Below are 57,671 nucleotides of genomic sequence, written 5' to 3'. Positions count from 1 at the left end.
TCTTTCGGTTTTCCGAGATCGGAAAACTGGGTGATACGTATTGCGTGATCCGGGAACCGCGCAGTTACGATTAGTTCGCCACCCATGGCTTCGATAAAGCGTCTGACGGTACTGATATACATATCAGTCCGCTTCTCCATCTTCGCCACGCTGCCTTGGCTTACCTGCAAAAGCTGAGCAAGGGATTCCTGAGAGAGCATCCTCGCACGGCGGAGCTCGGCAAGGTCCAGCTCATCGCGCAACTGCTCGAATTTTTCCTGCCCACGAGCCTGAGCTTCGGGCGACATCTTTTCACGTAGCGCTGAAAATTTTTTTCCGGCCATGATGGCTACCTGTTTTCGTTTTGCTGTGCGGCAAGGTGATCGTCGTAAAGACGATCTGCGACAGCCAGCATCCGTTCATAAAATCGCTTATCTCCTGTCTTGTCCCCGCCTATCAGGAGGATTGCGGTACGTGTAGGATCAAATTCGTAAAAAATCCTGATGGGCTTCGTTGCGCTTTGCACGCGTAGCTCGCGCATGTGACTGTGTCGCGTACCATGCAACCCACTAGAGAACGGGTATTCCAAGTGGGGCCCCCGTTCCTCCAGCAGGCGCACATGCGAGTCAATATCCTCCTGAGTGTTCTCGCTGAGGGCGACCCACCAATCCTCGAATTCGTCCGTGTATTCGACATCCCAAGCCATAAATCAGATATTCCCTCGAGTGCATATTTACTGCGATTAGCAAGCGCCGTCAATCCGGGCCGACGAGTGCAGGAGAGCTTGCACGTTTATGGCTGCGGACTGAATGCTTGCTGGAGGGAATAGTGTTAAATGCTTTTTCAGAATGGCTGAAAGAACATGGGGAAGGTGACGTGACGTGACGTCGGATTTCTGGTCATGAGAGTACAACGCAGCCTGTGATGCGAGACCTCATGTCTGCGTATTAACTTCATCTCTATAGATCCGAGCCTTCAATCCGCAATCAACTGCACAAACACTGCGAAACTGCCGAGGAATATCCAGAAAAAGCTGAACAGCCAAGGACTGCGCTTGGAGAACAGCAAGGATTTTTTCGGCCCGGTTTCGCTGGACTCCCAGTCGCTGAACAGTGGCGAGTCGTCATAGGTCAGCCCGATGGCAGGCTCGCTGCGCAGCAACTGCGCCTGCTTGTGATGCCAGTGCTGAATGATGTCGCACGCCGCCCGAATGCCTGGCCAGGCGAACAGGGTGCAGAGCAGGCCCAGTAACGCCAGCATCGGCGGCACCACCAACGTGAACATCGCGCCCCATTCAGTATTCACGTTCGCCATCGACGAGGCATAGGCAATCACCAGAAACGACTGTGCCGACAGATACGCGTTGGTACGGTTGGAGAGGTTGGTGGTTTCATAATGAATCTCGCGCCGATAGAAATCGAGCCGTTCCTTGGGCGAGCCAAATAATTTGACCTGCTGCTCATCCACCACTTTCTGAGGTGTCTGATCCGTAATGATTCTGGGCACTAGGGTTACCGATGTTTATAAGATGCAGGATAGACCTTGATTCATAGCACTCGGTTCGGCGTAAATCCCTGGTTCAGGGTCCGTTCATCCTGTAGGGACTGAACAATGCGGCCCTATGCCAAACCCACTGATATGACCCGGACGTCGACGGGCCATTTATCTTTACCAAAGCGTGATCTCTATAGCGCGACACTGGAGCCGTTGAATGTTGCAGCCCCACAAAGATAATCCTGCGGTTACGCTGACAACAGTCCAGCCCGAAGACTTCGAGACGCTGGTGGCAATGCGTATCGAAGCCATGCGCGAAAGTCTTGAGCGTATCGGAAGGTTTGATCCTGTACGTGCACGCGAGCGTTTTCGTGAAGGGTTTTCGGCACCGCATACACGTTACATCGAGGTTTCCGGCAACAGGGTTGGTTTCGTGGTGATCAAGCCAATTGACGATGGCCTGCTGCTGGATCACCTGTACATCATGCCGGGTGCGCAAGGGCAGGGCATAGGTTCGGCTGTGCTTGGTCAGGTGTTTGCGCAGGCGGATGCGACATCATCAGCCGTGCGCGTGGGTGCGCTCAAGGGAAGCAACTCGAATCGTTTCTATCTCCGCCATGGGTTTCAGCTCGTTGAGAGCGGCGAGTTTGATAATTACTATGTTCGCTATGGTCTGGAGATACGTCCGTTGCGATAAAAAGCTTCATTGAAGATTAGGCGCCGTTTGCGCAGAGGCTCGCGAATTAGCTTCATCTTGCCTGAAGCAAACCCTGTCAGTTGATGACTTATTGTGATTACGATAAGTTGGATCGCGCTTCAACTGCTTACCCGTCTGCATGACGACTTTCAGTGAATGGCGATGGGTATGGATGGACACAAACTACACACTATAAGGATGAAGTTCGCTTATGACGATTTCCAGATGGTTACTCCCGTGCGTGCTCTGCGGCGTCAGCTCGTTTGCCACTGCGGCACCCGTTTCCGACTTTCTGAGCTGCGGAGAAAAATCGTTCTCTGTGGTTGCGCAAGCGCCGTTTAAATCCCTGGTCCCCCAGAAGGTCGAAAATGATCGCCTCACGCTGCAAGGAGGCACCAAAAGTGACATGGGCCAACGTTGGATATTCGATAAGCCGGTTGAAGCGGATGGCATGACCTTTACCGGCTTTTTCTCGGAGAACATGAATATCGGCGGGGCTCAAATCATCAATTGGGGCTTCTACGTTCAACAGACGCCCGAGCAAGCCGTCACATCCGTGAAGAAGTCAGGCCCTGTCGAACTCCAAAAAGCCAATGGCGTTTTCGCACGACCTGAAATGTGGTCAGAAGCCCGTCAGGCATGGCTGCCAGAAACCGGGGACGACACCGCAGGCAAACTGGTGGCGGATACCTCGGAACGAGTGCTGATGATTGAGCCCGCCCCCGAAGAGGTGAAAGGCAGCAAAGGCATGCTGACTTGCTCCATTCAGGGGAAGATCAGTGACGCCGCTTTGAAGTCGAGCCGTCCTGATTTGTTGCCAGTGCGCTGAGGTTGAGAATTCTTGATCGCCTGTTCGGCGGCCGCTTTCATCAACCGCCACCCGATGAGTCCCCGTTGAGCGATGCAGCGATCATGCGTGAGTTGCATCCTTTTCGCACCGAACTCAAGGCGTTCACTGAATGCCTTCTGGTGCGTATGCCAGAGAAAGAGCGAGCCCGTCTTGTCAGGCGGGTGATGCGCTTTTACGGGATGGGCGAAGAGCCTGTCACTGCATTGACCGAAGGGTTACTAGATCAGGAAAAGGGACAGTCTCTCGAACATCTGGCACTGCTGGCCGTCGACTGGAAAGGTCACGATGGTTTCGAATACCTTGCGCCGTGCCTGGTCAAGGCCAGCGGGATTCAAGAACCGTTTGTCCACCGGAGAGACCATACGCTGACGCTCGAACAGCATCTGGGCAATTTCGATCTTTGGCTGACCGTCTTTGGCAAACGCTACCTGCATTTGAACACGGGAGGCGATGAATACGTGGGGTTCATCGTTCAGTCCGATGATGTCGAACGCATGATCGCAATAGCCCGGCAGGCCGGGATCGAAGCACGGCTTGAGGCTTTTTGAAGCAGCGAATGACACCGAGCGTCCAGTGCACAGAGATCAAAGCCGTCACTGCGGGGATAGCCCGCGCGCTTCATACACGTGAAGCGTTCTGCTTTCTGCTCGAGCGTGGCCTTGTGATCAAGGCCGTAGCGGTTCTTTAAACCGCACGCCAACATGGATGGAACACATCCTGGCTGTGTCGCTTGTCTGCACGTTGCCTTTCTGGTCCTTATCTATCCCTTTGTAGCCGCCGTCCACGCTAACAGTGTTGGCGTCGTAATTCGCCTTGTTCTTGATGTCTCCACTGGTGATAGCGAAGCGATAGTCAGCGTTTACGTAGCAGGCTCAAAGTGATGATATGACGAATCAATAGAAGGAAATTGACTTGGCAAAATAGCCGATTTTATTTCTCTAAGAAGGATCTTTAATAATAACTCTAAACACCCGCAACTATAAAGCTCTTCGTCTCCTTGATCTACACTGTGAATCGCAGTCTTCCATGCGTTGACATCACCATCTATAATCCAGACAAAAGTCTCTCCATTGTTAGTAACGGCCCATGGTAAAAAAGAGTTTTTTGCAGGGTGACGTGGCCTTGGGTAATCAGATGGAAACTCTTGCTGCATTGACGTGTATGCATCTTGAAAGTACTTGCTTTTTTCAAAGTTCAAACTGCCATTGCTGGAGGTTGGATCGAGTATACATATGAAATCATCAACCAAACCACCTCCGTAAACGGAAATTATCTCTTTAAAATCCTCCGGCAGCATTAAGGACTCTTTTGCTTCAAATGCAGTCAATAGTGTTTCGTCAAAATTCCTGTCTTGTGGTGGAGATAGGATTTTGATTAGCTCGTTAATCATTCATTGACTCCATGACACATATATCTATCATAAAGCTGATACCAATGCTTCTATCACTCCCGGCTTTAAGCCCGTATTAGTCTGGCTGAAGACCTTGAAGTTGATGTTTTTATTCAAGCTGCGCTGCTATATACGATTTTGCGTATCCTCCAGTAGGATACTACTATCAGCTTTCAACAGCGCATCATAATGCCGATTAATCTGACTTTAAAGCAGCTTAAGAAGCTGACAGTACCGACCGTACTTTTTCAAAAATAATTGTGCCATCATCTACGGATGAAGATGCTTCGTATATCGCTTCCGATGCTGCTGTAAGTGACTGCTCTCTTCCTAAAAATATTAGGGCTGATATTGCTCTGGCTTGGCTAAAAAACTGAAGGCTCTTAGCATTCAGGGGGCGATCAGTATTGTGCTTAGAGTCGAAATACTGCTCATCTAGACGTGCAATTATAATCTCCAGTTTATTTATTTTTTCAGAAGAAAGTAGATTGCCGCTCTGAATGCTCTCAAGGCACGCAATAGCGTCAGGGATGTCTACTTCGCTCATTTTTAACGCAAGCTCGCAAGCAGCAATTGCTGATTTTTTCTGCTGCTCAATAGTCGATTTTTTAAGTCGATCTAGTAACTCTTTGTCGACTGTTTCTAAACGCATACCATATCCCTATTCTTCGTCCCGGAATTTCTCAGCGGTGCATACTCGCCATCTTTTAAAATGATGCGCCAGCCAAGGTATGTAGAACATTTCTAGATCTATAATTTCGTGTATATCACTTTAAATTTCCCTCAAAGTGATTAGCCCAAAGGCATACTGTGTATATTTCTGCGAAATCTGCCAATGTTTAATTTTTTATTTTATGAACCTCTTTTTGAATGACTAAGAGATGGACTTTATTTCATAAATCAGGGTGGTGAAATCCGCTATTTCTGTACCGCCGCTACACTCCAATTTCATCAGTTTTCCCTGGGCTTCCTCGCTGACCATAATTCCTGCATTTCCCACCCATGCTTGGATAATATTGTCTGCCCGCCATACGTTCCAAATCTTTAGCACACCAGCTTTCTTCGCTACTACAGAAAAGTAAACAGACTCGGGGCTCGTGTCTGACCATAAAATCACATCAGTATAGCGTTGATTGTTGATATTGATATAACCGTTTGCTGACTTTAAACGCAGTCCAGTTAATACTTCGTTAGATACTCCAAGTCTATGAGCAAAAAAATTGCTTTGGCCTGTCTCAATAGTTTTTTCAAAAATTGGTTGTACAAGACGTCCCGAAACCTCGATGGGTGCGCCCCGTGTTCTTTGAAAAATTGTCGAAAGTGTTTCAGTCATATATTAGTATCCTAGCTTTCTGAAAGGATCCACAGGCGCGTGATCCTGCGGCCAGCGAGGTATAAAATATCTAACCTCACCCCGCTGGACTTAGAGAACCTCCGTTGATGCGTTCCAACGATTCTTTAGGTCTTTAATAAGGCTATTTTCTCCAACCTGATAAGTCAATATCATTCTTGTGTTGATTAAATTAATTTAGCGTCGTAATTGATCAAGAATCATTAGGTGAGCATGTATATCCACTTTTACCATGTGTTCAAGGTCAGCCCTTCCTCCAATACAAAGCGCAGGCTCAAACGCGTACATCTCATCCTCGCCAACTGGCCCAAGCTTCTTCAATGCACGCTGAAATAGCGGCTTGCCTTGATTGTCTTCGAAATCGAGACTTTCCCGGTTATAGGATCCAAGGAATATACCCAGCGTCCTGTCCGGGTGGGGGTTGGCTTTACGCAGCTGGTTCTTCAACGCGACTATACCGCCCGCTAGACTGGATATCGTGATCTTACGCTGGTGCCGCTCACCCCAAGCATACAACGAACCAAAAGCATCCCTTGCGATCACATGATAGCTGTCGATTTCTGCCAGGCCGCTACCCTGTAGCCACCTATCGAGTGTCGTTTTGTATGGCTCCGGATCGACAATCCAGAACAGCCCATCAGCAAAGGAACACCAACCTTCATTCCGCCAATAACCAAGCAAAGCCTCGGGTAATATCGAGCGATACTTTTCACTACTTGAGCCGGGCACTTCTCGACGCGAGTCTGGTTCGCCAAGATTATCGATCAGTGACTGAAAAAAATCGTCTCTCAATTACACACCTTCTTATGTTCATATCGACGCTGACGCCGTTGACGACTTTCTTGCCATTTGCCACCCCATCCTTGATCTGGATGTCGCTGCTAGCAGGCTCTGCTGGTTACGACCGTAAATCGCATTTAATAAAAAAGCCAGCCCCTTAATTGGGTTTTTTTCTTGGATGGTTACTTGGTTTTTGAGCCACCATAAGTGCCCTATCAATCATATCTGAAGTAACGTAGGGTACGAATCCAAGCCTGTCACCCTTTTCAAAGCTCTTCTTGTATTCATCTAGACGCCTAGCATCTCCCGCTATTGCTAGAGCCGCCAAGTGTCGGACAGGCATTGCACCTTTAGCATGAGTTGGCAGCTTTCTATAAGCTGCCAAACCTTCCTCGGTACTCTGAGAACGAGCCCATGATATCGCTTTCTCAGAAAAACTAATAACATCATCACTAGAAATGCTAGAGATTTTTTCCGGTCCTTCATTGCAAACTATAATCGGAGCATGACTACCGCCATCCCCCGATATAAAAGAAACAGCCTCTGAAAATTCTTTTGATGAAATGGAAGGCATAAGCGAAACTCGAAAATGGTCCTCGCGCTTACCTACAGATGGGATGATCTGAAGTTCAGCATCTCCGATATCGATGACGCAAGAACAATCACCAAATTCGTCCTTGTCACAAGCCCAGCCCTGCGCCTTCAAAATTGAAGCAATGTCTTTTTCATTCATTATTTTGCACCGGAGAAATCCATGATTTTAATAAGAATGCCGTTTTTAAGCTCTTGCCAGTAATCATGAGTTCTAATTCCAAGGCCTTCAGGAGTAGGTCTGAGGCTGCAGTTCTATCTGCACTTATGCTCTCCGCGATAGTCAGGCTCTATTTTCTGTTATAGGATAAAAGCTGCCATACTCCCAAGATACGCCGTTTGCTGAAAAATTATTTTCAATTTCGCAAATAAATGGGATGCATAAATCTTTAGATAAACTACTAATCCCATATTTTTTTATCAAGTTAAAGCTCAATTCAGTACTGCTTAATAGAGGCTCAAGCCAGAATGTTTCCCCTTCGTCTGATAGATTAAAAGGGTTCAGGTCAGAAAGTTTCTTACAGAAAAATTCATAATCTTTTACTTTATGATAGTTCATCCATTCTTTATTCAATATGCTCCATAAGCCCGACACTAAGCATCGATGAATGACATCGACCGAGTACTGCCAAACCTGCAGGTTTTCGTCGGTACTCATTCCACCCAAAATACCATGAGGAGGGTAGTCGTCAAGCGTCAATATAAAAATATCATTTTGAATTGCAATGGCTGTATTAATTGGTATGTTCATTGACATATTTCACTTTTTACAGGACTTAAGTTCCAGGATTTGTGTTTTTCCGAAGCTATTTTAATTCGAATTATCAAACTTTGTGCTGTTTATTTCAACTGTAGCTGTAGCTGTAGCTGTAGCTGTAGCTGAGGCAGTCGCACCACTGGCCTGACCGGCAGGCCAGTATGTTACCCAGACGCCATAATAAGGTGTTTGAGTTCACTAGCATCCATCACAATTCGCGATCGGCATGTTGGCGCGGTATCCGCGCCACAAACCTCACTTGGAAAAAGACGAGGTTTGGGTTTAGCAAAGCATCTCTGGCGAGCCGTTTCACGGGAGCAGGGCCAGCGACAGGGGCAGGTAGATTTGGATTGAGCGCAACCCCCATTGCTTTGTCTTAATGAGCTTGCTGGATTAGCGGCCAAGTCACTAATTGCCGCATCTCACCTTTTGCACCATTCAACTCTTCAATGCTGGCAAAGACAGCACTTCATCGTACTGTGGCCAGTCTTCCCTTGCGCGTTTGAGCACACCTTGCATCAACTCGTCCAACTCAGGCACTGGTTGCTCGGGCGGCAATTGGTCAAAGGGCGCGGCCAGCAGCGGATGATCAATCTTCTGCGGATTGGCTAAACCTTCCCACTGGCGCAGGCGCAGGATATAGAGAATTTCCACCGGAACGCGCTCCAAGTGCCAGTCCTGATTGAAGTCGTAAGAATTCTTCAGGCTCTCTTTGCCGGTTTGCCAAGTATGGCGGTCACACGCGGCCAATAGACAGGGCATCAGGTCGTCGGGGCTGGGAGTACGCCACTTGGCCAACAAGGCTTCGTAGATGGGTTCGTCGTAAGCATAAGCAGGCCATTGATGCGAGACATCGCCCACCCAATCGGCAAACACACGCAGCATAAAGGCTTGGGCGCGGCGGTGCTCCTCTTCATACTCGATGACCAGTTGATGACCACGGTTGAGCGCCGCATGGGTCAAATAGCCTTGGTGGATGACAGCTTCCTTCCAGCCCAGAATCGCCATGGCGGCCATCATGTTGGCAGCGGTTTGGATGCTGTAGTTTTGTTGGCGTCTGTCATTACCTACGGCTTTAGCCAAAACGTCAAACTGCCCCGCCCAAAAAAACAACTGCCAAATGCCTACTTGGTAGTAACGCATCCAGTGTGCCAATTCGGAAAGCCATCTCGGGTTTTCCGTTGCAGTGGCAAGTACTTTGTGAGCCCTTGTCACCGACATCCATTCTGCACGAGCATCTGTTGCATTGTTTCTGTTTGGAACCATCATTGAACGCTTCGGCGAAGCATCCTCGCGAGTAACGTACTCGCGAATACCGGCTATCTCATATTCATCCGAGACATGTGGCCCCTTGGCTATGCGCCCCAGCACACTTTTGTAAGAAGGCCATTTCGGGTTTACACCCGAGCGCTCGCACTGAATTATTTCTTGGACCATGGTTCCACCTTAAATTCTGCTACACCTGTTTTACCGGGGGCAGGAACACCGACTTTGACGGTCACGCCTTGGACTTTGGCGTTTTCAGAAAGCAGCGCTGCTCGCAAAGCATCACGTAACGCTGGGTCCGAATCGGCAATTGAGCTATTACCCAACCACCCTCTCAACCTCGTCGCCGGATCTCCGTGCGGCGTACCGGCCTTATTCACGCCATTCACCGAAGACTTCGCATCCATTACCACCACGGTAATCGTATCGCCATTGATCGCCACCGCGCAGCCATCGCAGCCGTGGTTGCTACTGTTTTGCAGAGGTTTGAAATTGAGGCCGGTTTTTTCGTTAAGGGTTTGCAGGGCCAGTTGCTCGCCCAACACCCCATCATTTACAAGCGAACCGGTCTTCCAATTGGGAAGGTGCGACAGCGGGATACTTTCAAATGTCTGCCCAAACAGGTCTTCAACCCGGCTGAACTTGGGAGGGTTGATTTCATCAGGGACCTGCCCTGGTCCTTTTGCACCCTATTCAACCTTTCAGCGCTGGCAAAGACAGCACTTCATCGTACTGTGGCCAGTCTTCCCTTGCGCGTTTGAGTACACCTTGCATCAACTCGTCCAACTCAGGCACTGGTTGCTCGGGCGGCAATTGGTCAAAGGGCGCGGCCAGCAGCGGATGATCAATCTTCTGCGGATTGGCTAAACCTTCCCACTGGCGCAGGCGCAGGATATAGAGAATTTCCACCGGCACGCGCTCCAAGTGCCAGTCCTGATTGAAGTCGTAAGAATTCTTCTGGCTCTCTTTGCCCGTTTGCCAAGTGTGGCGGTCACACGCGGCCAACAGGCAGGGCATCAGGTCGTCGGGGCTGGGAGTGCGCCACTTGGCCAACAAGGCTTCGTAGATGGGTTCGTCGTAAGCATAAGCAGGCCATTGATGCGAGACATCGCCCACCCAATCGGCAAACACACGCAGCATAAAGGCTTGGGCGCGGCGGTGTTGCTCTTCGTACTCAATCACTAATTGATGCCCACGGTTGAGAGCCGCATGGGTGAGATAGCCCTGATGGATGACGGCATCCTTCCAGCCTAGGATCGCCATGGCAGCCATCATATTGGTGGCGGTTTGGATGCTGTAGTTTTGGCGGCGTCGATCATTGCCTGCCGCTTTGGCAATAATGTCGAACTGGCCCGCCCAGAAGAACAACTGCCAAATTCCTACTTGGTAATAGCGCAGCCAATGGGCCAATTCCAGAAGCCATTGCGGATTATCTGGTGCGGTTGCAATTACCTTGTGGGCTCGTGTGACGGCCATCCATTCGGAGCTACTACGCGTAACGTTGTCACTATTCGGTACAGGCATTGATGGCTTCGCAAATGCATCGCCGCGCTCAACATATTCACGGATGCCATTCAACTCGTATTCATCTGAGACGTGTGGCCCCTTGGCTATGCGCCCCAGCACACTTTTGTAGGAGGGCCATTTCGGGTTCACGCCCGAGCGCTCGCACTGAATTACTTCTTGGTCCATGGTTCCACCTTAAATTCTGCTACACCTGTTTTACTGGGGGCGGGAACACCGACTTTGACTGTTACAGCTTGAACCTTGGCTTTTCCTGAATCCAACGCCGCTTGCAAAGCATCGCGTAAAGCAGGATCAGAGTCGGCAATTGATCTATTACCCAGCCACCCCTCCAACCGCGCCCTCGGGTCCCCATGCGGCGTACTGGCCTTACTCACACCATTCACCGAAGACTTCGCATCCATCACCACCACGGTAATCGTATCGCCTTTGATTGCCTCCGCGCAGCCATCGCAGCCGTGGTTGCTACTGTTTTGTAGAGGTTTGAAATTGAGGCCGGTTTTCTCGTTAAGGGTTTGCAGGGGCGGTTGCTCGCCCAACGCCCCATCATTTACAAGCGAACCGTTCTTCTAACGACGCTATCACCAAGCTGCGCTCTGACCTCCGAGTTGCTGATCAGTTTGCCCAAGCCATTGGGGCCATCGATGGGGTTCATCGCCACCGCAGTGGCGGCATTGTTACCACCCAGCAGGACCATGACTGCTGCCAGCGCTTTCATGCACCCGTCGTCGGTTTGCTCCGACGCCTGCTTCATCTGCTGGGCGGTCTGAATGGCGCTGTTCACCGGATAATAATTGCCGATTGATTATCGATGTATCTCAGTCGTTAGTTTGGTGTGTCTGCAAAATAATTAAAAGTTTTCTGGTTTCAAATAAGGTTGGCTTGGACGTTCTTCAAAAATTTAATTTGTTTTGCCTGGCATACCTAGTTTGAGTACTTGCAACCTAGGCATGTAATGAATTTGTAAGTCGCATTAGATAGCTCAGATGTCGATAGAACTAAATCGCGCCTGCGCGAGGGTCGATGTTGGGCGAAGTGTAATTAAGGATAAGTAAAGTCAATCCCTAGTTGTTCATTAGCTAAGTCGAGAGTCACCTCACACCCATTCCAAGCAGGTAAGTCGGCAGTTAGTTTGTTTTTGATATACCATTTACGCAGTTCTACAAGCAGATCCAGCATATCGGTGTTTGCACGGCCACCCGCAGTGAGCCAAGCTGACTTGCCGTGATCATCTATATAGTCGTACTCATAGGAGCAGGTATCTAACTCTTCAGAAAGTTTTGCGCGCATTATAACCTTGCAAGCGTCCTTTGGAGCAATAGCTACCAAAATTGCACCCATGTCGTTATAAATCTCACTATCGTTGCGCATCAAATGCCTCCTGGTGAATTTTTAAATAAAATCTCTGTAGGTCGAGCGCCGTTTATTGAGTACTCAACGTTAAAACTGTCCGTCTTGACCGACGGTTACTGTTAATCTGGCGGTGCTATTGAAAGATGATTGCTTTTTTTTTGTACTCTTTTTTTGCGCGGTACTCATACTTGAACTTGCGCTGCTCTAGAGCTAAAAATTATCCATAGAGTTACACATCGAAACTTTACCTTTTGGCTTCGGTTCTACAGAGATCCATTGCAGCCCATTGAGTGAAAGCTCAGACAGCTTGAACGAGCAGTCCTCCGACATAGATGCCTGCACCATGTAATCCATACCGGGCCTTGGCACGAAGGTTATTGTTTTGAAGCATTGCCTGGCGTATTGAAGTCGCCCTAGATAATGCAATGCGATTGGTTTGTTCGCCGGAACAACCAGTTCTGATGAGACCGCACCCGCCCAGGAGTAAATCGGGCCGGGCATACGCAAACTTTCGCCATTATGGTCGGGGAAGCCGGACTTTGCCGAGGCCATCACGCCGGCACCCGGCACATTCCAATCCATGCAATCGCGGCCGGGCACCGCGCGTACCAGGCCGTCGGTGACTAAGCGTACGCGCGCGGTTTCGCCCGTTTCGGGTGGTACGTAACTTGTGGACAGCGATCGTATATTTGCCACTTGGCCGCAACCACCAAGCGACGAAAGCACCAGTACGCACGAAATAACAGGCAGCAGTTTCATCAGGCATCGACTCTCAGAGGGCGTTAAGGCTGGCGGCAGTTCTGGTTCATCGACAAATGCGGCGCTGGCTCATACGTCACGCGCTGCAACCCATCGGCACCCTGGAAGATGAAGTATTTGGTGCGGCAAGCCTTGAACATTGGCGAATAACCCTCAGCGCGGAAACCTTGACCGTCAACCTCCTTAGTCACTGCATTGTTGCGGCTCACCACGTCGAGCACCTGATGATAGCTATCGCCCATCTTGACACCTGGTTCACCCGTGATCGCTGCCGAAGATGCACAACCACCCAACGCTGATGTGACCAAGATCAGTGCGCCGCTGTACAGTCCATTGCGTAGATATTTCATTCCTGTTTTCCTTTCAGTGGTTGATTACCGACGACCATCGCAGACCTGTGATTCGCCAATGCGGCCTTCCCTGCAAAGGTCAATCTTATCTTTACGTTTGAAGCCTGCGTCCTTCATGCAATAAAAGCGCGTCAGTTTCACATCGATAGGCGAGCTGTCTCCCACACCATCCAGATTTGTGTAACCACAGCGACGCATAGCGGTATCGATGCCTTCCTGGGACACCCCTTTTTTGTACCACTGGTTGTAATCGCCCGGCGGGGGTTGAAAAGGTCTACAGCCTATAAGATAGGGTGGGGGCTGGAAGGCGACAAAAAAGGATGCAAAAACACCGGCGTTACACCGTTGTCAGATAAAATATTCTATCTAATAACTAACATAGCCAAAATGTTAGATCACTAGAGCTAAGATTATCATACTCATCTAATGGCCGAAACCAAAGGCTCGTGTTGGATGAGGAAGAATTCTTCTCGAAATAACGCTTTGAGTTCGGCGCGCCGTCTGGAAAATAGCGGGAAGTTTTCTAAAACATCTTGGAAGTTTTCTGTAACCCTGACCAAATAGCCATTATTTATTTTTTCAATAGGAAAACCTGCCGCTGCAATTTTATCAGCATCAACGGCTTCTGCAAACTCATCCCCATAAAACATCGCCCAACCAATGTTTGGCACATCCGGCTTCAACGCAGCATTAAATGAGCCTATTTGAAAACTATCATTTTTATGTCTTGGGTCAAGTTCAAGACCAGCAAACTGATGAAGGCAGCCAAGTTGCGGAGAAAATATTTCACACCATTTTTTAAAAAGCAAATACCAGTCCACTTTTTCACTACAGGCAGAGCGAAAATTTAATGAGCCCGGAACTACTTGCCCACGGATATTTTGAGTTTTATGCCGAATATATCCAGTGGATTTAATTGTTTTTTTTCGGCGCCAGGCAAAATCTTCATGGAAGCGAGACATTGAGCCGTTAACCCGCATCTCCCCTTCAGCCCCCCAATAATCCTTACACTCATCTGCACCCACAAATGAATCTACGAACTTATCGGCGTTATGTGATATTTGCTCTGGCAAAATTAGCCCGCCCCACTCATGCAACGAGGCAATAAAATCTTTACCAAGCTTCAAGTCAAAGGTATCAACCTTTGTTCTAATCGACATCTGCGTATACTGTTTCATAACTTGTTAAAACTCTGAAATTACGCCAGTTTTAGGGTCGTATCTGTAAACGTTTCCGCCAGTACTCCGCACGCCTTCAATAAGACTTCTAGACACATTGTTTGTTCTCGGGCTCACAACAAGATTTAAAGGCTGTCCTGTTTCTGTCGCGTGTTGTATTTGCGCACGCAGTTGGTTCGACATTGAGAGATTTTGGACATTTTTAATCTCTAACATCCCGCCAACATTTTTCCCCAGAGATTTGTTTTTTTTCTGATAAATATCATGTTTCTTGTTGTATAATTTTCATCCAATCTTCATAAGTTTCTCGAAGCCGCCTGCTCGTTTTTGAACCGTCAGCTACACCGCACATGAATACGTTGGCAATTCTTATCGGGTTAATAGGTATAGTGTTTTTCCCCAGTATTACGGGTTGGCCGTAATCTGCATTTCTCTTGCCCCCTTTTAATTGTTCCCAATGTAATGCTGGGTTGCTTTTAACAGAAACTTCACCGTACTACATTCCGGCACTCACTGCTAGCGCTAACTCTTCATCCGTTAAACTCTTCCTTTCTGGCGCTTCTTTACTGTCTCTAGAGTCTGCCTAGGTTTCACTTTTTTTGTGGTTTAGGCGGTTTTTCATAATTCTGTTGGCAATCCACTCGCCCAGAGTATCTAAAGAGTTTGGAGTAAAATCTGCACTCCAATCTTCAAATCCAGGTGTCTTCCACACTTCATGGATTAGATCGTCCAGACAATACGGTATGTTGAGCATAAAGGCGTCATAAAATTCGCGCAGCTCCTTTTGCGTCATTAATGCAAATGCTTGGGTGACCGGGTTATAAGCTGTTGTGAATTTCATAACTAGTAGTTTGCTGGTAGGATTTGTGATTTTCGCACTGATATTAAAAGTTGGTTATAAAAATAGCCTGCGAAAAAGCTTTTCACAGGCTATTTCATTTTTATCGCAGCTGGCGAAGAATTGTCAAGTGAACATCCAGATCACATTTTACTACATGATCTATCGATGCTTCTCCACCAACAAATAATGCGGGTACAAAGCCATACAGCTCATGATCTTCGAGTGGACCTAACTTTTTCAGTGCCTGTTCAAAAATAAAATTACCTGCGCCGTCCTCAATGTCAAATCTTTCTTTGTCGAACATGGAAAAAAATGACCTTATTGCCATGCCTGGATCTTTGTTAGGTTTTTGTAGTTTGTTTTTTAATGCCGCAATTGACCCTGTCGGACACGAGATAACTATTTTTTGATTATACTTCTCGCCCCACGCATAAAGAGCACCAAAGCCGCTTCTTGCTATAACGTGGTAGTTATCAAGTTCTTTGATGTCAGTTCCTGTCAGCCACATATCAAGCAGATGCTTGTATTCATCGGGGTTAACGGTCCAGAAAAGTTCATTTGCGTAACAGCACCAACCTTCCTCCTGCCAATATTGTAATAAGGCGTTAGGCAAAATATCCCGATACTTTGAGATTTGCTCATGAGATACTTCGCGACGGCTTTTAGCTTCGCCCGCTTCAGCTATAAATGCTTCGAAATACTGGTCTCTCATTTATTTCGCCCCTCTCAGCAGCTCAAGTCGAACATTCAGCTTAGCGCTTCCGGTGCCAACTCTTCACCCGTTCTTCAAGGGGGATTATAGAGATGCCGTTAGCATAAATTACTCCTTTAACGACATTTCTGACTTAAGGTCAAAGCTTTAACTACTTACGCTTTCAAACTGGACACCACCGTTCTTTAGAAGGACTACTTTCGACTGTGTCCGCGCTACAAACCTCACTTGGAAAAAGATGAGGATTGGGTTTAGCAAAGCATCTCTGGCGAGCCGTTTCACGGCAGCAGGGCCAGCGACAGGGGCAGGTAGATTTGGATTGAACACAACCCCCATTGCTTTGTTTTAATGAGCTTGCTGGATTAGCGGCCAAGTCACTAATTACCGCATCTCACCTCTTGCATCTATTCAACTCTTCAATGCTTGCAAAGACAGCACTTCATCGTACTGTGGCCAGTCTTCCCTTGCGCGTTTGAGCACACCTTGCATCAACTCGTCCAACTCAGGCACTGGCTGCTCGGGCGGCAATTGGTCAAAGGGCGCGGCCATCAGGGGATGATCAATCTGCTGAGGATTGGGCAAGCCTTCCCATTGGCGTAGACGTAGTATATAGAGGATTTCCAACGGGACGCGCTCCATGCGGCAAACCTGATTGAAATCGTAGGAATTCTTTTGGCTGTCTTTGCCAGTTTGCCAGGTGTGGCGGTCACATGCAGCAAGCAGGCAGGGTAACAAGTCGTCGGGGTTGGCGGTGCGCCAGTTGGCCAGTAGGGCTTCATAGGTAGGTTCATCATATGCATAGGCCGGCCACAGGTGCGATACATCTCCCACCCAATCGGCAAACACGCGAAGCATAAAGGCTTGGGCGCGGCGGTGCTGCTCTTCGTACTCGATCACCAACTGATGTTCGCGATTAAGCGCCGCATGAGTGAGATAGCCCTGATGGAGGACGGCATCCTTCCAACCCAGGATCGCCATCGCGGCCATCATGTTGGCACTGGTTTGGATGCTGTAGTTTTGTTGGCGAATATAATTACCGGGACGTTGATCGTACTGGTGTGCCCAAAAGTACAATTGCCAAACACCTACTTGGTAGTAGCGCATCCAATGAGCCAATTCTTGCAACCATTGCGGGTTGTCTGGGGCAGTGGCAAGTACTTTATAAAGTCTAACCCGCGCCATTTGTTCTGGGATGCTATCTGTCGCATTATTTTTATTTGGAACCATCATTGGATCAGTGGGCCTTGCATCCTCCCTCGTGACGTATCTGCGTATCTCATTTACATAAAACGCGTCCTCAACATGCGGCCCTCTGGCGATGCGAGCTAGTACTGATTTGTAGGATGGCCACCCTGGGTTCACACCCACGCGTTCACATTGACTTATTTTTTGGGCCATGATTCCACCTTAATTTCTGCTTGACCTGTTTTACTGGGTGCTGGCAAGCCGATTTTAACGGTAACGCCTTGGACTTTGACTCCATCGCTTCCCAGCGCGGATCTCAAAGCTCCAGCCAACGCAGGATCGGATTCGGTTATCGAATCGTCAGCCAACCACCCTCTCAGTCTTGTAGCCGGATCCCCATGCGGCGTGCGTGCCGCATTCACACCGTTCACCGAAGACTTCGCATCCATTACCACCACGGTAATCGTATCGCCATTGATCGCCACCGCGCAGCCATCGCAGCCGTGGTTGCTACTGTTTTGCAGAGGTTTGAAATTGAGGCCGGTTTTTTCGTTAAGGGTTTGCAGGGCCAGTTGCTCGCCCAACACCCCATCATTTACAAGCGAACCGGTCTTCCAATTGGGAAGGTGCGACAGCGGGATACTTTCAAATGTCTGCCCAAACAGGTCTTCAACCCGGCTGAACTTGGGAGGGTTGATTTCATCAGGGATAACCTGCTCCGGCCCTTTTGCACCATCTACACGTTGAGCATCCCGAAGCTCAGCCTCAGTTTTAGCAAGCTGCCCGAATTTGGAGTTAGCACTTGCCTTCTGGCTACCTGCGACAGCGCCTACAACACTGCTGCGTAAAGCTTCGGCTTTGGCGAGCTTCTCCATTCTAGCCAGATCAGCCATCTTATCAAGTTCTGCGGTGCCCACCTTGATCCCGGCTTTGGCTAGGCCGGCGACGCCTTTTGCAGCGCTGCCCACGCCGGTGACAATGCTACCGACCTGCCAGGCAATCTCTCCAAGCGCCACGCCCAAGTCCTCGGCGTTTTGATCACCGCCTACTTCCAGCGCGTTTGTGATCGTGTCAATCTTCTTGTTTGCATCTGCTAGAAATTCGGCTCTGAATTGCTTCTGAGCTTCCGGATTTGCGATCAGCTCTTTGAGGCCCTTTAATCCTTCAATAGGATTCGCCACGAACTGAGCCAGACCTTCAACATCATTCCAGCCCGATTGCGCCAGCCCTTTACCAACACCGAACTGGGTCAGGACATCTTGCTTGCTGCTGATGAATGCCCACTTTGCAAAAACGGTAAATACTTCAGTACCCTTCGCTTCGGCCAGTTCCTTCTTGTATTGCACAATCTGCTGCGTCGCCAACCAATTGTTATCCACCGCCGCACCCGCCGCTGTATTCGCGGCAGTCGGGTCGATAGAAGCACTGGTCGCTGCCAGCCCCGTTACCAGGCTGACGATCAAATTACGTTTGGCTTCGCGTTGTTCTTCGCTTTCGTCCGGGCTGCTTTGTGAGAACAAACCGGTCAGCAGGCTGGACGCCGCTGCGCCTGCGGCACCGCTGCCGCAGCTTTGGCTGCTGGCGGCGGCGCCCGCGCAGGCGACGATGCCGTGCAGGGCGGCGTGCAGTGGGGAGCCTTCAGTGAGTTCGCCGTCCGCTACCAAGTCGCCGATGTAGCCTGCGCCGCGTTGCTGAACGTAGTTGACTACGAGGCCTTGCACGAAGGCGGCGTTGCCGGCGCTGATGTTGCCGCCAGCTGCGCCGATCAGGGCGGTAGTGATCTGCCGGTAGGTGCCGCCTGCGCCCCAGTTTTCGGAGATGTCATTGGCTTCTGCCGACAGTTGTCTTGCGCTGATCTGCAAGTCCATGCGCTGGGTGTCGGTCAGACCGGCGGTTTTATCGGCTTTTTCCTGCAGCGTTTTGGCTTGTTGCCGCTTGAGGTCCGCTTCCCGCGCCTTGTTGGCGAGGAAGGTGCTGGCTTCGTTGGAGAACGCGGTGACGATCTCGAAACCGGCGCGGACTTCGTCTTCGTCGAAGATCGGCTTGAGCGAGTTGCTGCCGTCGCGGTCACTGGACACGTCGCGGTTAAGGCTGGCGACGGTTTGCTCAGCGGTCTTGCCGGTGCGTTTCTGCTGTTCGGCGTCGTTGGTGATGACGACCGCGCCGCCACTGATACCGCTGCGCGTCACGCTGCTGGCGTTGTCGCTGGCGCTGATGGCAATCGGCATGTTGGCGCCGATCTGGTTCTCGTTTTTCGCCAGCTCGGTGCCGGGGGTGCCCTTGCCGCCGGTCTGGACGTTGCCTTTCTGGTCCTTGCTGATTTCGTTGTAGCCGCCACCGAGGCTGACGGTGTTGGCGTCGTAATCGGCCTTGTTCTTGATGTCGCGGCTGGTGAGGCTGGAGGTGACCAGGCTGTTCTTGCCGTCCTGCACGGCCTTGTCGCTGCTGGCGATCACGGCGCCGACCAGGTCGGTGTTGCCCCGCACGTTGATGTCGAAACCGTCATCACCGGCCTTGATGCCCGATTGCTCGGTGACGCTGGCGTAGTTGGAGTCGATGTTGGTCGCGCCGAAGTTGCCGCTGGCACCACTGATGGTGCTCATGCCGGTGCAGAACGGCGGAATGCACAGGCTGACGCCGAAGCCGAGGCTCTTTTCGTCGACCTTGTAGGTGTTGGTGTCTTGCAGGCTTTCGATATTCAGATCGCCGCCGACGTCGGCGATGACCTTCTTGCCACTCGCCACCGCACCCTTGATCTGGGTGTCGCCGCCAGAGGCCAGCAGTAACTGATTGCCAGCCTCCACTTTGGTGTTGGTATGGGTCAGCTCGTCACCGTCAGCCTGGCCCTTATTGCCGGTGACGCCCAAGTCCAGGGTAAAGCCGTTTTTGGTGCCGCCCAACGAGAAGCCGATGCCGACGCTGGCGCTGCTGCCTTTGCTGTCGGTGTTTTGCTGGCTGGTGTTATTGGCGGCGAGCAGGTTGATGTCGCCGTCGGCCATCAGGCTGGCGTCACGTCCGGCTTTGATCTGACTGCCTTGTACCGTGATGTCGCTGTCTGCACCTGCGCCGGTCGCGCGCAGGCGCACGTCCTGCCCGGCGGTGATGGTCGAGCCGGCGGCGCTGTCGCTGGTCTGGGTGGTTTTGCTTTCGTTTTTCTTGGTGCCCAGCGACAGGCTGATGTTGAGACCGCCCGCCATGTCGGGGTTCATTGCCACTGCCGTGGCGGCGTTGTTACCGCCCAGCAGGACCGTAGCGGCTGCCAGCGCTTTCATGCGCCCGTCGTCGGTTTTCTCCGACGCCTGCTTCATCTGCTGGGTGGTCTGAATGGCGCTGATCACCGGGTTGGTGACGGTCAGGGTGAAGCCGGTCTGTTTGAACAGGGTTTCACGCTCGCGCTTGCTGGTGTTGCGGGCTTCGACGACATCGATGGTTTGCCCGGTGATGTCGACGCTGCCTTCTGGCGCGCTCACCTGGCTGCCCACCTGGCGATAGCCTTTGCCCGCTTCCATCAGCACATCGCCCTTGGTCGAGCCCACGGTACTCGCCGCTGCGGTCTGGCTGGTGGTGAGGTCCTTGACCGTTTGCTGTTGGGTGCCGAGTGTGACCGCGATGCCGCCGCCGCTGAACAGGCCGCTTTTCTTGACTGACTTGTCGTGACGTTCGCTGCTGCTCTCGGTCGCCGCTTCGATGTTGATGTTGTTGTCAGCCGCCAGAACGGTCTGGTTAGTGGACACCACGTTGCTGCCGCTGACGTTGATGTCGCGACCGGCCTGCACATAGGTTTTCTCGGCACTCAGCGTCGAGCCTTGCGCCTGGGTCTGGTTGACGGTGTCGCGTGTGGTGGTGGTCTTGCTGGAGAACAGGCCGTTGCTGCCTTTGAATTTATGCGCTTCATCGGCGAACTGGGTGTTTTGCGCAGCGGTCAGGTTCACGTCGCGCCCGGCGTCGGCGATGATTGCACCTTGCTGGCTGGTGACGCTCGCGCCCCGGGCATTGAGGTCCTGCCCGGCACTGAGGCGCACGTCGCCCTGGCCTTGAATGGTTGAGCCGACTTCGGTCTGGCTGGCGTCCTTGCGCCAGTTGCTGCCGTTCCAGTTGACCGATTGCTGATGGGCTTCGCCGACGGTCGTCAGGTTGATGTTGTTGCCTGCTTGCAGCGAGGTGCTGCCGCCAGTGCCTGCGTTGACCACCTGAGCGCCGGTCAGGTTGAGGTCTTTGCCCGCGTTGACGCCCATGGTGCCGCCAGCGCCGCTGACGAACAGGCCGGCCACGCGTGACAGGTTGGTGCGGGTGCCTTGGGCACTGCTGCTGTCGCGACTGCTGGACACAACGTTAACGTTTTGCCCGGCGTTGATGGCGAGGCTGTCTGTTGCGCCGATCAGGCCGCCGAGGTTGTCGAGGTTTTCCCGTGCCGTCAGCGAGACCTTGTCGGCCTGAATGCGGCCGCCGAGGTTTTCGATGTTCTGCGCGGTAATCGCCATCACGCTGCGCCCGGCCAGGCTGCCGCTGTTGACCAGGTCACCGGCGATGTTCAGATTCAGGCGTTGCCCGGCAATCAGCGAGCCAGAGCCGTTAAGGTCGCTTTCCTGCACACGCACGTAAACCTGCGGCACCAGCACGTTGCGGGTTTCGCCGCTGGCGAGGGTGACTTTTTTCTGTACCAGCCAGACGATATCGCTGGTCAGTTGCGCCATCTGCTCGGGGGACAGCTCGACGCCCGGCACCAGTTGCCATTGATTGGCAAGGGTGACGGCATTGTCGATCAGCGCCCGGTACTGCGCTTCGTCATTCGCATAGCCATCGAGGAAGCGTCGACCGGTAAGTTGCGCGACCTGTTCGCGAATCAGTTTTTGCTCATAGAAGCCATCGCCGAGACGCTGCTGGGTCAGGGCCGGGTCGACTTGCAGGCGCTCCAGCATGTAATCCGAAGACAGCCAGGTGCGATAGCTGGCGAAACGCGGGTCGGTTTCGATCAGGTAATTGCTGGTGGTTTGCGGGTTGGTGGTGAACAGGCTGTTGTTCGGCAGTTCGAGGGACGGACCGCCGGTGCGAATCTGCTCGGCCACACCTTGTGCGTTCTGAGAGGTCTGCGCGGCGACCTGAACGATCGGCGCGACCTGAAAGGTGCGCGCAACCGGAGCGCTGAAGGTACCGGTGGAGGCGATTTGCTGGCCGACGGCCTGAGTGCCGCGCGCGCTGATTTGTGTGCCGGTGCCGCTGACGACCGAGTTCTGCGCGAAGACGGTCGGTTGCAGGGAGATTTCCTGAATCAACGGGGCAGGGGTGTAGGCGGCGGTGTTCGACCCCTGCCGGTCACGGCCCTTGCGCTGCATACGGTAAAAGTTGGTTACGGTGCCGCTGTCGGTTGTCGTGCGCTCGCCCGACAGTTCGGTGTTGGTCAGGCTGGTCACGTCCGCCTGCAACAGCCCGCCGGCGATGATGCGACTCTTGTCGTTGAGCACGTCGCCCGCGCTGATCTGCATGGTCCCGCCAGACAGGATCTGGGCCGGTGCCGAGGTGGCGATCTGGGTTTCGTTCACCACGCGGGTGTAGTCGTAGCGATTCCAGTTGTCGCGCTGGCCTTCAGGGGTGACCAGGTAATTCACCTCGTCATTGCGCAGCGAGATTTCGTTGGCCTGATAGCGATTGGTCGAGCCAGTAAGCTGGAATTCCTGTTCCGGTGTGCGGCTGACTTCCACGTCGCGGGTGCTGAAATGTTCGTTGGTGTTGCGCACGCTTTGTACGTTCAGCGACAGGTTGCCGAGCGCTTCGACGGTTGCACTGGCGTTAGTCAGTAACTGAGCACGATCCTGAGCCGTGTCGAGGGCGCTGAGGGCGCCGCCGATGGCGAGATCGCCGGCACTGAAGATCAGCGATTCCTCACGGTTGTTCAGGGTGCCGGTGCCGATGTTCAGCGACTCACGGGCCGCAATGGTCGCCGCGATGCCGTTTTCATCGAGGTTATTCAAGGTGCTGGTGGCAATCGCCAGTTGATCGCCATACAGGCGGGCGGTGCCCAGGTTATTGAGGGTTGTGGCCTGCACGCGCACTTGCTGGCCATCGATCAGGCCACGGTTGGTCAGCGTGTCAGCGACGTTAAGGCGAACCTGGCCTGCGCTGATTTCGGCGTTGGCGCTGTTGTCGAGCGTCTGTGCGCTGACCAGCAGCGCCTTGCCCGCCAGTAAACGCCCGGTGTTGTTGAGCGCCCCGGCGGTGCTCAGATCAACGTTGTTGTTGGCCTGAATCTGCCCGCTCAAATCAAGGCCGTTCTGCAACCTGAAGTTGATGTCACCCAGGCTCAGCGCCCGGCCCGTGCCGCTGTAATACGCCGCATTCAGCGACAGCAGCTTGCCCGCAATCAGCGTACCGTCGAGGTTGTTTATGGACTGGCGACGCTGTGCCGTATCGCGGTCGCTGATGGTCAGGTCGCCGGTCGAAGAGATCAGCCCGCTCTGGTTATTCAGCGTCTGGCTCACGCCCAGCAACAGACCTTCATCGGTGCGTAAGGCACCGCTCTGGTTGTTGAGGGTGTTGACCGCCAGGTTCATGCTGCGACCTTCAAGGCCTTGGTTGGTGCCCTGGGTGGCGCTGTTGTCGAGCACGTCAGTGCTCAGGCTCAACGCGCCCGCACTGCGTACCAGACCGCCCTGATTGTTGAGGGTCTGACCCAGCACCAGCTCGACGTCGCCGAGGCTTTGCAATTGGCCGCCACGGTTGTCCAGTCGAGCGCCTTCAATATGTACGGTTTTCTCACCAATGATCTGGCCACCGTCGGTGTTGGCCACGTCGCTGGCGTTGAGCAACAGGTTGCCCTTGGCGCTCAAAAAGCCTGCGCTGTTGTTGAGGCTGGCGCTACGGATTTCCACCGCATCCTGGCCGCTGATGCCTTTGGTGGTGCCGGATTGCAGGTTGTTCAGCGCCTGGCTGCCGGTGTCGATGGACAGCTTGCCTGCGGACTGAATCAAGCCCGCCGCGTTACGCAACTCGCCGCTGCGCAGGTCGAGGGTGGCGCGGGCGTCGAGTGTGCCGTCGCTGTTGTCGGCCAGAGCGCCGTTGCTGTTGAGGTCCAGTGCCTGACCGCTGATCACACCACTGCGGTTATCCAGGCCCTGAGCCGTAACGGCGATGTCACCTTGGGCTTCCAACCTCCCGCCGTTGTTGTTCAGCGCGCCATTGCTCACGTTGACCGACAGGCCGGACTGCACCGAGCCGAGTACGCCATTGGTGTTGTTGAACTGCCCGGCGATGATCGCCATGCGTTGGGTCGACGCCAGCGTGCCGCCGATGTTGTTCAACTGGCTGAACTGCGCTTGCAGCTCGCCACCAGCGCTGACCGTGCCCTGGGTATTCTCCAGACGCGCGCCGTTCAGTTGCGCGGTGCCGCCGGCCGCCAGCGTGCCGCCGCTGTTGTCGATCAGATCACCCGCAGTGACCGTCAGCAGGCCGCCGTCGGTGGCGATGACTTTGCCGCTCTGGTTATTCAGCGTGCCGACGTTGAGCGCCACAGCGCCCGGGCTGCTGACCTGACCGTTCTGATTGTCGAATTGCTGGCTGGCGTTGATCTGCAAAGGCTGAGAGCCGGTTTGCAGAATACGCCCGCGCTGGTTGGACAGATTGGTGGTGTCGAGGGTGATCTGCCGGCCTTGGGTCAGGCCATCATCGACCACCACATCGGCAGCCTTGATCGACAGCGCGCCATTGCTGGCAATGCTGCCTGTGTTGCCATCGAGCCGGTTGGCCTGGATATTCAGTGAGCCTTGGCCGGCATGTTCAATGGTGCCGCCGCTGTTGTCGACGCGGTTGGCGCTGAGTCGGGCGTTGTTGGCGTTTGAGGCAATGCGCCCGCTGCGGTTGTCGAGGGTCGCGCTGGCGTTGATCGCGGTGTCGGCGACGCCGGTCTGAATCAGCTCGCCGCCGACGTTGGACAGGTCGCTGGCGTTCAGTTGCAGGTTGTCGGCGTTGACGCTGGCGCTGTCGGTGCGCAGGGTTTTCGTCGCGCTGGCCGCGAGGGTCTGGCTGGCATCGACCTTGCTGCCGCTGAGGTTGGCGTCGCCGTTGTTGGCGGTCAGGGTGACATTATGACCTTGAGTCTGGCTGCCGCTAAGGTCCAGGTCATCGGCCTGAATGCTGAGATCGCCTGCCGCAAGGTTCTGCCCCTCGGCCTTGACGCTGGTGGCGCGCACCGTAAGGTTGCCGCTGCTGCCCAGTTTGCCGTCCACGCCTGCGCCCGCTGCCAGGCTGGAGCCTTTGGTGCTGCGAATCGCCTTGGCGTTGATGCTGGTTTGATTCTGGCTGGCGATGGTGCCGCTGTTGTCGATATCGCCGGAGCTGGCCAGATTCAAATCGCTTTTGGCGTACAGCGAGCCACTGTTGTCGACGCTGGTGGCGTTGATGCGGGTCGCCGTTGCGCTGCTGATCGCGCCCTGGTTTTGCAATTTACCATCGGCGCTGATGACCACTTCACCGGCCATGGCCCCGATCTGCCCGGCGTTGCGCATGCCGACACCCGATTCAGTGCCCACCAGCATGATCTTCCCGGCGTACATGCCGCCCAGTTGCGCCACGTCGATGGCCACGGCGGGCTTGTCGCCATCGGCCCCGGTCTGAGGCGTGGCCTGGGTGTTGTCGGCGTTGACCTGGTTGCGTCCGGCGGTCACCTTCAGGTCGTTCGCCCAGATCCCCGCATTGACCTGCACGGTGCGGGCAATCAGGTCGGTGTAGTCGGCGTCGCGAGTATCAAGGCCTTTGCCCTGAATAGTGATCGCGCCGCTGTTCACGGTGTAACCGGTGATGGCGCCGTTTTCCAGTTGCGCCTGGCCGGTACTCAGGGTCGCGCGGTTGGCATTGATGAAACCGCAGCCGTCACAGGTGATGCCGGCGGGGTTGGCGATCACCACCTGGGCACGCTGACCCGCGACTTCGACGTAGCCCTGTAACTGGCTGGGGTTGCTGGCGTTGACTTCGTTGAGGATGACCCGCGCGTTGCCTTTGGCCATCGCCGCGTTGCCCTCGATCCAGCCACCCAGCTGCGTCTGGCTGTTGGCGCTGCTGTTATTGAGGATCACGCCACGTTTGTCGACATCGAACTGGTTGTAAGTGTTGCGCGACACCCCGGCAGCGCTCGGTGCCTGAATATTCACCTGCGGCGTACCGTTGGCGCTTTCGATCACCGTCGGACGCTGGCCCGCTGCGGCAGAAGGATCCGCCACAATGGTGCCCGCCGCCCACGCCGGTACGACGCTCAAGGACACCAGCCCGATCGCGGTCATCAACGCAAAACGCAGCGGCCCCAGCGTCGCGGTGCAGCCAGGTGCGACGGCCGTGCGGCTGGCACGGGTGCCCGGTGCCTTGACCTGGCTGGCGACGTTCTCCGCCACCACCATCAACAGCCCGCGTGCCTTGTTGAAAACGATTCGGTACAGGTGCTTGTTCATAGCAATTCCATCTGCGGAGCCAGCCCGCGAAACCAGCGTTTATAAGGGGTTAGGTGACGGTGCGGTGGCGACCGGATGAGCCGCAAACCAGGCCTTGGCCTGTTCAGGGATCACACCGATGCCCTGGAATGTCTTGATCCGCAGGCCGCGCTCTTCACCGCGGTGATAAAGCGCACGCCCACATTTGTTGGCGAACAACTGGCGGTGCAGCACGCGTGACAGCGCTGCGCTGTGCCCGAACGGTGCTACCCAGTCGTTGAGCCAGATTCGCTCGCCGCTGTGCCAGTCGGCTTCGCTCAGTGTCAGCGGCGACTGCTGCAGGTAGCGCTGCTCGGCGGCTTCGTCGAGGTTGAGCCAGGACAGGTAGCACACCGGTTTGCCGTTTTCGCTGCCGAGCACGAACTGACGATGCTTGAGCGCAGGCAGCAGCAGTGTCGGCAGGGCATGCAGCGGCGCATCGCGATGCGCTTTGGAATGCATCCACAGCCAGGTGACCGAGCCGAGCACTGTTGCCTCGTTCCACGGCTCGTCGATCAGGCCGGGTGCAGTGATGTCTAGCGTTTCGAAGCGCATGGCATGACCTCAGAAGGACCAGATGACGGTAAAGGCGCTGGTCACGTTGGCGGTCTCGAAGCCATCCGGCTTCTTGAGCGGCGTGCCCACCGACCAGTCATAAGACAGCCCCTTGTAACCGCCGCGCACACCGACCACGGCACCGGCCAGACGCTTGCCGATCAGAAACTCGCTGGCCTGACCGCTGACTTCGCCGTAATCGACACCGGTGTACAGCTCCTGACCTGTCTGCCCCAGCGCAAGGCCGATTTCGTTACGCAGTGTCCAGCCGCGATCCGCAGACAGGATGTTTTCCCCGTCGAACCCGCGCACGCTGTAGCGCCCGCCAATCGAGAAGCGGTCCTGCGGCACCAACGGTGTCCGGTTCCACTGCGAACGCCAGCCGCCGATGTAGCGCAGTCGCTGGTCGCTGAGGGTGAACGGCACTTGCAACTGCGCGTCGGCGGTGATGATCTGCGAGCGCGACGTGCCTGCGCCAGACGGTTCTTCAGGGGCCTGCAACGAGTCATGGGCGCCGGTACCGCGACGATAGGCGACGCCGAGATCGAGAATCGACGCGCCGATGAATTCGCGATGATCGAGACCGAACTGCCAGCCCGCCATGCGCCGGTCCTGGTTGCCGATTTCGGTGTCATCGATGAAGTTTTCCGAAGACCTTGTCCACAGGCCGCCCCATGCCGTGGTCTTGCGCACCGCATCGCGGTACAGCAGGCGCGACAGTCGCAGGTCGTTGTTGCGGCTCTCGCCACGATACTCATACGTCTGGGTGGCACCCGCGACGGACTGCTCGTAGTTGTACTCACTGGTGGTGAATGCCAACTGCCAGTAACCGAACGGCAGAGAATAGTGGAAGGTATTGCCATCCGAGCCACGTCGCCCGGACTCGCCGCCGCCCAGGTCGTGGTTGAAGCTGGCGTAGAACAGATCGTTGAGCGACAGCAGGTTGTCCAGCGACAGCGACACGTTGCCCTGATATTTGCCGGTGGTCTTGCTGCCCGAGTTATCCACAGACAGGCTCACGCGGGCCGGAAGCTGCTGGCTCCACTTGATCACGACGTCACTTTCGCCAGGTTTGGCATCCGCTGCCCGGGCAGGCGTAATCTGGATATCGGCTTCGGCCGTAGGCACACGCTTGAAGTTTTCCAGCGCCTGCTCGATGTCGCGCAGGTTGAGCAGATCACCGGGGTTGGCGGGCATCGCATTCCACAGGTTGGCGCGACGGCTGGTGCCTTCCGCAAAACGAATCTCGCGAATACGCCCCGGCACGATGGTCAGCACCAGAATTCCGCTGTTCAAATCCTGAGCTTCGGCGAGAACACGAGTGGTGACGTAGCCTGCCTCGATGATCGCATTCTGCATGCGCTTCATCGTCATGTTGATGCCCGCGCCACCCAGGCAGCGGCCGACGGCAGGATCATCCTTGGGGTTGGCCGCCTTCAGTGCCCACTGAAACTTCTCGGAGGCCTCGCCAATCAGGCGAATGTCATTAATGGCAAAGCAGGGCGCTTCTTTTGCAGGGAGGCGAGAGCCGCCTTCGTCCAGCGTGGGGGCCTGAAGCCGCACATCGGGCCGCGATTCCAGTTGATCACGCAGCGCTCGTTCACGCTCCTGCTGGCGCAGTAACTCCTCTTCAGGCCCGGCCGCCTGAGCCGCCGCAGCGACAAAGAGCGTCCACACTGCCAGCGCCGCCAGCGCGAAGTATTTGGCATTCAATGACGACAAGCGGGTCATCTCCACGAAACGTTGAGCGGGGCCTGGCTTGAGCAATGGGCAGCGTGCATCCGGGTGCATTTCACATCCTTGTGGACAGAATCAGAGGCGCAATAAGTGCACCGCCTGGAACGGCAGTGGCACGGAAGAAATAGAAAAAAGGTAAGCATTCGACGCGCAGAAAAAGAAATTTCCTACATTGCGTCGGAAAGTTCAGATAGCGGCGTAAGCCAAAAGTTTCGTAATGGGTAAGCTACTTGATACAAAGTTCAAAAAATGTGACAACTTTCACACAGCCGGTCGATGACAGGAAACGTCCAGAGCCTCGGAACAGAGCGCTGAACGTCCAGAAACGCCGATATTACGGGAGCGGGCGGCCTGTAAATCCGCAGGCCGCCCGCTCATCGCCCGCAATCAGCCCGCAGCCTTCTCCGCCGCACGCGCAGCCAGCATGGCCGCCTCCGTTTCCTGAGTGTGCAGCACACCCTTGTAGGCCAGTTGATTGAAGAACATGCCATCGACTTGTTCTTTCGAAGGTGTCGACGTCTTGGGAATAAACAACGCGCCCAGATCCAGCGAGCTGGCGAAGTTCTCTTTGGTCAGGTTGTAACGACCCAGATAACTGCCGCTCCAGGGCGAATCGGAATCGACCAGATCAATGGCCGTCTCCCGATAAGTGGCCGCTGCGGCTTTCAGCCCGCTCGACGCGTTCAACAGCGTGTTCAACTGCTTGGTGTCCGCATCGCTCAACTCGCCAGCACTGTTGGTCGCCTTCAAGTTGCCGTTCGCCTCAATCGTGAAACCAAACTTCTTGCTGGCCAGGTCGGGGTAGACCGACGCCAGCGTCGATTTGAACGCGTCATACGAAGTCTTCAACGCCTCCGTCGAAGACGTGTGCTGCGCCACCATTTTCGGGAAGTCAGGCGACTGCGAGCGGCCTACCCAGGTATCGATAGCCACCATCGGCTCCGTCGTGGCAGGCACTTCGGTACTGGGGTGGTAAACCACTGCCGGCGTGTTGGCGGCAGCGTTCTTCAGCGCTTCTTTTTGCGCATCGGTGAGCGGCTTCGGAGTGAGCGTCACGCCAGAGTTGGGCAGGGTGATGGTGGGAGAGGTGTTGTTGCCGGGGGTGAGTGAGATAACCATTTCATCGATCCATGATTGCGGGGTGTAAGGAGGGTATCGACGGGGGTGGGGGAGCTTTAGGGGTAGCTTGAGGGTGATGAAGGTTTGCATGCCGGGATAAGGGAGTGGTTTGGCGTAATGGGTAGAGCGGACGGCCTGGCAGACCATAATCGATATTCATCCCAAGTCATCCCGAGACACTCGTGCAGCCCCATTCCTGCGTCTTCACGCCCTTGGTGTCTTCCACGAACCAGTCGATCTCATCTTTCAGCAAATCACCATTGAGGCAGAGCTCGAAAAATTCAGCCTTCCGTCTCCGCAATGCAGATGTGCTTTCAATCCGATTTTAAGCCAATAACGAAAAAAACCGCCAGAAGGTGGATTTTTGGAGATTTTTAAAGGCGGCAACAGCCACCTTGAAACATTGTAGGGGGCGGCACCAGGAATCGAAAAGCCGTGTAACCATATGTAAATAAATACCTTTCTGTTGAGCTTAATTATGTTTTATCCCCAAATCTACCCTTTTCCGGGGAGTGAAAGCGCTGTGCTCTCTTTCATTCAGCATCAGACTGAAAGAGAGCACAGAGCTAGATTGACCTCGGAGTGATTTACACTTTGGGTGTTACACGAGCAGCAGTGTGAATGTCCGCTATTTTTGCACCAGATAGCTGCAAGCTATTACGCATCTCTTGAAAAATAGGCTTGGACCTACTCGGGTCTGAAATGGTGAGCAAAATCGAAAATGGAACGCCTTCAGGAGGCAGGATTTCACCCGAGCGCGTAAGATAGTTAATCATCAATCTCCAGTTGGAGCTCTTGCCTCTCCCTTTCGGCATGCTTGTGCCGAACACTTTAACCGGGGACCACTTGAATTTGTGCTCGATGAGTTCGGCCTCGGTAACTTTGTCATCTTTGCTGAAAAAAACATAAGTTGGTTCCAAGCCGCTTTTGAATCCACCGTTCGGTTGTTCCTGCTGAAGAGCGGCTTCAATGTTGACTCTTACAAACTCCGCACCATATTTATGATCCAGCGGCGGGGACGACACCAATGTCAATTTTACATCACCCTGGCATTTTCCTCCGGGCTGCACGAGTGAGTTTGGCCAAGCAAATTTGAACTCCAAAGCCTTCCCTGGTATTAGTCGACTCGAAAACAGCAGAGTGATCTCATGGTCACCATTTAACATAGCATCCGACGCCGCAGGAGGCTTGCCAAATCCAACTAGTTGTTGAGCAGCACCTTGGAATTCTTTTTTTCTCAAAGTGTCGGAGATTCTTGAGTTGTGAATGGCCAGCGCTGTGAGAGTCTCCCGCGACACATCCCCTTCGATGCTAGACTCTAAACTCGCTAGCATTTTTGCTGCCAGAGGGGCGGCATAACTGGTGCCGCATCCAGTGATCACGTCACCGCTGGGCATAACTGAGGCTAAACCGTGCCCTGCAGTCGGGCATATGGATCCTGAACCCCCGTAGTGACTGATGTCAGGCTTTACTCCTGTCCTAAGACCTGGCCCTCTTCGACTATATCGGGCTGGCATGTCGACGATACTGCCGGAATGATTGCCCGGGTTGAGTGCTGCCACGGAGATATTCCTAATGGACTCCGCCGGAACATAAATTTGATCATTACGGAACGATGCTAGAATGGCGGCGGCTTTAGTGTGATCAGCTGGCCATTCAGGTCGCATTGTAGACGCAGTTAAATTACCTGCAGAGATCACGAAAATTACATCGTAATCATCAGCTATTTGATCGAGTCGTTGTGCATCCAAGCTATAGCGCTCTAAATGCACAGGACTTACAGCATTCAAGCTGATGTTGAAAATTCTTACTCCGTGGTCCTCTACGCAGACGCGTACTGCTTCTTCAATTTCGTCAAAAAAATCACTTGTCCCATTGGGGTAGTATTGCGTGAAAACGCCCGGAATTGCGGAGTTGGGAAAGACGTCTATGTCTACAAGCATGCATCCGTCCGGATCGATCTCCATGTTTGGGTTAAGCTGTTTCCCGTTGACCAAAAGACCGCCAATAAACGTGCCATGATCATGCTGTTGGTGAGTAGGGTCGAGAATACCCCAGCGCTTCACTATCCAGTCATCAAGTTTAGTAGACACTCCGCCGTCAATAATGCCGACTTTTGGGTAATTCTGACCAGGGTTGGGCGGTAAGAAAGAGTGTTTCCCAGTATGAAGAGTGGTAGTAGATGGTGAAGTTATTAGTAGATTAGGTAGGTGTACACGTTTCACTAGCGGATGTGATTCTAAAACTTTCAGTAACTTCTTGTGGATATCGGGGTTCTTGCTGTATTCGATATGCTGATCGATAGTTTTTTGTTCGCGTGCCCGATTAAATTTTGTTGTGGACGAACCATTGGTGACTTTTATTTCAATAACAGTGTCGTCACGTGTAAAGCGTTTCGGGATGCTTACAATAATACCGGGTGGGAGTTCTCGTAGCTCGTTGAGAAGACTCTGGCTGAGAGTGTCGCTCAAAAAACCCTCGCTGCTAGTCAGTTTTCTGAAAAGTTCAACATGATAGACGTGCCCGCTTCTGGGGTCTGACAACCATTCTATCGCTACAGGGATTTCAAAATTACGTCTATCACTTTTTTCCCATGTATCTATTTTTCCGATAGCACTGACTTCGCACCTATAACGCGTTGGAGCATCTTCCAAGAGGTTTGTTTTATTATTAACTTTCTGTCTTACAGTCAATTCCGCTTTTTCGATAGCACTCTGAACCCATTTAAGTGACTGCTCGTTGACCTCACAAATCAATTCGCCCAAGCCGTCAACACCGACCTCAGGTGCTTTGTCACTTCTAAAAATAGCAGTGGTCGGACGGTGCGATTTAGCTAATGCGTCCGGCCTCATCGAGACTTTTATGAACGCTGAAGAACCATACTTTTCTATTCTTGTACGCTCTAATATCTGGGCACTGATCAATGCTAGCTGTTGCTGTAGACTCTTCTTGTGGGTGGCAAACGCACCGCTCTCACCTTCGAAAAAGTCAGTTCCGGCGCTGTTAGGTCGCTTGGTTTCCCTATCTTTTCGATATCCATCGGCATTCAGAATAACTTGAATTGGTGCGTTCGCCATTTTTAAATTCCTTTTATTACGCTGCTTTCAGCCAGCGTCCAATAGTCGTTTTGTCTTTATTTAAGAGGTGGCCGATATCGACTCTCGAAAAGGAAAGTTCATGTTTAGCAGCCAAAGCCATCGCAATTTGGGGTGGCTCAAGCATTATTAGATCATGTGCTTCTTTGCGGACTTTATCTCCACTTACAGTGAGTAGATACTGAAAAGCAGGGAAAATGTTCTCGGGCTCATCACCTGTAATAGCACGGTATTTTTTATATCCGTTTACAAATACTTCTATCTCTGCCCCTGAAAACCCCTCAGTAACCCAAGCAAGCAGTTTCTTTGCTCGTTCATCCAAATCAAGTGGGTGAAGGTATTTTTCAGCAATTTTCGTCCGGCCCTCAAAGTTTGGCTTGGGAATCCTTAGCTGCAGTTCGAATCTCCTCCATATCGCAGGATCCAAGAGTTGTTCATGGTTAGTGATCGCGATGGTGATTCCAGCCAATCTTCTCGAGTCAATATTTTGCAAAAGGGCGTTCACCACGCGTTTTATTTCACCTACCTCATTAGGGTCATCCCGAACCTTCGCTACTGCGTCGAATTCGTCGAGGATAAGGACGCACTTATAGCGATTGGCAAACGAAAATAGAGCCCCAACGTTTCTCGCTGTCGTTCCTAAAAATGAAGAAATCAAACCGTCTAGCCGGGCAATCACTACTGGTAAATTGAGCTGCTTAGCAAGCCAGATGGCAAGACTGGTTTTGCCGGTCCCTGGCACGCCGTAGATTAAGCAAGATTTGGCGGGCTCCACACCAAACTTCAGCAGCTCCTCTGACATGTTCCACTCCGACAGCAGAGCTTTTGCCGCCACCGTGACTCTAGTGTCTAGTAACGGCATTTCGCTACTAAGCTGCTCGGGGAAATAGATATCTGCAAGCGGTGAGGCTGTTTCCCGGTCAACAGGTACCGGGGTGTTCTTGGTGAGCTCCTCACCTAAAACCAATGCTTGCCTGGATTGAGTCAGCTTGCTCGGTACCATTTCTGTTGCTTTGGCAGAGTTCGCCAGAATCTTTCCCAGGCTTTGTGCCTGTCTTGTTTCTCCTGCCTCAGACAGTGCCTCCTTTAGGCGTTCCACTTGGTTGCGAACCGCTACGCCCCCAGTGGGCAGCGCAGATCGAGTCAGCGCCTGAATAATTTGAAAATGGTCCATTTTGAGCCTCTGAGCATATATAGAAAGCGAAAAAAATCGATTTCAGTGCAAAAAATACCATCATCGGCGCGTTAAATATACGCTATGTGGCATTTTTTGCGCATTGTGGTGCTTTTTTTGTCTGGCGATTGCACCTAGTCAATTCTACAAATGTCAAGGAGGTATGAAGCCCGCTTAGGGGGCGCTCGGGGAATCCTTTGCATCCGGAGGCCCTGTCCCTGTGCGCGTTCCCTAGCCACCTCACCTATTGGCTAACTGAGGGCTTTTTTTGGCACTTCTGCACCTGGCTGAGCGCGGCTTCGGCTGGGGATCTGCGCCTAGCACTTTGAACTGCCAGGGCTTTCCTAAGCGAAGAGTGAGCAAGCAGATTGTCAGCCGATAGTAGTAGCGCGTTGACACGGCGCGCTGGTTCACGTGGTGATCTAGAAACCATGCGAGATGCTTTTGCTGCCAGGTCCATGGGTTATTTCGATGCCAGCGATTAGAAATCGCCGATTGAATGGCTTTTGCTTGGTTTAGGTGGCGCTCGCGGGTGGTATGCGACCCGGTCAGGAGACTCTCCAGAAACAATTCCATATCGAATGGCTTGCTCATACTCGGCCCCCTATGTAGGCCGATACAACGTCGATGCGCCCGTGCCCTAACTCATAGCTGATATGTACGCGGGCCTCCTGATCAAGGCGTCTGTTGATCTGGTAGCAACGGCCACCATTGATAGGCGCGGTGTGATGGGTGATTTGCTTATAGCGTTCGCATGCGTAGGCCGCCCGAAGTTCGTGAAAGCCTTTGAGCCCATGCTTATGAAGAACATTCCGGGCGGGCTAGACTGTGCCCTGTATGAAGTCACGGTAGCTTTCGTCCGGTGATAGCAGGTTGCGGCTACCTTCAGGTGAGACCCCTCTGGTAAATGCCAGTGCATCACGTATGGGATCGTTTACCGCAATCCAGCGAGGTGCCGATGCGCCTGAGCGCCCACCTTTGGTGCCGTCTTGGATGTTGATTTTGCCGAACTGCTTCGCTTCACATTGCAGACGCGGAAGGTTAACCAAAATCGCCTCGCGTAAGCGCATGCCAGTGGCTCGCGCTAACTGAGCGATGGCTGCGGCGCGCGGCTGGTGGTGTTCGCGAAGCGCGTCTACGATCTGCTTCACGTGTGCTTTGCCCTGGCCTTGCGGCACCGAGCGACGAATACTGGTGCGGCGCATTCCTAGCGCCTTACTTGGGCTTGGCACTTTCACATACTGATCACCGCGAAGCGCTGCTAGGGTACGGTTGACGCTGGACAACCGGTTTTGCGCAGTGGCGATGGCGAGCTCACCTTGTTCAACTTGCTGGCGCAGATGTCCGGCATAGTCCAACAAGGTCTGCCGATCAATCTGCCGCGCATCGTTAAACCCCGGCCCATCCTTCGAGCGACACCAACGTACAAATGCCTGCCATCGATCACTGTGCGCTTTGACCGTGCCGTAATGCCCGCCGCCAAACATGTCCCGCAACGCCTGGGGCCCGGCATAACTCAATTGCCGGCCATAGCCAAAATTTCGCCCATGCCGTCTGCCTAACAATGCCATGATCAAACTCCTCTCGAAGCCAAAATCTTTGAAACCTTCCCCACGTCATCCCGCCAAGAATGTTGAGTGTTATCAGGGATCAAGGCCCCTGCGACCTGTGAGGGTTGTCCACTAACGCGGGACTGGCGGCTCTTTACTACCGGGAGCTTGGGCATCTCATGATCTGACCTCCTGAGCACTTCCGAAGAAGTGGGCGGGTGGAGGCTGCACTGGCTGACGAGACCAGTGCTGCGAGATCCTGAGTTGGGTGAAGGCAGTGATGCGATGACCGGGGCATTCCTGACTGTCAGTCAGGTGCAGTCCATTCCGTGGGCTGCAACACCATCATCTGCATCGCTGTTGCTGGTGACTCGGTGTTTGTCACGCCGATTGTCACAAGGGGGAATGCCGCAAAGCCTTGTACGAGTTGGGCTGCAGCAGCGGTAGGAGCGCCCGTCTCTTTCCGGGAGAAAGAGACGGGCGCAGGTTGGCGCAATGAAATGGCCAAGCGAATAGGTTGCTGCAGGCCAGCTATAAAAGGGTATGAGTTGCCGCAGTGGCACTCTGGTAGAAGTAGGCATCCATCACATCGCTGTGACCGTGCGAGCCGCCGGACGCTAATCGCACTTTGGGAGAACCACCACCGTGTGGCGTAGCCTTAAAGGTTCTGGCTACCTGGGTTACTGTAGACGACAGCGCTTTGCCCGATCTTTTCTACGCCTGTGCATAATTTGGGTCAAGACTTCAATTTTCGGGAGTTCTGCGGCTGTGGATGAAATTATCCACCGGTGGAAATCCTTGGTTTTTCATAGACAGTTGTGTGGGCTTTAGATTTTTTAAGTGAGGTCCATCCAAACAGGGCGGCTTTGCAGCCCTGTTTGGATGGACCAACGCGGATAAGCAAATCAATTCAAAGGCTTAGACAGAGACCACCTCTTGGTACCTGACCGCAACCGCATTCAGGCTGATACGGGCTTAACTCAATTAATTGGTTACCGTTATTGCCACAGCTTCCATGGCAATGACGACGGTTACAGGTTTTGCGTATTTCCCACCCTTTATCTCGAGCTTCGGTTTCAGTATTCACAGAAGGCACATTGGAATAACAGCCCGGATAAGTTGACATCACCATCTGTCCTACCCCGGAAGCCGGAGGTATCGACCAAGAAGTTACCGATCCTCCATGATGTGGGGCAACAATCCCCGTGAGGCGACGCTTATAGCTTGCACCGATTGAGGGATAATCGGCATCGCCGCATAGAAGTACTTTATATTGATTGGATGTCGAAGCGGCCATAAGAGCTAATGACTCATTATTTCTCAAGAAAGCAGGTGTGGTAATAGTGCCAGGCTCAGGACTACACCGAATAATTGTGCAAGCGCCCCAGTCCATTCTGGAGCGCTTAGCAGGCCATATTTTGAGCGCTGGAGTTAAATCTTCGAGGGGCGTCTGGCTTAATGTGAGAACGAGATGGATATGACTTGGGCCTAGTTTGTGGCGGTGAAACCGCGGACGCCGCATCAACCAAGGGCGTGACATTATCTCGTCATGATATGAAACTTCAGACTTCCAGAAGCCCCTTTTGTTGTCGTAGCGTGCTTGACCTGACTTGTAAGCGAAACCCCAATGGTCCCAATCTAAATGAGACAGAACAATTGGAATCTTAGTATCTGGGTCATCAAGTATAAATGGGTCAAATGGTCCGTGTTGACGAGCCGAGCGTTTGTTGAATGGAAGCGGCCAGCCTAAATCGAAGAACAGGATAGGATGCTCATATGTATCGACAACAGCGCAGAGATTCGCCTGCCCGACATCATAGACTGCAATCCCTCCGTGCTCGTCGATAGAACGGGGCTCTCCTAAGCAGTCCAGAGTATCGCAGTCTGCTAGGAAGTCAACTTCCGCCAAGCTAACTAAGACACTCAGTTCGCTCTTGGGTACTTCTTTTTGTTCGATTTTTATCCAGAATGTTTGGCCAGTACCATCCTCGTCGATACTAAAATTAACGGATTGCGCTTCTATGGCATTTTCATCTGTCGGATCAATATGAGTAAGTGATAAAGAGGCCCAGTTTTTTTTGTTCACTAATGAAGCCGCTAAATCTGGGCTAAATTTTGTGGTTAGTAATAAAAATGCAAATTTTTCTTCAAAGTGCTCTACTGCCTGCTCTGGAGATAGTGCTTTCAGCTCTGCAATAACACCTCTAGGAATGGCGTCGATAATAACGCGAACTCCACTCTCTAATTCTCCATCGATAACTTCTATAGAAGCGAAATACTCGATCCATTCATGGTTTTTTTGATGGTGATCTTGCATAAGTTATTTTGCCCAAATGCTGTGGCTGGGTGAGGTTCTAAACTTTATTGCATGGTTGTGATGCTTAGTGCACAGTCATACGTTCGCTAATGGAATCAGTCCTGATCATAGATCAGTTTTTAACGCACGTTTTGCTTTCAGTTGGGTGACGTTCGCGCCGATCTGGTTTGCAAATTCGTGCGAGGTGACATGCTCCTGCCGGTTGGCCTCCAGGTGCCGGTTCCACCAGTTCATGATCAGCCTGCGCTCCTCGATGAATTCGGCCTTGTGGATGTAGGCGGCGCGGACCTTGTTGCGTTCCTTGTGGCTCATCTGCCGTTCAATGGCTGTCTCCGACCACAATCCTGACTCGATCAGTGCACTGCAGGCCATCGAACGAAATCCATGCCCGCAGATATCGGTTTTGGTGTCGTATCCCATCGTCCGAAGCGCGTTGTTCACGGTATTTTCGGACATGGGCTTCCAGGGTTTGGCATCCCCTGCGAAGACCAATGCGAATTTACCTGTGAGTGCATGGATTTTTTCGAGTAGCTCCACGGCTTGCGGCGATAAGGGTACTAAATGGATATGCCCTGCCATCTTCGTACCCCTTGTGGAAAAGGGTACTCCCTCCAACGCGGGTCGATTGTCCGGTATCTCCCAGGTGCCGCGCTTAAAGTCTAACTCGCTCCAGCGGGCGAAGCGCAGTTCGCTGGAGCGTACGAACACATGCAGCGAGAGCATCATCGTGAGACGGGTAAGTGCCCGGCCTTTATAGGTGTCGATCCGCTCCTGCAGTTCCGGCAGTCGCGATAAGGGTAGAGCGGGGCGATGTACCACCCGCGGAGCTTTGATCGAGCCTTCAAGATCGTAAGCAGGGTTTATGGTGATAAGCCGGAGGCGCTTTGCCTCGCGCATGATGCTCTGCAAGTAGTTTTGTACCCTTAAAGCAACGTCGATCGTTCCGCGCTTCTTGATCACTTCCAAGGGCTGCATAAGATCATGGCTGTCGAGATCAACAATGGCGCGTGCGCCGATCAGCGGAAATACGTGGGTTTTGAGGCGGCTCATTACTGTCTTGGAATGGCCAGGTGCCCACTTAGCCGACATTTCCGTATGCCAGTCGAGCGCAACGCTTTCAAAGGTTCTGCCTTTGATCACGGCTTCCGCCTTGGCTTGGTGCTTGGTCTCTATGGGATCAATGCCATCCGCCAGCATTCGTTTGACTTCCAAGCGCTTGCGGCGCGCTTCGGCGAGGCCAATGACGGGGTAGTTGCTAAACGAGGTCAGTCCTTCCCGTCCGTCAGGTTTGACGTAGCGGAGCCGCCAGCCTTTGCGGCCAGGAGCTAGAGGCCACCGCCATCGAAAAGCTTGTAGGCGAGGTCTGTGGGCTTGGCCAAGCGGCAAGCGGCAAGCGGCAAGCGGCGTCGGAGAGCGGAGCTGTGGTGCGCGACATAAGGGTACTCCCTTTATCGAAGTGACCTGTGTCCCAAACTCTACCCTTAAAACGGTTGGAATCCACCAGTTTCTGACAGAATCCGACAGAACCCCAAAACGAAAAAACCCGCCAAAAGGCGGGTTTCTCAGAGATCTCAAAGGCTGCAAAAACCACCTTTGAAACCTTGTATGGTGCCGGCACCAGGAGTCGAACCCGGGACCTACTGATTACAAGTCAGTTGCTCTACCAACTGAGCTATACCGGCGTAATGGGCTGCGAGTATATAGAGTCTGATGCGCTTGTAAAGCCTAGCTGCCTGATTCAGTTGAAAAAAATTGGTCGTTAGCGCTTCGGGTGGGATGTGGGCGGGCCGTGGTGTAGGGCGTTTCCTTTGGTTTTGGGGAATGGGTCTGTGTGGTGCGTGTGAGCGCTGCGGTTTTGCGTGGTGCTTTTGGCTTTCGGGTGTGGAGGCTCGGGCATTGAGATGCGGCGGATTTTTAACCTGGTCACGCGGACCGGTGCGTCCAGCGCTGATGGCGATCTGGCGCATCGCAACAACCGCAGCAGGACCCGGCGTTTTTGGGCGGTTGCGCTGGATTTTGGCTTTCCCTAGGATTGTTCTCAACGGCCCGGGCTACTGAGTCAGCAGCACAGGCCGTTAGCTTTTCAGCCAGTAGACAAAGGACTGTCTCATGAGTGGCACGATGGATCGTAACCGGGCTTCGGGTGTTGTCTGCCGCAGGCTGGTCATTCACTGAAGAGTGTGTTGACGTAAATTTGTATCGCGTCTGGCCTGTCGGGCCTTGCGCAAGGTGGGGCTGAGGATTGCTGTCTGAATCGCATGAATGTGCGTCTGGACGCTCACGAACGCTTCGTCGATGCTTAAAGAAATGCCCGAATCCTGTGGATTCGGGCATTTTCTTGTGCGGTGGTTCCGGTTTTTCGGTTTGCGTGGCATTCGCATTGGAGTTCGGTGTTTGGTGGCCGATACAGTTGTATCAAAAATGGCAGTCGGCCATGGACAGCAAGTGCAATGCAGAGAACACCCACGCATTACGAGCTGCTGAGTGTTGCTCGCGATGCCTCTCCTGAGCAGATCAAGAAGGCTTATCGCAAGCTGGCGCAGAAGCTGCACCCGGACAGGAATTCCGATCCTTATGCCTCGGACATGATGGGCGTCGTAAATGCGTCCCATGATGTGCTGGCGGATGCCGGAAGGCGTGCGGCTTATGATGCGCAACTCGCTGCCGACGAGCATAAGGCTCGTGTAGAGGCAGCTCGTCGCCGGCAGGCGCAGGCCGCGAAAGGGCAGGTGGTGCATGCGTATGGTTCGGCGGCGGCTCAGGCGCCTGCTACGCCTCAGCGTACCGTTCAGCCTGGAATGGCGGCCAAGGCTTCTCCCGCTCGATCTCCGTCTACTGACAAGCGTCGCCGCAGTGCGTGGCGCTGGGCGCTGCTGTCTGTGGTGTTCTGTGCTGGTGGGGCGTGGATGGGTTACGACCCTGGGGCGGGCAAGCCGTTTGTACCGGCAGAACCGGTCCCGGTTGCGCAAACGCGGGTCAAGCCTGCACCTGCTGTTCCGGTTGAAGAGCCGGTGGCAAGCCCCGCAAAGCCGGTTGAGCCAGTGGCGTCCGAGTGTGGGGTGCCAGCGCTGGACCCGATGGGCGCGCCGTGGCCCGACAAGCCGGGTTATGTGAAGGACATGCCGGTGCTCAAGGACAGCGGCTGGTCGCAGATTACGGTGGATAACACGGCTGGCGAGTCAGCGGTGTACGCCAAGGTCACGGATGCGGTGGGGCGCAAGGACTTTCGGCATGCGTATGTTCCGGCCGGGGCGGTGTTTACGTTCAGCAAGATGAACCCGGGGTTGTACCTGCTCAAGTACAGGATGCTGAATACCGGTTGTGCCTTTGCTTCGGGGCGTATCTTGCTGGAAGAGACGCCGATGGGCAGTCAGATCAAGTCCAGTGCCTACAAGCTGACGTTGCGCAAGCTGGCGAACCGCAGTGTGCCGTTTGCGCGGTTGAAGGATGATCAGTTTTAAGGGGGCTTTGCCCGTTCTCTTCGCGAGCACGCTCGCTTCCACACGCACACTTTCAGCCGCACAGAAAAGCCTGCGCTAGAGCCTTTACCAAATCTTTATGCACAATTGCGCTATAAAGATATGCCCGCGTGACTGGATGTGTGCAGTTGTGGGCATTGTGGCGCAAAGCACTGTTTTTGCGGGTTACGGGAAGGTTGGCGGGAAAAAATCAGGGGTCTGATTAACTGGTGCGCCAAGCTTTAACGCACTCATCCACATTTTCATCAACAGACTTATCCACAGGTTGCTCAACTGATTCAGGTCACAGTTTTCGAGCCAGAATCAGCAGGTTGCGAGGGGTAAGCTGGCTGTCACAAAAAGTGCCAACACGAACGTCGTAACCCTGCTCTTGCACATACATCGCACGATCCAGCACCAGCCAGACTTCCAGTGGACGTCGAAACAGGTTTCGCAGCAGTTCCAGGTTGCGCACTTCAGCCAGTCTTTTCCAGCCTGCGGCTTCCAGAGAAGCCCAGTCCTGCTTGCCTGGGGGCGGCAGATTCTTCAGGTTGGCCAGATGGCCGCAATAGTCGGCGTAAGGCGCGTCCAGCCAGGACGTTGGCAGCGAAGGCGTGGGCAGGTAATCGTCGACGCCACGCAGGTTGCGCTGCAGCAGGTCGAAGCCCAGACGGCGGGCCATCGAGGTGTCGCGTTGACGGCGCACACGCGCACCTGCCGTTACGGTTTCGCTGAGCGGCAGGCCGAGTTCGTCTCGCGACAGCTTCAGCCCCGAGGCTTTGCCTTCGCTGGACAGCGTCTGATAGGTGTCATGTCGGGTGCGGTTGTAACAGCACGGCGCGATTGCGATGTGCTCGCAGCCGGTCTGGCTGGCCAGTTCCATCAACTGGATGTGCAGGTCGCCGCAGGCATGCAGCGCGACGGGTGTGTGATGCGCGTGCAGACAGCGCCAGGTGTCATCGGCCATCACGTCCTGGCGCACATGTTTCGCCTCGATACCTTGTCGAGCGCTGAGGGTCAAACCGGCTTCGATCAGCGCCGGGTCGTGTTCCAGGCAGGTGAGGCTCTGGCCGCGTTCGGTCAGGCGGCGTCCCAGGTGGCCTTTGCCCGCGCACCAGTCCAGCCAGTGAGTCGCGCTGTCACGCATGTCGAGATGGCTGGCGAAGGCTTCGATCTGTTGCCACTTGCGCCCCGGCACATCAACGCTCATCCGCACATCGACCGGCGGCAGAGGAAAGACGGGCAGCTCTGCGACATGGCTCAACGCGACGGCTTCGGCGGCCAGTTGCGTGAAAGGGAAGGGGGCGTCGAGCTGTTCAGGATGATTGTGCGCGGCTTCGGCCTGTTCCAGCGTGCGGTGCCGCAGCCAGTGTGCCAGCTCGGGGTATTTGCTTTCCCATGGCAGGTGCTGGTGGGTGAACGGTTTGGGCCGCCACAATGCCTGATGCGCGAACAGGAAGCTGTCCAGCGCACCGAAGTGGCTGCCAAGGTGTTCATCCTGCAAGCATGGATCTGAGGGCATATCGGCGGTTTCGCGTGACGGGATGCTGGCGGGAGGGATGCCAGCACCCTTCATATCAGCGTCCCTGGCTTGCGTCTACGCGCAATAGCTTTTCCAGCAGGCGGAAGCCCTGCACCAGCACGAATGTCATGACCAGGTAGAACATGCCCGCCGCAAAGAAGATTTCCACCGGCAGGTAGGTGCGGGCGATGATCGTGCGCGCCATGCCGGTCAGTTCCAGCAGGGTCACGGTGCTGGCCAGGGCGCTGGCCTTGAGCATCAGGATCACTTCGTTGCTGTAGGCGGGCAGGCCGATACGCGTGGCGCGGGGCAGGACAATGTAGAACAGCGCCTTCCATTTCGACATGCCCAGCGCCCGCGCCGCTTCAACTTCACCCACCGGTACCGCCTGAATGGCGCCACGCAGGATTTCCGCGATATAGGCGGCGGTGTGCAGGGTCATGGTGATGACTGCACACCAGAACGGGTCGCGCAGATACGGCCACAGCCAGCTTTGACGCACCGCATCGAACTGCGCCAGGCCGTAATAGACCAGAAACAGTTGCACCAGCAGCGGCGTGCCGCGAAAGAAAAAGATGTAAGCGTAAGGCAGGGCGCGCACCGGCCAGTGCCGGGAGGCGCGAGCGATGCCCATCGGGATGGCGAGGATCAGCCCGGCGATGACGGCGATGGCCACCAGCTCCAGGGTCAGGGTCGCGCCTTGTGCCAGTCGCGGCAGCCACTTGATGATCACTTCCCAGTTCATGACGCGCTCCTCAGAAAGCCACGACCGGCGCGTTTTTCGAGGAAGTACATGCCGATCATGGCCAGCACGGTCAGGCCCAGGTACATGATGGCGGCGACCATGTAGAACGTGAACGCCTCTTTGGTGAAGCTGACGGCGATTTGCGCGTGACGCATGATCTCTTCCAGGCCGATCACCGAGACCAGCGCGGTGTCCTTCATCAAAATCATGAACAGGTTGCCCAGACCGGGCAGGGCGATACGCCACATCTGCGGCAGGACCAGTTTGAAGAGGATGCGCGAGCGCGACATGCCCAGCGCCAGCCCGGCTTCGCGGTGACCTTTGGGAATGGCGAGGATCGCGCCGCGAAACACCTCGGTGGCGTACGCGCCAAAGCAGATCCCTAGGGCGATAACCCCGGCGGCGAAAGCGCTCAATGCCAGGTTTGGAATGCCGAACAGCTCGCCCAGTGCGCGCATGCCGTTGACGGTGCCGAAGTAGATCAGCAGCACCCAGAGCAATTCGGGAATGCCGCGTACCAGCGTCGAGTACGTGCCGCCCAGCCATTGCAGCGGCTTGTAGGGCGAGGTCTTGGCCAGGGCGCCGAGCAGGCCGAGTATCAGACCCAGGCACAACGCCGAGAGTGCAAGCTGGACAGTCATCAGCGCGCCAGCCGCAAGGGCCGGGCCGAATCCGTGGAGATCAATGTTCATGGGCAGGCTTTGTCAGGACCGGTCGCCGCGCTTCAACGGGAAGCGGCGGCGACGCGGTCGGGTGAATCAGAGAATGCTGAAAGGGAAATACTTGTCGTTGATCTTTTTATAGGTGCCGTCAGCGATGATTTCTTTCAGGGCTACGTTCAGACGCTCGCGCAACGCGTCATCGCCTTTGCGCACAGCAATGCCGATCTTGTCGTTCTGCACGACAGGCTCGCCCTTGAACTCGAAGTTCTGGCCGGCTTCGCTCTTCAGCCATTCGTAGCTGGCGTACTTGTCGGCCAGCATGACGTCGACGCGGCCGGACAACAGGTCGAGGAACGCGTTTTCCTGTGTGTCGTAGAGCTTGGCGTCCAGGATGCCGAGCTTGTCTTCCAGCCAGGTGGCAGCCAGGGTCGAACGCTGTGCGCCCACAGACTTGCCGGTAAGACTTTCCTTGGCTTTATCGATGGAGGAAACATCGACAGAGGAGGTTTTCGGTGCCAGGAACTGCAGCTTGTTCGAGTAGTACGGGTCGGTGAAATCCACCACCTGCTGGCGCTCTTCGGTGATCGACAGCGACGAAATCAGGAAGTCGAACTTCTGCGCATTGAGGGCCGGAATGATGCCGTCCCAGTCGGACGTCACTACTTCGCACTCGACTTTCATCTTCGCGCACAGGGCATCGCCGATCTCGCGATCAAAGCCGACGACCTGGCCGCTCGCGTCCTTGTTATTGAACGGTGGGTAGGCGCCTTCGATGCCCATTTTCATTTTTTCGGCGAAGGCACTGCTGCTGAATGCCAGTGTGGCCGCGGCGATCAGCAAGATCTTCTTATACATCTGCATGGGGTGTTGCTCCGTTAGCAGTGACTCGACATGAATTGTTTGCAGCGTACCGACAGCGGGTTATCAAATACTTGCTGCGGTGTGCCCTGTTCTTCGACCATTCCCTGATGCAAAAACACCACTTCACTTGATACCTGACGTGCAAAATTCATTTCGTGGGTCACCAGCAGCATGGTCCGGCCTTCTTCGGCCAGCGCGCGTATGACACCCAGTACTTCCTGGACCATCTCCGGGTCGAGTGCCGAGGTCGGCTCGTCGAACAGGATAACCTTGGGCTGCATGGCCAGCGTGCGCGCAATGGCGGCGCGTTGCTGCTGGCCGCCAGACAGTTGCGCCGGGTAGGCGTGGCGTTTGTCCGCGATACCGACCTTGGCCAGCAGTGCTTCGGCGACTTCAATGGCTTCGGCCTTGCTCTGGCCGAGAACGCGGCGCGGGGCTTCGATGATGTTATCGAGCACGCTCATGTGCGGCCACAGGTTGAAGTTCTGAAACACAAAGCCGATTTGGCTGCGCAGGCGATTGATCTGCCGGTTATCGGCAGCAATCAGCTCGCCGTTGCGCGCCGCCTTGAGTTTCAGTTCTTCACCGGCCACCAGAATCTGACCCTGATGCGGGTTTTCCAGCAGGTTGATGCAGCGCAGCAACGTGGACTTGCCGGAACCGGATGAGCCGAGGATTGAAATGACATCCCCGTCGCGAGCGGTCAGCGAGATGCCTTTAAGCACCTCAAGCTGATCGTAACGCTTGTGCAGGTTGCGGATTTCCAGGGCGGGCGTGGCCTCGGCCATGTGGGGTCCTCATTAAAGTGTGCGCGCTTGCTGCTGGCGAACGCCAAGCTAGCACAGCGTTTGAAGGACAACCATCAGCGTCTTTTGCCCAATGTGAACGGGGTCGACGGGTTGTCGCATCTCGACAGCGGACGGTCGCAAAAAGGCAAGCTGGATGCCTGATTGAACAGGGCGTGCGCGAAAAAGGCGCGATGTTGCCAGCTTTGGCCGGGGGTTGGAAGCAGCTTTTGCTGAGCGGCGGCCCGAGTTGCGCACCATGTTTGAGCCTCGGGCAGGCTCGGGCGCATTTTTGGTGCGAGTGTGTAGACGAATCTGAGGCGTTCGGTAACAAATCCTACAGACGATACGTAGAAGCGTTCATCACGCAGGCGTTGCAGGTCAGGCCACAGGGCGTGTATTCCCTGCGCGACGTCGTTTTTGAAATATTTTGGCGCAATTCTTGCGTCAAGAATAAAGAACGGCACCGTAGGTTTCTCTTTACGTAACGCTCCGGTGTGTCTCGCTCGTCTTGCACAGGTGGTTTTATGAGCAGTACCGCTAACTCTTCCGAGCTCGAACAAGGGCTGAAACCTCGACACATCACCATGCTGTCGATTGCTGGCGTCATCGGTGCCGGCTTGTTCGTCGGCTCCGGCCACGCGATTGCCGAAGCCGGACCTGCCGTGCTGCTGGCCTACGCCGCTGCCGGTACGCTGGTGGTGCTGGTGATGCGCATGCTGGCCGAGATGGCTGTTGCCTCGCCGGACACCGGTTCGTTTTCGACCTATGCCGACCGGGCTATCGGCCACTGGGCCGGGTTCACCATTGGCTGGTTGTACTGGTGGTTCTGGGTATTGGTGATTCCGCTGGAAGCCAACGCCGCCGCCACCATTCTGCATGCCTGGTTCCCGAACATCGCGATCTGGATGTTCACCCTGGTCATCACGCTGCTGCTGACCGCGACCAACCTGTTCAGTGTGAAGAACTACGGTGAGTTCGAGTTCTGGTTCGCGCTGATCAAGGTGGTGGCGATTATTGCCTTCGTGGTGCTGGGTGTGGCGGCAATCTTTGGCCTGCTGCCAACCAGCAATGTCAGTGGCGTCAGCCATCTGTTCGACACCGGTGGCTTCCTGCCCAACGGCATGGGCGCGGTGCTGGCGGCGATGCTGACCACCATGTTCTCGTTCATGGGCACGGAAATCGTGACCATTGCAGCGGCTGAATCCAAGAACCCGGGCAAGCAGATTACCAAGGCCACCAACTCGGTGATCTGGCGGATCTTCCTGTTCTATCTGGTTTCGATCTTCATCGTGGTGTCGCTGGTGCCGTGGAACGATCCGCGACTGGCCGAAGTGGGTTCGTATCAGACGGTTCTCGACGCGATGGGTATTCCGAACGCCAAGCTGATCGTCGATCTGGTGGTGTTGGTGGCAGTCACCAGTTGCCTGAACTCGGCGCTGTACACCGCCTCGCGCATGCTGTTTTCGCTGGGCAAACGCGGTGATGCGCCAGCACTCTCCAAGCGCACCAGCAAGGGCGGCACGCCTTACTGGGCGGTGATCATGTCGACGGCGGCGGCGTTCCTGACTGTATTCGCCAACTACATCGCACCGGCGGCGGTGTTCGATTTCCTGCTCGCCAGCTCGGGCGCCATCGCGCTGCTGGTGTACCTGGTGATTGCCGTTTCGCAGCTGCGCATGCGCCAGAAGCGTATCGCGGCGGGTGAGGCCATCGACTTCAAGATGTGGCTGTTCCCATGGCTGACCTGGGCGGTGATCGCGTTCATCGTGGCGGTGCTGACGATCATGCTGATCCAGGAAGAGCATCGCATCGAAATCATCGCTACCGGCGTGCTCAGCCTGCTGGTGATCGGTGCCGGTCTGATGGTCTCGCGCCGCCGCAAGGGCGAGCGTGTGGGCGCTGCTGCGCTGGGTTGATCAGTTGCGGATCGTTCCCTGCAATGGGGAACGATCCGGCACCATCGATTCACAACCCTCAATAACCCTGCCCGCGATCCACCTGGCCCTGCATGGCCTCGCCGCGTTCAAAGCGACGAATGTTGTCGAGCAGGCCGGGGAAAGCGCTTTCCGGCTGGGTCATGGCGGCGACGTGCGGGGTCAGCAGGATCTTCGGGTGCTGCCAGAACGGATGATCGGCGGTTGCCGGCTCCTGCTGCAACACATCCAGCACTGCGCCGCTCAACTGGCCGCTGTCCAGCGCCTCGATCAGGTCGGCTTCCACCAGATGCCCGCCACGTCCCATGTTGATCAGTGCCGCCCCTGTGGGCAGGCGATCGAATAGCGAGCGATTGAGGATGCCTTCGGTCTGCCCGGTCAATGGCAGTACGCACAACAGAATGTCGCACTGCCCCAGAAACGCATCCAGTTGCTCCTCTCCCGCGTAGCACGCCACACCGTCGATTCGATGCTCGCTGCGTGCCCAGCCCGACAGCTCGAAACCAAACGGCTTGAGGCTCGACAGAATATGCTGCGCCTGCAACCCCAGCCCCATCACGCCCACGCGACGTTTGTGCGCCGGTATCAGCGGGTGTGCCTTCCAGACGCCCTCCACCTGCTGCTGCCGATAACGCAGCATTTCCCGGTGCAGGCTCAGCACGGCGAATGACGCGTACTCGCACATTCCGTGACTGATGCCGGGGTCCAGCAGGCGAACCACGGGCAGGGACTGCGGAATACGGCTCAAGTCCAGTTGATCGACACCTGCGGACAGGGCAAACAGCACTTTGAGGTTGGGCAACAGTTCTTGCAGATCATCCGGGGCCAGCCAGGCGCCCAGATAATGGATGTCGGCCGGATCACCGATGTCCGGCCACACCCGCCATTCGATGTCCGGCGCGTGCTCGGCAAACAGGACGCGCCAGCGTTCGGCGCGTGCGGGGTCGGCTTTGTAGAGCAAGGCGGGCATGGGCATTTCCTGAGCGTGAAAGGGGGTCTTCATCATGCCGCAAGTCGAAAGCAGGATCTGTCGAAACAGGTGTTTGCAGCGCTGTGCAGCGCCTGAAAAGCAGCGTTATCCGGCAGATTGCATGGCGCTCCGGACGTCTGACGGAATCTGCCGTTTGGTGGGTGAAAAACAGTCGATCTGGACATCTGGAGGGGCAAGTTCGGCGTAGATCATTTCGCTGAACGCTTAACCTGAACAGCATCGCAGCCACCCGCCGGCTGCCCGGCCCATGATAGGTAAAGCCATGAACAGCAAAGTCGACGAAACTCCTCATCTGCTCCGTCAGCGCGAACAGTTTGTGCCGCGTGGCATTGTCACGGCCCACCCGCTGGTCATCGACCGTGCGTTGGGTTCTGAACTGTGGGACGTCGATGGCAAGCGCTATCTGGATTTCGTCGGCGGCATCGGCGTGCTGAACATCGGCCACAACCACCCGAACGTGGTCGCGGCCATCCAGGCACAGCTGACCAAAGTCACCCATGCCTGCTTTCAGGTGGTCTCCTATCAGCCCTATGTCGATCTGGCCAGGCGTCTGAGTCAGATGATTGCCGGTCAGAGCGGCATCGATCACAAGGCGGTGCTGTTCACCTCGGGCGCCGAAGCCGTGGAGAACGCGGTGAAAATTGCCCGCGCTCATACCAATCGCCCGGCGATCATCTCGTTTCGCGGCGGCTTTCACGGTCGCACGCTGCTGGGCACCACGCTGACCGGCATGAGCCAGCCGTACAAACAGAATTTCGGCCCGATGGCGCCGGAAGTGTTCCACACCCCGTACCCCAACGAGTACCGCGGCGTGACCACTGAAGTCGCTCTGGCGGCGCTGCATGAATTGCTGGCGACCCAGGTCGCGCCGGATCGTGTGGCGGCGATCCTCATCGAGCCTGTTCAGGGTGATGGCGGCTTCCTGACCGCGCCGGTCGAATTCATGAAGGCCCTGCGTGCCCTCACCGAACAACACGGCATCGTGCTGATTGCCGATGAAATCCAGTCCGGTTTCGGGCGTACCGGCAAATGGTTCGGCTTCGAGCATTCGGGCATCCAGCCTGATCTGGTGACCGTGGCCAAGAGCCTCGCAGGCGGCATGCCGCTGTCGGGCGTGGTCGGGCGCGCCGAGATCATGGATGCACCGCTTCCGGGCGGTCTGGGTGGCACCTATGGCGGTAATGCGCTGTCCTGCGCCGCTGCGCTGGCGGTGATCGACACCTACGAGCAGGACAACCTGCTTGCGCGTGGCGAACAGTTGGGTGAACACCTGCGGGCCGGTCTGCTCAAGCTCAAGGAGCGTTACAGCTGCATCGGCGACGTGCGCGGCACCGGTTTCATGCTGGCCATGGAAATGGTCAAGGACGACGCAGCCCGCAGCCCGGACGCCGATCTCAATCAGAAGGTCATCGATCAGGCACGTATCGGCGGCCTGCTGGTGATCAAGTGCGGCGTGTACCGCAACGTGCTGCGCTTCCTGGCACCTCTGGTGACCACCGAGCAGCAGATTGATGAAGCGCTGACCATTCTCGATGCTGCTTTGGCACGAGTATTGAAATCCAGCTAAGCACCGGCGGGGTCGCGGTTGTCGCCAGACGTCGCGATCACGGGTGCTGGGATCACGGAATGGAGACGTTGCCTGCCATGGGGCTTATTGATTACCGCGCACTGCTGATCGATTGTGATGAAGTTCTGGTGGATCGTGACTCGGGCGTCTGGTCGGCCTTGCAGCCATTGCTGGATAACGGCCTGAACACGCCCGACAAAGACCGGATACTGACCGAATTCAATGACGTCATCCGCACGCTGTATCCGCGCTTCGACGAACTGGGGTTCAGCGGGCTGCTGTGCTTTGCGCATCGACAACTGGCCGAACGCCTGGGCATCAAGGCGAGTTGGGAGGAGGGCATGACCTTCGCTCGCTCAGTGCCGAACTGGACGCTGTTCGAGGACGCACCCGGCGCGATGCTCTACCTGCGCAAGTTCTATCGGTTGCTGGTGTATGCCGACCGCGACGTGCAGGATCGCAGCCTGCTGTGCGAGCGCTTGGGGCTTGAGCCCGACAGCCTGCTGTCGTTGACCACCCACCCGCTGGACGATCCACGCTGGCTCGCCGAGATGGATCTGGACCCGTGCGAAACCCTGCGGGTCTCGCGTCCCCCGGCCTCGGCGCTGGCTACTGGCGGGCTGTGCCTGATCCGTCGCGGCCGTGAACAGCACCGCCAGCCCTGCACGGCAGACATCTGCATCAACAGCATGGCTGATCTGGTTGCTCAGCATCAGCTGTCTTTACGGCGCTGATTTTGCTAGAAGGTAGGCACCGTGAATGGCAATGCATGAGGTAGGTAATGGAAGGCTTGGTCAAACTGGATCGGATTGATATCAATATCCTGGTAGAACTCCAGAAAGACGGGCGCATGACCAACGTCAGCCTGGCCGATGCCGTCGGACTTTCCGCGAGCCCTTGCCTGCAACGCGTCAAACGTCTGGAATCCGCAGGCTACATCTCCAGCTACAAAGCGCACCTCAACCTCGCAAAAATCACAGAATCGGTCACCGTATTCACGGAAATCTCCCTGAGCGACCACAAGCGCGAAGACTTCGCCAAATTCGAAGCGAATATTCGCCATGTTGACGAAGTGCTGGAGTGCCACCTGATCAGCGGCGGCTACGACTACCTGGTGCGCTTCATGACTCGCAGCATTCAGCATTATCAGGAAGTGATCGAAGAACTGCTGGACAAGAACATCGGCATCTCCAAGTACTTCAGCTACATCGTCATCAAATCCCCGGTCATGAAAGACGGCGTGCCACTGCGCAAACTGCTGCGGCATTGAAACGCTGATCAAGAGCGGACGCAGAGCGTCCAGAACGGCGTTACCACGCTGGAGCGCGGGAACGATCGTCAGAGAGCACTATCGTTCCTCACGCTCCAGCGTGGGAATGCCTTGGGTGACGCTCCGCGTCACGGATCTGCGTCGCGCCGCGGGCTGAAGGCCTGAGTGATGAGGGTGTCGCGACATTGGCTGAATAATATATTTCTGAATCTATGGCAGAAGCTATTCTCTGCGCAGGGCTTTGGCCGGGCTTTTGCTCGTGAATACCGGACACCGACAAGGCTTCCCTGTCGTAATGCACTTCAAAAGGATGTGTTAGATGCGCGTAGCCCCTCGGTTTCTGGAACATTACCGCAAGGCTGACCGGATCATGCTGGGTCTGATCTGGCTATTGTTTGTGTACGCGCTGGGGCTGGCGTTCTGGTTTGATACGTTCACCCAGGCGGTGGTGGTAGGTGGTGGCACCGCTGTGGTGCTGACCGCGCTGTATCGCGTCATTGGCGGCACCCGAATGATGCGCTGCTGCATGGGCGTCGGGCTGATGGTCATGACCGCACTGCACATCAATCAGACACACGGGCAGGTCGAGATACACTTCGGCATCTTCGTCTTGCTGGCCGTGCTGACCTTCTACCGCGACTGGCTGCCGATTGTGGTCGCGGCCGTCACCATCGCCCTGCACCACATCGGTTTCCATGCCTTGCAGCATTCCGGCTACCCGGTTTACGTCATGCACCACGGTTTTGGCTGGAGCATGGTGCTTGTGCATGCGGTGTATGTGGTTGTTGAAAGCGCGATTCTGGTCTATCTGGCCGTGCAGAATCAGGCCGAGGCGGTCGAGAACCAGGACATGCTCGATCGCATGCTGGCCACCACCAACAAGTTCTCCCCGGATAGCCAGACCAGTGAGCGTTCGGCCAAACGCGTGCCGCTGGCGCAGCGGTTCGAGCAGTTTCTGGCGCAGATTACCGGCCTGGTCGACGGTGTGGTGCGCGACACACGCGGGCTTGGCGAACTGGGTCATGACCTCGCCAAGGCCAGCGGCACGCTGGAAACCGGTGCGCAGCATCAGTTGAGCGAGATCGCTCGCATGACCGGCGCCATGCAGCGCATGGGGGATGCCATGAACGACATCTCCGGCCACGTTGCGCAAGCGGTACAGCGTGCCGATGACGCCAGCGAGCAGGTCGCCCACGGGCGGGACAGCGTCGACCGCGCGCAAAGTGAAATCACCCAGCTTGCCGCGCGCATCAACACCACCGATGTCACTGTGCAGGCGCTCGCCAATCAGTCAGAACAGATCGGCAAGGTGCTGGACGTGATTGGCAGCATTGCCGAGCAGACCAATCTGCTGGCGCTCAACGCGGCGATTGAAGCCGCGCGCGCGGGTGAGCAGGGCCGGGGCTTTGCGGTGGTGGCGGACGAGGTGCGCAGCCTGGCGCAGCGCACGGCGACGTCCACCAAGGAAATCCAGACCATTATCGAAGACCTGCAAAGCGGCAGTCGCCAGGCCGCCACAGCCATGAGCGACAGCCTGCAAGGCGTCGGCCGGTGTGTGGAAAACAGCCAGCGTGCGTCGGAATCCCTGCGCTCGGTGGGTGAAGGCATCGGTCATATCACCCGGCTCAACGGCCTGATTGCCACGACCACCGAACAGCAGGCCGCTGCCAGCCGCGAAATTGCCGATCAGTTGCGCTCGGTGCAGACCATCGCCGAGCACACCGCGGCCAATATCGGTGTGCTGGCGACCAGCAGCCAGAGCCTGTCGCCGCTGGCTATACGCCTGGAAGCGTTGGGCCAGAGCTTTCACTCGTAGCTTTCGGCCCCGGCCTCAGGCAAACACCAGCCCTGACGAGCGCAGCAGTTCCTGAGTGTAGGCCTGCTGCGGCGCGGCGAAGATCTCGCGGGACGGGCCTTGTTCGACCACTTTTCCGTCCTTGATCACGATCAGGTCATGGGCCAGCGCATGAACCACCGCCAGGTCGTGGCTGATGAACAGATAGGTCAGGCCATGACGGATTTGCAGGTCGCGCAGTAAGGCCACGATCTGCTTTTGCACCGTGCGGTCGAGCGCGGAGGTCGGCTCGTCCAGCAGGATCAGATCCGGTTCGAGCACCAGCGCGCGGGCGATGGAGATGCGCTGGCGCTGGCCACCGGAAAACTCATGCGGGTAACGATGCCGGGTGGCCGGGTCGAGCCCTACTTCCTGCAGGACCCGAATCACTGTCTGCTCACGCTCTTTGGGCGTGCCGATGCGATGCGTCACCAGCCCTTCGGCGATGATCTGCTCCACGGTCATACGCGGGCTGAGGCTGCCGAACGGGTCCTGAAACACCACCTGCAACTGGCGGCGCAACGGGCGCATCAGGTGCTGGCTGTGCAGGCTCAGTTCCTTGGTGCCGAAACGGATGCTGCCCTCTGAGTCGATGAGCCGCAAAATCGCCTGACCCAGCGTCGATTTGCCCGAGCCCGACTCGCCGACGATGCCCAGTGTCTTGCCCTTGAGCAGTTCGAAACTCACCCCGTCCACCGCCTTCACGTACTGCGGCTCACGCTTGAACCACGCTTTGCCCAGCGGGAACCAGACTTTCAGGTCCTGCACCGACAACAGCGTGTTGCTGTGCGTGGACGGCACCGGCTCGCCGTCCGGTTCGGCGTTGATCAGCAAGCGGCTGTAAGGGTGCTGCGGGCTGTCGAACAGCGTCTGGCAATCGGCCTGCTCGACGATCTCGCCTTCGCGCATCACACAGACCCGCTGGGCGATGCGGCGTACCAGATTGAGGTCGTGACTGATCAGTAACAGCGACATGTTCAGCCGCTGTTGCAGGGATTTGAGCAACTCCAGAATCTTTACCTGCACGGTCACATCCAGCGCCGTGGTCGGCTCGTCGGCGATCAGCAGGTCGGGCTCGTTGGCCAGCGCCATGGCGATCATGACGCGCTGGCGTTGCCCGCCCGAGAGTTGATGCGGATACGCTTTAAGACGTGACAGCGGGTCACGAATGCCGACCAGTTCCAGCAGCTCCAGGGTTCGGCTCAGCGCGGGCTTGCCCTTCAGACCCTTGTGGGTGACGAGGATTTCGCCAATCTGCTTTTCGACCGTGTGCAGCGGGTTTAGCGAACTCATGGGCTCCTGAAAAATCATCGCCACCCGATTACCGCGCAGGCTGCGCAGCTGCTTGTCGCTGGCAGTCACCAGGTCCAGCCCGTCGTAACGAATCGAGCCCTGTGTGCTGACCGTTTTGGCGGGCAGCAAACGCAGGATCGAATGCGCGGTTACCGACTTGCCCGAGCCGGATTCGCCCACCAGCGCCAGGCATTCGCCACGGCGGATATCCAGGCTGACGCCATGCACCACTTCGTTGCCGTTGAAGGCGACCCGCAGGTCGCGAATTTCAATCAGGTTGTCTTGCATGTCAGCTCCGAGGATCAAACGCGTCGCGGCAGGCTTCGCCGATGAACACCAGTAGCGAAAGGATCAGGGCCAGCACCACGAACGCGGTCAGGCCCAGCCAGGGCGCTTGCAGATTGCGCTTGGCTTCGCCGATCAGTTCGCCCAGCGAAGCGCTGCCCGCCGGCATGCCGAAACCGAGAAAATCCAGCGCGGTGAGGGTGGCGATGGCACCGGTGATGATGAACGGCAGGTAAGTCAGGGTGCTGGTCATCGCGTTGGGCAGAATGTGCCGCCACATCAGTGCGGCATCGGTCAGGCCCAGTGCGCGCGCGGCTTTCACGTACTCCAGGTTGCGCCCGCGCAAAAACTCGGCACGCACCACGTCGACCAGCGACAGCCAGGAGAACAGCGCCATGATCCCCAGCAGCCACCAGAAATTCGGTGATACGAAGCCGGACAGAATGATCAGCAGATACAGCACCGGCAAACCCGACCAGATCTCCTGAATGCGCTGGCCGATCAGGTCGGTCATGCCGCCGTAGTAACCCTGAATCGCTCCGGCGCAGACCCCGATCACGGTGCCGATCACCGTCAGTAGCAACGCGAACAGGATCGAAATCCGCGCCCCGAACAGCACCCGTGCGAGTACATCGCGAGCCTGCTCGTCGGTGCCCAGCCAGTTGATTCCGTCAGGCGGGCTGGGTGACGGCGCGTCCAGATCGTAGTTGATGGTGTCGTAGCTGAACGGGATGGGCGCGAACAGCATCCAGCCGTTTTTCGCGGCGATCAGCTTGCGCACGTAGTCACTGGAGTAGTCCGGTTCGAAGGGCAGTTCGCCGCCGAAGTCGGTTTCCATGTAAGTGTGCAACACCGGGTAATACATCTGACCGTCGTAGCGGATCAGCAAGGGTTTGTCGTTGGCGATCAGCTCGCCGCACAGGCACACCAGCAGCAAGCCAACGAAGATCCACAACGACCACCATCCGCGCCGGTTGGCCTTGAACAGATCGAAGCGGCGCCGGGTCTGGGGAGAGAACTCGAACATCAGGCGCTCCTCGCGGAAAAATCGATGCGCGGGTCGACCAGCGTGTAACACAGGTCACCAATCAGTTTGATCAGCAGGCCGAACAGCGTGAACAGAAACAGCGTGCCGAACACGATGGGGTAGTCACGCGAGACGGCCGCTTCGTAACTCATGCGCCCCAGGCCGTCGAGGCCGAAGATGGTTTCGATCAGCAGCGAGCCGGCGAAGAACACCTCGATCAGCGCCTGCGGAATGCCGGCGATCACCAGCAACATTGCGTTGCGAAACACATGGCCGTACAGCACACGATGCTCGGTCAGGCCCTTGGCCCGGGCCGTGACCACGTACTGGCGGCTGATCTCGTTGAGGAAGCTGTTCTTGGTGAGGATGGTCAGCGTGGCGAACCCGCCGATCACCAGCGAACTGACCGGCAGCACCAGGTGCCACAGGTAGTCTTTCACTTTGCCCCAGGCGCTCAGGCTGTCGAAGTTTTCCGAGAACAGCCCCTGCGCCGGAAACCAGCTCAGGTAGCTGCCCCCGGCGAACACCACGATCAGCAGAATGGCAAACAGAAACGCGGGTGTTGCATAGCCGATGATCACCAGTGTGCTGCTCCACACATCGAACGCGCTGCCATGCCGCACCGCCTTGCGAATGCCCAGCGGGATGGAAATCAGGTAAGTGATCAAGGTCGCCCAGAGCCCGAGTGACAGCGACACCGGCAGCTTTTGCGCAATCAGTTCGGTGACCGGCGCGCCACGAAAGAAGCTGGTGCCGAAGTCCAGTTGTGCGTAGTTCTTGAGCATCAGCCAGAGCCGTTCGTGCATCGGCTTGTCGAAACCGTAGTGTTGTTTGATCTGCTCGATCAGCGCCGGGTCCAGCCCGCGTGTGCTGCGGCTGGCGGTGCCGGAGGCAGCCACTTCACCGCCGCCGCCACCCACACCGTTGGGGCTGAAACCCTGAATGCGGGCGATGGCCTGTTCGACCGGCCCGCCGGGCGCGGCCTGCACGATCAGGAAGTTCACAATCAGAATCGCCAGCAGCGTGGGGATGATCAGCAGCAGGCGTCGAATCACGTAAGCCAGCATCTCAATGCTCCTTCGCAGCGGTGGTCTTGCCGGTGAGCGCAGCGGCCTGCGCGTTGGTCAGCGGCGTCGGGCTGATCTGCCACCAGCTTTCCAGGCCCACGTCGTAGATCGGCGCGACGTCGGGCATGCCGAAGCGGTTGGCGTACACCAGCGGTATGCCTTTGGAGTAGTAGTTGGGAATCATGTAGTAGCCCCATTGCAGGACCCGATCCAGCGCACGGGCGTAGGTCACCATTTCGTTGCGCGTGTTGGCGTTCACCAGCCCGTCGATCAGCGTGTCCACCGCCGGGTTGCGCAGCACTATGGCGTTT

The 57,671-nt window shown here is 55.5% G+C and carries 50 protein-coding genes, 1 tRNA gene and 2 pseudogenes (2 of these 53 running past the window's edge); 9 read left to right on the top strand and 44 right to left on the bottom strand.

All coding sequences use genetic code 11. The features are described from left to right. The 3 genes from I9H07_RS23155 to I9H07_RS23145 all read right to left on the bottom strand — a co-directional run. Positions 1 to 323, bottom strand: partial view of a helix-turn-helix domain-containing protein gene (locus I9H07_RS23155; RefSeq protein WP_024672048.1) — the 5' portion only. The gene continues 4 nt to the left of window position 1, outside the view; 323 of the gene's 327 nt are visible here — the first part of the coding sequence; the start codon lies at positions 321 to 323; its stop codon lies beyond the left edge, outside the window. 5 nt (positions 324 to 328) lie between these two features. Continuing rightward, the gene (locus I9H07_RS23150; protein WP_236424812.1) at positions 329 to 685 is read right to left on the bottom strand and encodes a type II toxin-antitoxin system RelE/ParE family toxin; all 357 of its coding nucleotides are present in this window, start codon (positions 683 to 685) and stop codon (positions 329 to 331) included. Between the two features lie 269 nt (positions 686 to 954). Then, positions 955 to 1,449, bottom strand: a complete 495-nt coding sequence (locus I9H07_RS23145; protein ID WP_024672047.1) for a hypothetical protein — start codon at positions 1,447 to 1,449, stop codon at positions 955 to 957. A gap of 241 nt (positions 1,450 to 1,690) precedes the next feature. Between I9H07_RS23145 and I9H07_RS23140 the strand changes: the two genes are divergently transcribed. From I9H07_RS23140 to I9H07_RS23130, 3 genes are all read left to right on the top strand, one after another. Further along, positions 1,691 to 2,170, top strand: a complete 480-nt coding sequence (locus tag I9H07_RS23140; RefSeq protein ID WP_024672046.1) for a GNAT family N-acetyltransferase — start codon at positions 1,691 to 1,693, stop codon at positions 2,168 to 2,170. A gap of 211 nt (positions 2,171 to 2,381) precedes the next feature. Further along, positions 2,382 to 2,999 carry a hypothetical protein gene (locus I9H07_RS23135; RefSeq protein ID WP_236424814.1) on the top strand — a complete coding sequence of 206 codons (618 nt, stop codon included), beginning with the start codon at positions 2,382 to 2,384 and terminating at the stop codon, positions 2,997 to 2,999. 83 nt (positions 3,000 to 3,082) lie between these two features. Then, positions 3,083 to 3,568, top strand: a complete 486-nt coding sequence (locus I9H07_RS23130; protein ID WP_329606156.1) for a DUF6630 family protein — start codon at positions 3,083 to 3,085, stop codon at positions 3,566 to 3,568. 311 nt (positions 3,569 to 3,879) lie between these two features. Here I9H07_RS23130 and I9H07_RS23125 read toward each other — a convergent pair whose 3' ends face one another. The 30 genes and pseudogenes from I9H07_RS23125 to I9H07_RS22980 form a co-directional block, all read right to left on the bottom strand. After that, positions 3,880 to 4,410: an SMI1/KNR4 family protein gene (locus I9H07_RS23125; protein ID WP_058824844.1), complete on the bottom strand. Its 531-nt coding sequence runs from the start codon at positions 4,408 to 4,410 to the stop codon at positions 3,880 to 3,882. Between the two features lie 217 nt (positions 4,411 to 4,627). Next, the gene (locus I9H07_RS23120; protein WP_236427168.1) at positions 4,628 to 5,062 is read right to left on the bottom strand and encodes a hypothetical protein; all 435 of its coding nucleotides are present in this window, start codon (positions 5,060 to 5,062) and stop codon (positions 4,628 to 4,630) included. A 222-nt stretch (positions 5,063 to 5,284) separates the two neighbouring features. Then, on the bottom strand, positions 5,285 to 5,743 hold the full coding sequence (locus tag I9H07_RS23115; protein WP_236427169.1) for a hypothetical protein: 459 nt from the start codon (positions 5,741 to 5,743) through the stop codon (positions 5,285 to 5,287). A 195-nt stretch (positions 5,744 to 5,938) separates the two neighbouring features. Beyond that, positions 5,939 to 6,553 carry a GAD-like domain-containing protein gene (locus I9H07_RS23110; RefSeq protein ID WP_236426765.1) on the bottom strand — a complete coding sequence of 205 codons (615 nt, stop codon included), beginning with the start codon at positions 6,551 to 6,553 and terminating at the stop codon, positions 5,939 to 5,941. A 145-nt stretch (positions 6,554 to 6,698) separates the two neighbouring features. Further along, positions 6,699 to 7,274 carry a DUF6990 domain-containing protein gene (locus I9H07_RS23105; RefSeq protein WP_236427170.1) on the bottom strand — a complete coding sequence of 192 codons (576 nt, stop codon included), beginning with the start codon at positions 7,272 to 7,274 and terminating at the stop codon, positions 6,699 to 6,701. Positions 7,275 to 7,415: 141 nt separating this feature from the next. Continuing rightward, positions 7,416 to 7,883 (bottom strand): hypothetical protein, encoded by a 468-nt coding sequence (locus tag I9H07_RS23100; protein ID WP_236426763.1) that lies wholly within the window; start codon positions 7,881 to 7,883, stop codon positions 7,416 to 7,418. Between the two features lie 444 nt (positions 7,884 to 8,327). Further along, entirely contained in the window at positions 8,328 to 9,002 is a 675-nt protein-coding gene (locus I9H07_RS23095; RefSeq protein WP_329606157.1) for a hypothetical protein, read from the bottom strand. 308 nt (positions 9,003 to 9,310) lie between these two features. Continuing rightward, a complete protein-coding gene (locus tag I9H07_RS23090; protein WP_236430477.1) occupies positions 9,311 to 9,700 on the bottom strand; it encodes a hypothetical protein in 390 nt (129 codons plus the stop codon). A gap of 148 nt (positions 9,701 to 9,848) precedes the next feature. After that, positions 9,849 to 10,523 carry a hypothetical protein gene (locus I9H07_RS23085; protein ID WP_074848308.1) on the bottom strand — a complete coding sequence of 225 codons (675 nt, stop codon included), beginning with the start codon at positions 10,521 to 10,523 and terminating at the stop codon, positions 9,849 to 9,851. A 308-nt stretch (positions 10,524 to 10,831) separates the two neighbouring features. Continuing rightward, positions 10,832 to 11,218, bottom strand: a complete 387-nt coding sequence (locus I9H07_RS23080; protein WP_058392715.1) for a hypothetical protein — start codon at positions 11,216 to 11,218, stop codon at positions 10,832 to 10,834. Positions 11,219 to 11,229: 11 nt separating this feature from the next. Beyond that, positions 11,230 to 11,463, bottom strand: coding sequence for a hypothetical protein (locus tag I9H07_RS23075; protein WP_236425757.1), 234 nt, complete (start codon positions 11,461 to 11,463; stop codon positions 11,230 to 11,232). Between the two features lie 257 nt (positions 11,464 to 11,720). After that, positions 11,721 to 12,050: a hypothetical protein gene (locus I9H07_RS23070; protein ID WP_236425758.1), complete on the bottom strand. Its 330-nt coding sequence runs from the start codon at positions 12,048 to 12,050 to the stop codon at positions 11,721 to 11,723. 192 nt (positions 12,051 to 12,242) lie between these two features. Then, positions 12,243 to 12,791, bottom strand: a complete 549-nt coding sequence (locus I9H07_RS23065) for a hypothetical protein (RefSeq protein ID WP_236425759.1) — start codon at positions 12,789 to 12,791, stop codon at positions 12,243 to 12,245. Positions 12,792 to 12,814: 23 nt separating this feature from the next. Then, a complete protein-coding gene (locus I9H07_RS23060) occupies positions 12,815 to 13,141 on the bottom strand; it encodes a hypothetical protein (RefSeq protein WP_236425760.1) in 327 nt (108 codons plus the stop codon). A 24-nt stretch (positions 13,142 to 13,165) separates the two neighbouring features. Continuing rightward, positions 13,166 to 13,426: a hypothetical protein gene (locus I9H07_RS23055; protein ID WP_058392712.1), complete on the bottom strand. Its 261-nt coding sequence runs from the start codon at positions 13,424 to 13,426 to the stop codon at positions 13,166 to 13,168. A gap of 134 nt (positions 13,427 to 13,560) precedes the next feature. After that, a complete protein-coding gene (locus I9H07_RS23050) occupies positions 13,561 to 14,301 on the bottom strand; it encodes a hypothetical protein (RefSeq protein WP_236432661.1) in 741 nt (246 codons plus the stop codon). Positions 14,302 to 14,325: 24 nt separating this feature from the next. Continuing rightward, entirely contained in the window at positions 14,326 to 14,556 is a 231-nt protein-coding gene (locus I9H07_RS25215; RefSeq protein WP_419204911.1) for a putative toxin, read from the bottom strand. 346 nt (positions 14,557 to 14,902) lie between these two features. Next, positions 14,903 to 15,160 carry a hypothetical protein gene (locus I9H07_RS23045; protein ID WP_058392710.1) on the bottom strand — a complete coding sequence of 86 codons (258 nt, stop codon included), beginning with the start codon at positions 15,158 to 15,160 and terminating at the stop codon, positions 14,903 to 14,905. A 100-nt stretch (positions 15,161 to 15,260) separates the two neighbouring features. Next, positions 15,261 to 15,872 (bottom strand): GAD-like domain-containing protein, encoded by a 612-nt coding sequence (locus tag I9H07_RS23040; RefSeq protein WP_058392709.1) that lies wholly within the window; start codon positions 15,870 to 15,872, stop codon positions 15,261 to 15,263. Between the two features lie 408 nt (positions 15,873 to 16,280). Then, entirely contained in the window at positions 16,281 to 16,946 is a 666-nt protein-coding gene (locus tag I9H07_RS23035) for a hypothetical protein (RefSeq protein ID WP_236426517.1), read from the bottom strand. 308 nt (positions 16,947 to 17,254) lie between these two features. Then, entirely contained in the window at positions 17,255 to 26,491 is a 9,237-nt protein-coding gene (locus I9H07_RS23030; protein ID WP_236433105.1) for a hemagglutinin repeat-containing protein, read from the bottom strand. A gap of 39 nt (positions 26,492 to 26,530) precedes the next feature. Next, positions 26,531 to 27,064: a toxin-activating lysine-acyltransferase gene (locus tag I9H07_RS23025; protein WP_058392708.1), complete on the bottom strand. Its 534-nt coding sequence runs from the start codon at positions 27,062 to 27,064 to the stop codon at positions 26,531 to 26,533. A 9-nt stretch (positions 27,065 to 27,073) separates the two neighbouring features. Beyond that, positions 27,074 to 28,795 carry a ShlB/FhaC/HecB family hemolysin secretion/activation protein gene (locus tag I9H07_RS23020; protein WP_419204734.1) on the bottom strand — a complete coding sequence of 574 codons (1,722 nt, stop codon included), beginning with the start codon at positions 28,793 to 28,795 and terminating at the stop codon, positions 27,074 to 27,076. A gap of 393 nt (positions 28,796 to 29,188) precedes the next feature. Then, complete coding sequence (locus tag I9H07_RS23015) at positions 29,189 to 29,920, bottom strand: hypothetical protein (protein ID WP_236425617.1); 732 nt, start codon at positions 29,918 to 29,920, stop codon at positions 29,189 to 29,191. Positions 29,921 to 30,507: 587 nt separating this feature from the next. Beyond that, a complete protein-coding gene (locus I9H07_RS23010; RefSeq protein WP_236427141.1) occupies positions 30,508 to 32,997 on the bottom strand; it encodes a S8 family peptidase in 2,490 nt (829 codons plus the stop codon). 16 nt (positions 32,998 to 33,013) lie between these two features. After that, a complete protein-coding gene (locus I9H07_RS23005; RefSeq protein WP_236427140.1) occupies positions 33,014 to 34,189 on the bottom strand; it encodes an AAA family ATPase in 1,176 nt (391 codons plus the stop codon). A gap of 590 nt (positions 34,190 to 34,779) precedes the next feature. Further along, positions 34,780 to 35,760 (bottom strand): annotated as a pseudogene (locus I9H07_RS22995) (integrase domain-containing protein). A gap of 889 nt (positions 35,761 to 36,649) precedes the next feature. Further along, complete coding sequence (locus I9H07_RS22990; protein WP_236425461.1) at positions 36,650 to 38,056, bottom strand: hypothetical protein; 1,407 nt, start codon at positions 38,054 to 38,056, stop codon at positions 36,650 to 36,652. A gap of 105 nt (positions 38,057 to 38,161) precedes the next feature. Further along, positions 38,162 to 39,491 (bottom strand): annotated as a pseudogene (locus I9H07_RS22985) (tyrosine-type recombinase/integrase). Positions 39,492 to 39,662: 171 nt separating this feature from the next. Then, positions 39,663 to 39,738 (bottom strand) — tRNA-Thr (locus tag I9H07_RS22980). A 768-nt stretch (positions 39,739 to 40,506) separates the two neighbouring features. On the opposite strand from I9H07_RS22980, the gene I9H07_RS22975 reads away from it, so the two are divergent. Continuing rightward, complete coding sequence (locus tag I9H07_RS22975) at positions 40,507 to 41,517, top strand: J domain-containing protein (RefSeq protein WP_236425462.1); 1,011 nt, start codon at positions 40,507 to 40,509, stop codon at positions 41,515 to 41,517. A gap of 301 nt (positions 41,518 to 41,818) precedes the next feature. Here I9H07_RS22975 and I9H07_RS22970 read toward each other — a convergent pair whose 3' ends face one another. The 6 genes from I9H07_RS22970 to I9H07_RS22945 form a co-directional block, all read right to left on the bottom strand. After that, a complete protein-coding gene (locus I9H07_RS22970) occupies positions 41,819 to 43,090 on the bottom strand; it encodes a methyltransferase (protein WP_236425463.1) in 1,272 nt (423 codons plus the stop codon). A 1-nt stretch (position 43,091) separates the two neighbouring features. Beyond that, positions 43,092 to 43,781, bottom strand: a complete 690-nt coding sequence (locus tag I9H07_RS22965; protein WP_024645037.1) for an ABC transporter permease — start codon at positions 43,779 to 43,781, stop codon at positions 43,092 to 43,094. Continuing rightward, a complete protein-coding gene (locus I9H07_RS22960) occupies positions 43,778 to 44,473 on the bottom strand; it encodes an ABC transporter permease (RefSeq protein ID WP_024672905.1) in 696 nt (231 codons plus the stop codon). Before I9H07_RS22960 ends, I9H07_RS22965 begins: the two co-directional genes overlap by 4 nt. 66 nt (positions 44,474 to 44,539) lie before the next feature. Further along, on the bottom strand, positions 44,540 to 45,304 hold the full coding sequence (locus I9H07_RS22955) for an ABC transporter substrate-binding protein (protein WP_024672906.1): 765 nt from the start codon (positions 45,302 to 45,304) through the stop codon (positions 44,540 to 44,542). 14 nt (positions 45,305 to 45,318) lie between these two features. After that, entirely contained in the window at positions 45,319 to 46,092 is a 774-nt protein-coding gene (locus tag I9H07_RS22950) for an ABC transporter ATP-binding protein (protein WP_024672907.1), read from the bottom strand. 74 nt (positions 46,093 to 46,166) lie between these two features. Beyond that, complete coding sequence (locus I9H07_RS22945) at positions 46,167 to 46,556, bottom strand: hypothetical protein (protein WP_236425464.1); 390 nt, start codon at positions 46,554 to 46,556, stop codon at positions 46,167 to 46,169. 60 nt (positions 46,557 to 46,616) lie between these two features. Here I9H07_RS22945 and gabP point away from each other — a divergent pair, with 60 nt between their 5' ends. After that, positions 46,617 to 48,008, top strand: coding sequence for a GABA permease (gene gabP / locus I9H07_RS22940; RefSeq protein ID WP_236425465.1), 1,392 nt, complete (start codon positions 46,617 to 46,619; stop codon positions 48,006 to 48,008). A gap of 58 nt (positions 48,009 to 48,066) precedes the next feature. Here gabP and I9H07_RS22935 read toward each other — a convergent pair whose 3' ends face one another. Further along, a complete protein-coding gene (locus I9H07_RS22935) occupies positions 48,067 to 48,996 on the bottom strand; it encodes a 2-hydroxyacid dehydrogenase (RefSeq protein ID WP_236425466.1) in 930 nt (309 codons plus the stop codon). 283 nt (positions 48,997 to 49,279) lie between these two features. Here I9H07_RS22935 and gabT point away from each other — a divergent pair, with 283 nt between their 5' ends. From gabT to I9H07_RS22915, 4 genes are all read left to right on the top strand, one after another. Continuing rightward, positions 49,280 to 50,584: a 4-aminobutyrate--2-oxoglutarate transaminase gene (gene gabT / locus I9H07_RS22930; protein ID WP_058392699.1), complete on the top strand. Its 1,305-nt coding sequence runs from the start codon at positions 49,280 to 49,282 to the stop codon at positions 50,582 to 50,584. A gap of 77 nt (positions 50,585 to 50,661) precedes the next feature. After that, on the top strand, positions 50,662 to 51,318 hold the full coding sequence (locus tag I9H07_RS22925; protein WP_032606190.1) for an HAD family hydrolase: 657 nt from the start codon (positions 50,662 to 50,664) through the stop codon (positions 51,316 to 51,318). Between the two features lie 47 nt (positions 51,319 to 51,365). Next, complete coding sequence (locus I9H07_RS22920) at positions 51,366 to 51,854, top strand: Lrp/AsnC family transcriptional regulator (RefSeq protein WP_002555947.1); 489 nt, start codon at positions 51,366 to 51,368, stop codon at positions 51,852 to 51,854. Between the two features lie 319 nt (positions 51,855 to 52,173). After that, the gene (locus I9H07_RS22915; RefSeq protein ID WP_236426106.1) at positions 52,174 to 53,670 is read left to right on the top strand and encodes a methyl-accepting chemotaxis protein; all 1,497 of its coding nucleotides are present in this window, start codon (positions 52,174 to 52,176) and stop codon (positions 53,668 to 53,670) included. A gap of 15 nt (positions 53,671 to 53,685) precedes the next feature. Here the strand turns inward: I9H07_RS22915 and I9H07_RS22910 are convergent, their stop codons facing one another. The 4 genes in view from I9H07_RS22910 to I9H07_RS22895 are tightly spaced (at most 1 nt apart) and all read right to left on the bottom strand, a layout consistent with a single transcriptional unit that may run on beyond the window. Next, entirely contained in the window at positions 53,686 to 55,269 is a 1,584-nt protein-coding gene (locus I9H07_RS22910; RefSeq protein ID WP_024672209.1) for an ABC transporter ATP-binding protein, read from the bottom strand. Position 55,270: 1 nt separating this feature from the next. Then, positions 55,271 to 56,293: an ABC transporter permease gene (locus tag I9H07_RS22905; protein WP_236425619.1), complete on the bottom strand. Its 1,023-nt coding sequence runs from the start codon at positions 56,291 to 56,293 to the stop codon at positions 55,271 to 55,273. Then, positions 56,293 to 57,360, bottom strand: a complete 1,068-nt coding sequence (locus I9H07_RS22900; RefSeq protein WP_058392696.1) for a microcin C ABC transporter permease YejB — start codon at positions 57,358 to 57,360, stop codon at positions 56,293 to 56,295. Before I9H07_RS22900 ends, I9H07_RS22905 begins: the two co-directional genes overlap by 1 nt. Before the next feature lies 1 nt (position 57,361). Next, positions 57,362 to 57,671: the end of an extracellular solute-binding protein gene (locus I9H07_RS22895; protein WP_236425620.1), read on the bottom strand. It continues 1,574 nt past the right edge of the window; 310 of the gene's 1,884 nt are visible here — the last part of the coding sequence; the start codon falls outside the window, past its right edge — the gene reads right to left on this strand; it ends in the stop codon at positions 57,362 to 57,364.

It is taken from the genome of Pseudomonas syringae (assembly GCF_023278085.1).
In the GTDB taxonomy this organism is placed as follows: domain Bacteria; phylum Pseudomonadota; class Gammaproteobacteria; order Pseudomonadales; family Pseudomonadaceae; genus Aquipseudomonas; species Aquipseudomonas syringae_Q.
The sequence above is the reverse complement of the archived record's forward strand: the minus strand, read 5'-3'. Positions and strand labels throughout refer to the sequence as shown.

What these genes read in the sequence shown, in the direction of transcription:
- I9H07_RS22975 (WP_236425462.1), top strand. Translation starts at nt 40,507, where the DNA reads ATGCAGAGAACACCCACGCATTACGAGCTGCTGAGTGTTGCTCGCGAT.
- I9H07_RS23050 (WP_236432661.1), bottom strand. Translation starts at nt 14,301, where the DNA reads ATGTCGATTAGAACAAAGGTTGATACCTTTGACTTGAAGCTTGGTAAA.
- I9H07_RS23015 (WP_236425617.1), bottom strand. Translation starts at nt 29,920, where the DNA reads ATGGTTATCTCACTCACCCCCGGCAACAACACCTCTCCCACCATCACC.
- I9H07_RS23070 (WP_236425758.1), bottom strand. Translation starts at nt 12,050, where the DNA reads ATGCGCAACGATAGTGAGATTTATAACGACATGGGTGCAATTTTGGTA.
- I9H07_RS23105 (WP_236427170.1), bottom strand. Translation starts at nt 7,274, where the DNA reads ATGAATGAAAAAGACATTGCTTCAATTTTGAAGGCGCAGGGCTGGGCT.
- I9H07_RS23010 (WP_236427141.1), bottom strand. Translation starts at nt 32,997, where the DNA reads ATGGCGAACGCACCAATTCAAGTTATTCTGAATGCCGATGGATATCGA.
- I9H07_RS23025 (WP_058392708.1), bottom strand. Translation starts at nt 27,064, where the DNA reads ATGCGCTTCGAAACGCTAGACATCACTGCACCCGGCCTGATCGACGAG.
- I9H07_RS23030 (WP_236433105.1), bottom strand. Translation starts at nt 26,491, where the DNA reads ATGAACAAGCACCTGTACCGAATCGTTTTCAACAAGGCACGCGGGCTG.
- I9H07_RS22960 (WP_024672905.1), bottom strand. Translation starts at nt 44,473, where the DNA reads ATGAACATTGATCTCCACGGATTCGGCCCGGCCCTTGCGGCTGGCGCG.
- I9H07_RS23140 (WP_024672046.1), top strand. Translation starts at nt 1,691, where the DNA reads ATGTTGCAGCCCCACAAAGATAATCCTGCGGTTACGCTGACAACAGTC.
- I9H07_RS22910 (WP_024672209.1), bottom strand. Translation starts at nt 55,269, where the DNA reads ATGCAAGACAACCTGATTGAAATTCGCGACCTGCGGGTCGCCTTCAAC.
- I9H07_RS23125 (WP_058824844.1), bottom strand. Translation starts at nt 4,410, where the DNA reads ATGATTAACGAGCTAATCAAAATCCTATCTCCACCACAAGACAGGAAT.
- I9H07_RS23130 (WP_329606156.1), top strand. Translation starts at nt 3,083, where the DNA reads ATGCGTGAGTTGCATCCTTTTCGCACCGAACTCAAGGCGTTCACTGAA.
- I9H07_RS23005 (WP_236427140.1), bottom strand. Translation starts at nt 34,189, where the DNA reads ATGGACCATTTTCAAATTATTCAGGCGCTGACTCGATCTGCGCTGCCC.
- I9H07_RS23065 (WP_236425759.1), bottom strand. Translation starts at nt 12,791, where the DNA reads ATGAAACTGCTGCCTGTTATTTCGTGCGTACTGGTGCTTTCGTCGCTT.
- I9H07_RS23150 (WP_236424812.1), bottom strand. Translation starts at nt 685, where the DNA reads ATGGCTTGGGATGTCGAATACACGGACGAATTCGAGGATTGGTGGGTC.
- I9H07_RS22950 (WP_024672907.1), bottom strand. Translation starts at nt 46,092, where the DNA reads ATGGCCGAGGCCACGCCCGCCCTGGAAATCCGCAACCTGCACAAGCGT.
- I9H07_RS22965 (WP_024645037.1), bottom strand. Translation starts at nt 43,781, where the DNA reads ATGAACTGGGAAGTGATCATCAAGTGGCTGCCGCGACTGGCACAAGGC.
- I9H07_RS22925 (WP_032606190.1), top strand. Translation starts at nt 50,662, where the DNA reads ATGGGGCTTATTGATTACCGCGCACTGCTGATCGATTGTGATGAAGTT.
- I9H07_RS22915 (WP_236426106.1), top strand. Translation starts at nt 52,174, where the DNA reads ATGCGCGTAGCCCCTCGGTTTCTGGAACATTACCGCAAGGCTGACCGG.
- I9H07_RS22900 (WP_058392696.1), bottom strand. Translation starts at nt 57,360, where the DNA reads ATGCTGGCTTACGTGATTCGACGCCTGCTGCTGATCATCCCCACGCTG.
- I9H07_RS22990 (WP_236425461.1), bottom strand. Translation starts at nt 38,056, where the DNA reads ATGCAAGATCACCATCAAAAAAACCATGAATGGATCGAGTATTTCGCT.
- I9H07_RS23100 (WP_236426763.1), bottom strand. Translation starts at nt 7,883, where the DNA reads ATGAACATACCAATTAATACAGCCATTGCAATTCAAAATGATATTTTT.
- I9H07_RS22955 (WP_024672906.1), bottom strand. Translation starts at nt 45,304, where the DNA reads ATGCAGATGTATAAGAAGATCTTGCTGATCGCCGCGGCCACACTGGCA.
- I9H07_RS23060 (WP_236425760.1), bottom strand. Translation starts at nt 13,141, where the DNA reads ATGAAATATCTACGCAATGGACTGTACAGCGGCGCACTGATCTTGGTC.
- I9H07_RS22905 (WP_236425619.1), bottom strand. Translation starts at nt 56,293, where the DNA reads ATGTTCGAGTTCTCTCCCCAGACCCGGCGCCGCTTCGATCTGTTCAAG.
- I9H07_RS23040 (WP_058392709.1), bottom strand. Translation starts at nt 15,872, where the DNA reads ATGAGAGACCAGTATTTCGAAGCATTTATAGCTGAAGCGGGCGAAGCT.
- I9H07_RS22970 (WP_236425463.1), bottom strand. Translation starts at nt 43,090, where the DNA reads ATGAAGGGTGCTGGCATCCCTCCCGCCAGCATCCCGTCACGCGAAACC.
- I9H07_RS23020 (WP_419204734.1), bottom strand. Translation starts at nt 28,795, where the DNA reads ATGACCCGCTTGTCGTCATTGAATGCCAAATACTTCGCGCTGGCGGCG.
- I9H07_RS23135 (WP_236424814.1), top strand. Translation starts at nt 2,382, where the DNA reads ATGACGATTTCCAGATGGTTACTCCCGTGCGTGCTCTGCGGCGTCAGC.
- I9H07_RS22935 (WP_236425466.1), bottom strand. Translation starts at nt 48,996, where the DNA reads ATGCCCGCCTTGCTCTACAAAGCCGACCCCGCACGCGCCGAACGCTGG.
- gabT (WP_058392699.1), top strand. Translation starts at nt 49,280, where the DNA reads ATGAACAGCAAAGTCGACGAAACTCCTCATCTGCTCCGTCAGCGCGAA.
- I9H07_RS22920 (WP_002555947.1), top strand. Translation starts at nt 51,366, where the DNA reads ATGGAAGGCTTGGTCAAACTGGATCGGATTGATATCAATATCCTGGTA.
- gabP (WP_236425465.1), top strand. Translation starts at nt 46,617, where the DNA reads ATGAGCAGTACCGCTAACTCTTCCGAGCTCGAACAAGGGCTGAAACCT.
- I9H07_RS23120 (WP_236427168.1), bottom strand. Translation starts at nt 5,062, where the DNA reads ATGCGTTTAGAAACAGTCGACAAAGAGTTACTAGATCGACTTAAAAAA.
- I9H07_RS23045 (WP_058392710.1), bottom strand. Translation starts at nt 15,160, where the DNA reads ATGAAATTCACAACAGCTTATAACCCGGTCACCCAAGCATTTGCATTA.
- I9H07_RS23115 (WP_236427169.1), bottom strand. Translation starts at nt 5,743, where the DNA reads ATGACTGAAACACTTTCGACAATTTTTCAAAGAACACGGGGCGCACCC.